The following is a 41,881-nucleotide window of genomic DNA, read 5'->3' as shown; positions in this document are numbered from 1 at the left end:
CTCAAAAACGAAATCCCAAAACGCAGGAAAGCGAGGTCCCACACACCGCTTTCCTGCAAAATCGAATACTTTCTCAAGACCATTTTTGCTTATTTTTCAGGTCAATCCGCATTCTTCACGGAGGACTATTTACGTGCGCTACAATTCAATGGTCCAAAGCAACTTGTTCCGTGTTCGCGAGATCTTTCATACGACAGAGTATACTGATTTTGAAAGCCTCTTCGAAGGACCATTGAGAGGCTGGCTTGTTGCTCAGGACGATTGCATAACAAGCGCCTGCGACAGTGCCGTTTCCTCTGATGAGTCCAAAAGGAGGTCGGCAATAGAGGTGTTGTCTCATTGTCCGAAGTCGGGAGGCGGTAAGGAGTACGAGCACATTTGGAGCGCGCTTCAGGAGTGTGAATACAACTACACTGACGCACTTTTTCGTATCGTCGAACAAAATAATAGGCCAGTGGTGCTTCAGGACTTGAAAAAGCAGGTGTTGGCGGCCTGCCAACTCCCAGAGAGCAGCGCGCGCTAGTCCTGAAGGACAACCCAGGAAATGACTGATCGAAGCGGGCATTCGGGCCGCCGCCGGCTCAAAGGGCTCTTATTGGAGCGCAGGGCTCAATCAGTCTTGCCGCCAGTGAAATCGTCGCGAACACCCCGCACTGGGCGGACGCAACAAAAAGGTCCGGGACATATCCCGGACCTGCACGTCGATCGCAATTTGCTACCATACCACAGCGGGCGTCGATTAAGACCCCTAACGCCTTGGTCCAAATTGCTGCACCACGTCTGTGATAGGGCTACACTTAACACAGGGGCATTTGCCGAGACATGTATCCTCCTAACAAAATGCGCGGCGCGTTATTTCTAGTTGAGTATATCCACCTAGCACCGCGGGACGCGGTAAATATAGGATGATATTTTCGTGACCCAGGAACAACCCATTAATACCGCAACGCAACATGCCATTGTCTCTCAAGTTAGAGGCAGTCTTCGGCGTTACGCTTTCATCTTTACCGCGCTGGGCTGTTTATTCACGGCAGTGAATGTTGCCGATCAGATGTATATTCGATCGTACGAGCGAGCCACCTTACTTTCCAGAGACCCTGGGATAATCAGTGCAGAAAGCGTCCTAGCAAGGAACAGCAATGGAGGTAGGGACTATAAAGTTGAGCTGAAGAAAAATGATGACTTCAGAACGTCATTGATAATTCTCATGAACTATTACGAGTCGACAGCTGAATTGATCGATCACTGGGCGATTATAGGGCCGATCGTAAGGTCGAGTCTTACCTGCCCTCTCGGGAAGCATGCGCGGATTTTCTTACTTGGACAGAGCAAGCCGGGTTATTGGTCCACCGACGGCGCTTTCTTCTCTTCCAATCAATTCCCTCGAACGATGTCCATGTACAAAAAAATAGAGCGCAGCAGCGAAGAGGAATGCGATGGGGATTGGCGAGGATGACCTCGGCTTTGGCGTTGGCCTTGGCGGCCGAGCGCCGACACCGGAGATTGGAATGGCAAGAACTGCGATGGTCGGGAGCGACAGCCTATGGCAGGAAATAGGCCACGAGGCGCAACGCTCGATCGACGCCGATCCGGTATTTGGCGCGGCGCTTTCCGAATCCATCCTGGCTCATCACGATTTCGCAGGCGCCTTGTCGGATCTGATCGGACGTCGGCTCGGCGGCAACATAGCGACGCACGCGCGTTTTGCGCAACTCGCCAACGACGCCTTTCGAGGCGAGCCGGACTTGGTCGAGGCGGCGAGGCGCGACCTGCGAGCGATTGTGGTTCGCGATCCGGCCATCGTCGGCTTGATGTCGCCGTTTCTCCACGTCAAGGGCTACCTCGCGCTGCAGGCCTGGCGCGTATCGCATTGGTTCTGGCAGCACGACCACGTCGATCCAGCGTTGCTCTTCCAAAACGAAGCCTCCAATGCCTTGCAGGTCAGCATTCATCCGTCGGCACGGATCGGGGCCTCCGTATACCTCGACCACGCCACGGGGATCGTGATTGGTGCAAAAACGTTGTGCTTGGCGACGACGTCACCATTCTCCAGAATGTCAGCATTGGCAGGCAGCCGGAGCTTCCTACGCGCTCGCCGCGGATCGGCCGCGGCGTTTTCATCGGCGCGGGCGCGACCATTCTCGGCGACATCCGCATCGGTGATTTCGCCAAGATCGGCGCCGGGTCGGTCGTGACCAGTGAGGTGATTGATGGCTGCGGCCGTAGCGGCGAACAGCTGCATCATTTCGTCACCGCCGGAGTTTGGGCCAGTGCCTCGCTTGAGGCCGCCTTGCTGAAGAAAGCAGATGGCCTGGTTGGTGATGACGTTCGGCCCCAACGGCGCGCCCCGCCGCGCCGCATCGCGACCGTGGCGAGAGCCGATCCGGCTGCCCATCAACCCGGGCCGGGATAATTCCTGAGACGGATTTGTAAAGCCCGCCGATCGGGGACGACGTCGTCGAGATGTGCTATGTGTTGCCCGTTCGTCTGCACCAATCTTGCGACCAGGGCCCGGGTGCCGTCCACCACGAAGACGCCGCAATCAAATTCGTTCTCCTGCTGGGTCATGCGGACGGGCTCCAGACGCGCACGCAGCCGTAGTGCGAGTATTGCTGCAAGCTCGTCGTTTTGTCCCCGGTGAGAGTCGTGGTGATAGGCAACTGGACTTGCCCGCTCGCGACGGTCAACGAGCAGCAGCGACCAGTGGGTGCCGCGGAGAGCAGGATCCGAAGCACTGGCGTCGCTCACGGGCATGAACAGGAAGTCGGCTGTATCGTTACCATCCACATTTACAATGCGCTGGAAGGCGGCGAGCATCACGTTCGCAGACCCCAGGCGCAGTTGATAGTGGGCGATGAGGGGATCGACGAGCCGCGTCCGGGCAGCGAGGTCCGGATTGTTCCGCTGCAAGTCCTGCATCAGCAGTTCGTAGTCCCGGTGGATATGTTGGTCACCCAGCCACTCCCTAGCGCCGAGCACCCGCCCGCTGGGGTCGGAAGATGGGGTTTCCAACGCCCCGATCTGATCAGCGGAGGATGTACTCGGAAACGCCGGCGCAAAATGAGCATGATCTCGCAGTTGCTGCGGGGTGAATGGCATCGGATAACCAGCGCCGGGGAAGAGATCTGACAACATAGCTCGTGAGGGCAGAGCTGCCGACTCAGGGAAATTGCGGTCCGACTGCGCGGACGGCAATGGCCACGCGGAGCTCCAGCCGGCAGGTACCTGTGCCGCGATCTGGTTCGCCTTGCGCCAAAGCTGCGACTGATCGCAACTTGCCACTTGCGGCTCGGCATAGTTTGGGAGCCAGCTTTCGCGGTGCTCGCATCCTCCGGGGGGCACGAGAGGCCCGATATCGGTGAGCGGCTGACGAGATGCTCCACCGGCCGAGGATCCGCCAGGATCGTGGACCGGCTGAATAATAACTTGTCTGCCTAGCGGATTGTTTACGGCAGGCTCCCACGCTCGGCTATCGAACGATGCCGTGTAAGGCTGAGTGTTAATAGACAAATTCGTCGGCCACTGCGACGGCCTCGGTAGGAGCCCTGCTCTGTCCAGTGCTTCGATCAGGACGCCGGGGGCCGGTTGCGGGCCATTGAATTGCGAGGGATCAAACTGCAGGGGAAGGAGATATCCGAAATCACGCGGCGGCGGCCAAGCCGGTACGGCGGCTGCCAGAGCGGATGATTGTTGCGACAGGCTTAAGGAAGACGGCATGCCTTCCCAAAAGTTCGCGAGGTCCCAACTGTCGGCGGGCAGCTGGCCAGCTTGGTCCGCTTCCTGCCAGAGTTCCTCCGGATCGAAAGCTTGCAATGGCGAATGGGCTGCCTGTTCCCCCATCTGCCAGGAGCCGACCGCGCCCGAAACACCGTCCCCGAGGCTACTGTTGCCGGACTCACGTATCAGGCCAATAGGCGGCGTAGTCTCTGTTCGCTGGTTGGAACGAGCTGCATCATCGATGATATGTTCGCCTTCTGCAGTGGAACTGTGATGTGGAGGCCCGCGATCAGCTAATGTGTTTGAGCCGCGATACTCACGAAGCGCTTGCAAGGCGGCTCTCAGCTCAGTTGACCTGTTGGCGTGAGCGATCAGGGATTCGTGATCGAGTGCAGTGATCGTTTGACCTGGCCCGAGAGATTTCGCCAAGTTGCGCAAAACCCGATAATACCGCCGGGCAGTATCCCTGGTCCACTTTCGGCGCCCAGCAGCTGCCTGGATGGCCCGGTCGATGAGAATCTCGTCTTCCACAGAGACAACTGGACCATATGGCGTGTCAGGCTCGCGATACCTCCGAAGGACCGTCAACCCGGGAACCACATACCGGTTATCCCGAAAAAACTCTTTTGCGTAGGCGACCAAGGAATTGTGATCGAGTGCATCAATAGTTTGCCCTCGCTCCCCGAGATGATTGCCCAATAGACGAAGAGCGTTAGCGTAAGTACGTGCTGTTCCTTCTGTTAGACGCTCGCACGCATTCTCGACAGCCGAGCTGATGAGGTTTCGGTCGTTGTCGGACAGATGAGGATGGTTAGGGGCTGGACGAGCAGGGACTCCAGCGACGGAAGCAGCCCCCACAGGAAAATCAATTCGTCGACGTTTGTTATGTGGGGTGTCAGGCTCGCGATACCTCCGAAGGACCGTCAACGCGGAAGCAACATTCTGGACATCCCTAAAAGACGCTTTGGCGTGAGCGAGCAGGGAATCATGATCGAATGCACCAATCGTTTGGCCCCGCTCGCCGAGGTGATTCCCCAATCTACGAAGAGCGTTAGCGTAAACGTATTTTGTTCCTTCTGTCAGCTTCCTGTGCCCAACCTCGGCCTCGAGAGCCGAGCTGATGAGGTTCTCGTCGTTATCGGACAGATGAGGATAGTTGGGGTTTGAACGCGGTGGGCCCCCTGCGACGGGAGCAGCACCGCCTTGGCGCTCTTCGGTCAAGTGCTGCTCAAAGTCCTCGTGCGCGACCTGGTCTACCTCTCCTGGCGCGGCCGGCTCTGCCTGATGTTGCAACATGGCGTCGTGCGCCTGCAGCCAACCTGGATCGAATGGATCGAAATTATCTGGGTCCACGCCAATCTCCCGCGTCCGAAGTTAGATCGTAGCAAGTTCTCCACTTCAGCGCCAAAAGCGGGAGGGGTTGAATTGATCGGGATAGGGCGACAGTCCCGCACGATCGCGGGCGACGACTTTGATCCCTGGCCGGCGCGTCAGCCAGCTGCGCTGGAGTGGCTCCATTCACCGACAGGCCCACATTCACACAGACCGTAGAACTGCGGACCTACCAAAGCTGGGCGGCGGCGATCAGGGTGAGCACACTCCGTCTCGTCTTCTTCCTTGTCTTCTTCGTCATCATCCGCTCCATCTAGCTGTTAGCTGCTCTATGTGATGGCCGGGGCCCCATTGATCACTTCCCAGTTACTATCCAGCATAGTACCCGCCAAATAGAAACGCCGCGCAAAATGCCGGGCGTTTCTATTGGCGGTTGACGGAGCGGTCGCCTTCCAACTTAACTGAGGGGCCCAAAAAACGGGCCATCTCGCTTTGTCTTTAAATGGCCGCAGCCTTCCAGATGTGATCGAGGGAGCACGCTACCCCAATTCGCTCGTTGACGCGCGCAGCAGTGCCTCCAGTTTACGCCCGCCTTGCTCGATCGCCTCAGACCAATGGCCGAACCGTTCCTGCGCGACGACTTCGAACGACGGGTACCACAGTGGCTTTCCGCCAGCCTGGGCCCAATACCAGGGATAACCGCATGGCACGAAAACCACGCCAGGAACTCCGAGTGCTCCGGCGATATGGACGGCGAAGCTGTCGGGCCCTACCACGGCGTCGAGATTGGCGATCGCTGCGATCAATTCCGCAGGGCGCTCGATATGCACACCGGCATCGATCGGCTGACGCCATCGCTTCATGTCGTGGCGTTGCGCTCCACTCATCAAACTGATCGGCGTGACCGAGTGTGGAATCACAACGGCGACCTCATCCATCGATAGGCCAAGAGCGCCGCTCTCCCATAAGATTCCTACCCACGGCCTTGCGAACACGGCCAAAGCATCGCGCCACTTGGCGAATAGCTCGGCATCGGGACGCAGGTACGGAACGCCATCTGCAATGGTGCAGGCGTCGATCGACAGAATGCGCAATAGCGATTGCAACGGCGTAGCTGAGAGTCCAGGTCTCGGCTCGTCCACAATCACCGGCTCAGCGAGGTGGGCAAGAAGAGCCTGATAACGTGGCTCCGCGACCACATGCACATCTTGCTGGCTCGTCAGCCGGCGCAAGAGGCGAACGAGCGCCACGAACTCGAGTGCGCCGGTCGTCGGGGGGACGAGTATCCGCGTCACAGGCTCCAAGGCGGTCGGGTCGGGTGACGGGAAGCGACCGAGCGTCAGTTCGAGCGTTTTCTGTAAAGACTTCGCTGCTTCATTCTCTGGCTGCGCCTGCGCGACGCGGTCGACAAGCTTGAGGGCTTCATTGAACCGGCCAACGAGTTGCAGGACACGCACCAGAGCAATCGCGGCGGAGTGGTCCGATTTTTGAGCGCGAACGAATTCCGTCAGTTGCGCAATGCCTCGGTCCGTTTCACCCTTGGCAATCGTAACGCGGGCCAAGATTTCGCGGGCACCAACATGAGCCGGCGCATAGGCCAGTAACTTCTCGCAGGTCGTCTCCGCTTGCGACCAGCGCCCTGTTGCGGCGCGGCAATAAGCCAGATGCAAGAGGCCGTCTGTATCGAGTGGGGCGCGCAGATGCGCGCGTTCGGCAAGGTTGAGCGCCTCGTCGAATCGGCTTCGTTCGAGCATAAGTGCCGACAAATGGCCCAGCGCATCGGGATCGTCTGGAGCAATCTCGAGCGCACGAAGCAGGACAGTCTCAGCCGACGAGCTGTGGCCCAAGGCGAACTCGATGGCTCCGAATTGAAGGAGAGCGCGCGTATTGCCTGGCTCGTTGTCGACAACCGTCTCCGTCATCGCGCGGGCATCCGTAACGTTGCCGCGGCTCAACAGGGCTCGAGCGAGCGCTAGCTTAATCGCACCGTTGCGTGGGGCGAGAGCAACCGCGCGTTCGAGGCAGATCATCGCCTCCTCAGCGCGGCCGAGCAATTGGTGGGCGATGCCGAGGTTGGTGATGAGGCTCGCATGTTCGGGGTAAATGGTCGCCGCTTCTGCCAGCATATCGAACGCAAACTCGGTCTGTCGCCGCGCAAGCGCCAATGTGGCCCTTGCATTGAGCGTATCCGGATCGCTTGTGGCAGGGATCTCCTCTAGTAGCGCTTCCGCCTCCTCGATACGGCCGGCGGCAATAAACTCCTGGGCCGTTTGAACCCGGTCTTGCCTGCTCGGAGCGGACATGCCAGCGGACGGCATCGGTTATGCAACCGTGACGCGTTTGCCGTCGAGACGGAGATCCTCGCTCACCGCGCCGACTTTGATAAGGGCTATTTCAGAAGCAATGCCAGTAACCCTAATGGCTCGCGTTTCGGTCTGCAAAACGTCGATGCGCTCAATCACCGTGGCACGGTCAACTACGTTTGCGGTGGGCGACCCGGTGCTCGCTTCCTGGGGCCGCGCCGAGGATTGGACATGATCCGCGATTAACGTGTCGAGTTTACTGATCCAGGTGCCTTTGTTCGCGAGTACCGAAAACAATTTGGGCAGCAGATCGACACTATCGGCGCGAAAGGAGGCGCGCTGACGCGCCGCAAGAGTGATGGTCTTGGCTTCAATCGAAATGTTGTGACCTCCAAGTAGGCCGACCACTGCAAGCCGCTCGCTCGAGCACGGTCACGACAAAAAGCTTGATCCACGTGGGTCGGGAGCAAAACATGTCCTGTGGCTAAGGTCGGGCGAGGGATATCCGACAGCTACCGTCAGCTGTGGCGAGTGCTAGCGAATTCCGCAATGCGCTGACTGACACGACACGGGCCGTGTTATGTTCGAATTCTAGCAAGCGCTCTGCCGTCGACAAAATGTGGGCCTTTGTGGCGCGGATCGTCATCGTCATTCTTGCTCTCTGGTCAGCTACAGGAAGATGATCTGGTCCTTTTGTATGACTTCCTTCTTACCGGTGCTGGACATGGTCTCTGCTGCTCGGGTGACAAGCTCGTGCTGCGCCGTGCTTGACTTGCCCTGCCTCACATCTTCTTCTGTAACGGACACGCTGGTCTTGCAGATCTTGGTGTCGCGGCCGACCACCTTCAGGTCCTCAACGGGTACGTATTTGAAATTGCTTGTTTTGAGAATTGTTTGACTACTATCGGCCGACTTGAAGTCGGGTCCAAATACACACTTAATCGACTTGCCGATCACTTGCTTGACGTCGTCGCCTTGGACAATGTTGAGGTTGTTGCCAACCGTGACAGATTGCCTATCGCTCAGATTAAATGCACATTCTCTTGAAATCTTATAGGTGAACGCTTCTCCAAAGAAGATTGATACTTTCCTGGCCATCGTCAGCTGGGTAGCCGCGCCGCGCATACAAGTGAGTTTTGTTCCGTCGAAGAATTCCTCGGTATTGCCCATAATCCGCTTTTCGGTGTTGCCAGTGGTCGTTTCTACTTTGTCACCCTTATTGACCAGTTTGACCCGGTTCGAAGCCGTCAGGGTGATGTCTGCGGACGTCGCAGCGCTGCCAGCAGTGATTGACACGCCATTCTCGGCGGAGATCTCATAGATGCCTTTTGGCACCTTGTGCTGGACGTTGCCGTTCGTGATCTCCATCGTTTGGCCGCACCCGATTTTCAACAGTGCCGCGCCTTCGACATTTGTCTGCAAGTCCTTGTTGGTGAAGGCAAGTATGCCAGCGTTGTCGCTTTCATGCTCGCGGGGCACTGCCGGATCATCGTTGACCGTCGCCGTGAGACCAGTGACAAGTTTTGCCTCTTCGTCCGAATAAGAGCCGAGGCGCAGATAACTCGACTTGGTCAGAGGAGAAGAAAAAGCTTCTGGAACGCTCAGTCGCATGTTGGCATTTGGCATCGTTGAATTCCCTAATCGTTTGGCTGTAGGCGCCCTAGCGCTGCGTCATCAAGCGGATTTGAGAGGTCAATATCGAAAGCCCGAAGGCATTCGGGTTGGGACCGTCGTTGTGCTTGGTTGGCATGCCCACTCTGGTTGCCGCTGACCCGCCGATTGACAAATCGCCCGATCCAGCCCTGGCGCGGCCCGGACCCATGACAAGACCAGAGAAGACGCCCAGCGCCAGCTGCGCTGGCTCCATTCATCAACAGGCCCACATTCACACAGACTGTAGAATTGTCGACCTACCAAAGCTGGGCGGCGGCGATCAGGGTGAGCACACTCCGTCTTGTCTTCTTCGTCCGACGAGCGCCAAATTGTAAGTTTGCATGCTCAGATACGGGTCATGCATCAGTTGAAAAGGAGTCGAAGGCACCCACAAGCTCGTTCATTCCGATATCGGCGCGTTCGCGATACGGTGGTACGTCGTTAGGATCGTCAAAGTCATCGCTCATGGAAACTGTCTGTGCTTTCTGGTCGAGATCCGCTCGGACAGGCGAACCGATCTGACCCGTTGTCGAGTCGCTTCCAAACTATCTTTGTCGCCCTCGTGCATCATATTCCTCCTCAGTGCCGGGGGGCGTCGAGGATGAGAGGTCAAGTTGAGGCGTGCAGCCCAGCCGCTTCCCGCTCTTGGAGCTATAACTACGGTCGTTGCACGGCGGTTTGGTCCTGTCTTTTCATCACGGGGTGGTTTGTCGATTGTCGATTTTTGTCTATTCGTATTTGACTTATAACGATCTTTTTAAACTGGCGCGGGGTTTGAAAGCATGCTATATTGTCAAATATGGTTGGTCAAAATCGAAGACTGTTAAACCGGCTGGAGCATGAGCTTCCGGAAGGAGTTCTCGTCGATGCAGCGTGGTTTAAGAAACGCGGCTATTCGCGACAACTCCTCAGCCACTATGTGAGCGCTGGCTGGCTTACACAGCCAACCCGTGGTGTTTACTGCCGGCCGCGCGGTTCATTGTCCTGGCAGCAAGTCGTGATCTCGCTTCAAGCCTTGTTGCAGTATCCCCTGCTCATCGGCGGTCGCACTGCGCTCGAACTGCAGGGCTATGCTCATTATCTGCCGCACGAGCAGGCAGAGGTTCATCTCTACGGACCCAAACCGCCGCCGACATGGCTCGACAAGTTGCGGCTCAAGACGCGCTTCGTCTATCACAATGACCGAAAGCTGTTTCGCAGCGCGTTGCCCATGAAGGGGCTCACGCAGCTTGAGGGCGGGAAAAAAAAGCCGGATTCCGACGGGGGGGCAGACAGTTGGACGATCCAGAACTGGGGACAATGGAATTGGCCTTTAGCCTTATCGACGCCGGAGCGCGCCGTACTCGAGCTTCTCGACGAGTTGCCAACGCGCGAGAGTTTTCATCAAGCTCATGTCTTGATACAAAGCCTGTTCAATCTCAGCCCGCGCCGTCTCCAAAAGCTCCTCGCCGATTGCCGCAGTGTCAAAGTCAAAAGGCTGTTTTTCTTCTTCGCCGATCAGCATAATCACGCTTGGCTTAAGCGCCTCGACACGAAAACGATCGATCTCGGCAAGGGAAAACGCATGCTGGTGAAGGGCGGCAAGCTCGATAAAATCTACCAGATCACCGTGCCCGCGGATTTCGATGGCGTACGCTGACATCTATCGCCGGCAAGTGACGCTTCTCTTGCGTTTGCTGCCATTCGTCGCGGATGAGAAGTGTTTCGCCTTAAAAGGGGGCACCGCCATCAACCTCTTTGTTCGCGATTTGCCGCGCCTCTCCGTGGATATCGATTTAACTTATCTTCCGATCCAGTCGTATCCGGACTCTCTGAAAGAAATCAATGCAGCGATGGCCCGCATCGAAACTCGCATCAAAGTGGGCATACCCGGCTCAACTACGGCCGTTGGCGGTAAAGAAGCCAATACCCACTTGCTGGTGCGTGCCGACGGCGTCACAAACGAGATCGAAGTCACGCCCGTCCTGCGCGGTTGTGTATACGAGTCCGAACCGAAAGCGGTGACCGAACCCGTCGAAGACACGTTCGGCTTCGCGGAAATGCAGGTTCTGTCGTTTGCGGATCTCTACGCTGGAAAGTTTGTTGCCGCGCTTGACCGTCAGAATCCCCGCGACTTCTTTGACACCAAGGAATTGCTCGCCAATGAGGGGATCGACGATTCGTTGCGGCGCTGCTTCCTTGTCTATCTCGTCAGCGCTTCAAGACCGATGCATGAAATTCTGACCGCGCGGCGCCGGGACATGACCTCGGATTATGAACGCGGCTTCAAGGGCATGACCGAAGAGCCAGTCACCCTCGACGAACTCAACGCAGCCCGTGAGACCTTTATCACGCAGATCGTCGGCAACATGCCGGAAAATCACCGCAAGTTTCTTGTTTCCTTTGTGCGCGGGACGCCGGACTGGACCTCGATCGACTTGCCCGAGGCCGCCAATCTGCCTGCGGTAAAATTCCGGCAACTCAATCTCGATAAGCTCACGAAGGAAAAGCGCGACGCCGAGATTGCGGCTCTTGAGAAGGTGCTGGCACAATAGGCTTCTACAGAGCCCTTGGCATATAGATTTTCTCACCCTCTCTAAATGGTTGCATAGCGAGCGATAAGAAGATCGAGTGCGCCTCAGAGTATCGGCGTCTCCTTGACGATATCATCATAGTTTTCTTCCGCGAGTTCTTCGGCCAACTAAATATGCGACGTCGTGTTCCTTCGGGCCGAATTCGACTCACCAATCGAAGGAACTGTGCCGTGGTCGAATTTCTTGGTCATTAGCCAAAGCTTGAACACGCCAAAACCGCCCTTCAGCTAATTGCAAAAAACCCAAGATGCTCCGACAAAGATGCAGCTTATCGGCGCGGCAACGCGTTAGGTGTCGCAGAAGACCGTATTGCGGCGCTCGAGGCTGTCGTCAGGGCACTTGCCGTCTCAAGGACGGCCACCGGACGCGCCGTAACCATCTCAAGGGCCGCGACGGCGACCGCATCAACGCCGTGCTCGCGCCGCCTGCTACAACTTCAGCCTGCTCCGCCGCTGGCTCGCGGAACTTTTACGCGGCCTGTTATGGATGCTCTGTCGCCACCTATCGCAACAACACCTTGCGTAAAACGGTGCTCAGAAACGTTCTTCACAAACGACTACATGGCTAAACCCACGGCAAGCCGTCCTTCACGGGCCCGGATGCGCGTTTAGGATGGCGTCCGAGACGACCTCATCTGGAACGATGCTCGGTGAGGCTTGCTCGTCACTCTCCCGGCCCACGCAACGCAATTGCGCCCGGCGGCCTTTGCGTCATATAGCGCCCGATCCGCCTCTTCCAACAATAGATGAGGATCGTCAGCGAACGTATCCCGCCAAGCCAATCCTGCGCTGATACTGACGCTGTGTCCCGGCAAGCCGGGATGAGGCAGGTCAACAATGGAGACTGCCGCCCTCAAGTCCTCGCAAAGGCGCTCCAGTTCGACGGCTGAAATCGAGGGGATTATCGCAGCGAATTCCTCGCCACCATATCTAACAATCGAAATGCCTTCTTCATGGGCCTTGCGAGCGAGCGCCTGCGCGACCATCCGAAGGCAGACGTCGCCGGCGATATGACCGGCCGAGTCGTTGTATTTCTTGAAGTGGTCGACATCCATCAGGATCGCGCCGATGCTTCTACATTCTTTCTCCGCGAACAGCCGTGCGGCATCGGTCTCGAAATGCCGCCGGTTTGGAAGCCCAGTCAAAGCGTCGGTGTTGGAGATGCGCAGAAGCTCTCGATTCACCCCGCTCAATTCCATTGCCGCATATTCGTAGCGGAGCGTTTCCAGGAACCGTCGCCGCCGATCAATCTCGTTCTTTCGGATCACCAGCAACACGGTCAGTGACGCCGCAGTAGCGATGATCGTATCGCTTACGAAAGAAGTCGAATTCGCTCCGAAAAGTAACGGCAGGGTTGGGTGTAAGACTGCAGCAGAAAAGCAGGTAACAAGTCCGGCAAAAAATGAAATTGGTACGGCTGCGAGACATATGGCAAACACCATGATCGCGGCGAGCATATAGTTCTCCATCATCGCCGGCGGCGCTGACGCTCCCGCGAACTCGATGACAGCCATAGTCGATATGATCGCGGCGCCATAGGCGAAGCTGATCTGCAAGGCATCGCGAGAACGCAACCCACAGGCCGCGACGCCGACACAAAAGAGTGCGACGAGACAACGCCAATGCCATGCCGCGGCGAAAACCTCGACGTTGTGTGAACGGTCAAAGCCGATCGCGGTAAGCATCAAAACGCCGCTGACCGCGGAGGAGCGCGCCATGTGACGAGCCATCGAACGTCCGCGTTGAAGCGCATACATGCCCTCCAGCTCGGGCCGGAAAGACCAACAAGATGCGCGCGCAATCTCGCTCTCGAAATCGGTACGATCCATGTCAGCGTCAAGCTCATTGAAAAATCACGCGATAGTGGTCCAGGAGAGGTTAAGAATGGGTGCCGGCAACGCAGCCATGTGGACCGCCAGACATCATCCGTAAATTTACGGAATGACCGAAAGCTGAAAACCGACGACCACTCGGCTTCACCTATGTATACATCGACCAGTGCGTCAGCTGCCCCAGCCGCGTCCCGCCGGGCCGATTCCGGGGAATTCGACAATGAAATCTCGGCCCATCACATCGACTGTGCTCTTGTTGCAGATCAAACTGGTCTGCGCGCAAAGGAGCTGGAACTGGCTTTCCCGATAAGACCGATACGTTCCGACTCGAGAGGATGAAAGTGTGGCCTAATTCGCAGGCCCGGATTGTTTGTCGCTCTCTATGCAAACGCAGATTTGAACGTGAGTTTTCTGGAAGAATCCCGAGGTCGGATCGATGCTCTTACCCAATCCGGACAGGATCGAGGGGGAGGGGTCATGTTCCAGATGGCCAACTCAGGCGGTCAGAAGCTCCCGTTGAAACAGTGCGAGGCATATTCATCGAGGGCTCGAATACTCAGGCTCACCATGGCCCGTGTAAACTGGAACGTCCTTTGGAACGTCCGGCATCCCGGAGATATGATCGAGATGGCGATGGGTCATGAACACGCCCTCGAGAGGAACGCCCTCCGATTTGATGACCGACAATGTGTCTTGCCGGACTTGCATCCTTTGGATTTTTGCAAATTGTCTCAGGACCCATCCGACCCCTAGGGCTTCGCGATCCTCCGCCAGCCGCTTTGAAACACCGGTATCGACCAGGAAAAACCCCTGCGCGTTGAGCAGTCCGCGGCTGAGCGGCAGTTGGCTTGCCGGCGAATGACCTCAGGTGCGGGTCACGACGCGTAAATGATTGCACGCGTTGCCCCCGCGGCAATGATCTTCGTACCATCGAGGGGCGGAATCAGTCATGATCCTGCGGAGTTCACAGCCGATGATGAGTTGATCGCGGGCGCAAACGTACTTCTCGATGTCGCCAGGAAGTTGAGCCAATGACTAAGAAGGCTTGATGCTTGGGTGAGCTGAGCCGGCAGAATGTCAAACACGCGGACGCAAACGTGAGGGTCTAACGCCGCCCTTATACGATGGACGCGAACAGGGCTGGGTCGAAGGCCCCCTCGTATTCGAAGGTCGCTGTACCCGTCATCAGCACGTGATCGTCGCGCTCGCGCCATTCGATGCCGAGCTTGCCGCCGGGCAGCGTGATCTTGACCTTGCGCTCAGCTCTTTTTAGGCGCGCCGCTGCAACCGCGGTGGCGCAGGCCCCCGAGCCGCAGGCCTTGGTCACGCCGGCGCCGCGTTCCCAGGTCCGGATCGTGATGTGGTTGCGATTGACGATATTGGCCAGCGTGATGTTGGCGCGCTGTGGGAAGATCGGATGATTTTCCAGGAGGGGTCCGAAGTGGCAGAGATCATAGGCGTTGACGTCGTCAACCCAGAAGATCGCATGCGGATTGCCCATGCTCACCACTGACGGCGAATGCAGGATCGGATTGTCGATCGGTCCGATCTGCAATTCGATGTGGCGGGTGTCGCGAAACTCTTCCGCCAGCGGAATGTCCTGCCAGCCAAATTTTGGCGTACCCATGTCGACGGTGTAGAGATCGGTTGCCGGGCCCTGCCAGCAATAGAGGAGGCCGGCGCGCGTCTCGAACGTCGCCGCGGTCTGGCCGGTCTCCTCGAAGATGCGCCGCACCACGCAACGCATGCCGTTGCCGCAAGCGCCGGCTTCAGAGCCGTCATTGTTGTAGATGCGGACGAAGGCTTCCGTGCCCGCCAACCGCGGTTTGTGAAGCACCATCAGCTGGTCGTAGGGAACGCCGCACACAGACGCCACCAGACGCACATCGTCGGACGTCAGCGGGGCAGCGGAATCGCGCATGTCGACGACAACAATCTCGTTGCCGATGCCGTTCATCTTGGCAAATGCGCGATTGGCGAGCGTGCTCATAGCAGTACCCTTTTTCCCACCTGCCATGGAGAGCTCCCTATTGGCCGCGCTTTCTCCAGCTGATGCTAGTTAGCAGGTTCTTCCGAAGTAAAATGCTCATTTGCGTGGGTAAGCGAGAGGGAAATCTGCGATATCTAGGTGAAATTGTAGCGCAGTGATCAGATCAAGGGCGGTATCTTTGATGAACCTGGTCGGCAGAATTCGATCACCACTGGGCTCGACCATGATGATCGCCCGCAAGCCCCTCGAAGTGCCACCGCATATCGCACGCGCGTTTCTGGCGGACGTGCGGGCCTACTTTCGGGCGACCTCCGAACGGAAGCGCGACGAAATTGCTTAGCACCAGTTGCATATCTTTAATTCGTACTTCCGGTCGGGCGACAAGAAGATAGGGCTAAGCGACGTGCGGAACCTGTTCGAATTGATGCGGGACGAGATTGAAAATTAGGAATCGCTGTCCCCTTGTGCCAGCGCGTCGGGTTTATCGGCTGCAATGGCCCGCGGGAATATGCTGTCGTAGATCGTGCGCGCCTCGCTAACCCGGAAGCCGCCGCACGCAAGCTGGTCGAGATCGCCGTCGGCATCGAGCCCGTCCAGGACGGCCGCATCCATATGGAGAAGATCAACGCGCCGTTCCTCCACACGCTGAAGGCCAGCGGGGAGGAGTTCGGCGCCGGGATCAGAATGGCGGTCGAGCACGGCTGGCTCGAGCTGCAGGAGAGCGGGACCTACGTCCGGCTCTTGAACAGAGAGTCCGCCGACTGAGGCGGCCTCCTATCTCGCTATTTCTTTTGGCTTTGTAGCGCTTTGGAGACGCAGGCATTGAAAGATTGCGTGTTTCCGCCAGCGCCATTTCGGCCATACTCCCAGTGGCCGCTGACGGGATCGCAGCGGCCACCTACCTCAATCGAGCATTTTGATTGGACGTCATTGCAGCTCTTGTTTTGCCAAGGCGGCAGAAGTGATGAAGATTGAAGCTAAAGCGAGTGCACGAAGCACAGTTGTCAAATTCAAATGCAAGATTTCACTCCCAATCCCTGAGGGGACTCAACAACAATAAAAAATCACACGATAAGCTCACAACAGCCTTACGCGGGGGACTACGGTGGCAGAACGAGGCCGGGGGCCGCCTTCGAGGATCCGATCAAGGTATATGAGCGCAAGCTGGTGAAGTTGCGACCATCCGCCGGCTGGCCGAGATCGGGTTGAGGGCGAAAAGCGAACCACTCAGCCGGCTTGCACTTCGCAAGCGCCTGCCCTTTCCGATTGATAATTTTGAATGCTCGTATCAGCGGTGCCGCAGACCGCCGTGCACATTCGGAGAGTGGGCCGTGATCAGGTTTTTGTGCTTCAGGGCCGCCGCTTCGGCCTCGCGTGCAAGTCGTTCAGCCTTTAACCTCTCGCGGTTTGCATGAAACGCCGCTTGGATGCGTTCATACTCGGGCATCGCTACTTTGGCATCGGTTTCCTTGAAGGCCCTTTGCGCCTCACGTTGGGCGGCAGTGGGCGGCTTCCATCCGTAATTTTTATGAGCGGTCATTCCCTCCTCCTTCGGTGATAGCCGTGGGGGCTTGTTGGGTCCGACCCTCAAAGTCTCTTCCTGTTTGTCAGTTACGGCAATCGAATATTTGCCAGTCGTTACCCCGCCGGCCATGGATCCGCCCGGCTGGCTCACGGTCACCTGCAACGGGAGTCCGGTCCATCACTTCGCGCAGCGCACGCACAGAGGCCGATTACGAAGCCTGGCCCCACCAGCGGGACTGGACGGCATGGAAGGAGCGAATGCACCACCTGGCGCTCCCACTGACATGGGCGTGTCATTTGTCCTCATCGCACACCCTCCTTCAGCACCCAGCGCTGGTTCTGTGCGTCATAGCTGTAGATCGTCGGATCTGGCTTGCGCGTGCTCCCGCTTGCCTTCCATTCGTCCAGCGTGATGACGCGCTTCCGTCCAGGATGCGACGGATCGATGCGGCGATAAGGCGAGATATGCGCGATCGGCTCGATAGTCGGGGGAATCTTCATCTGCGACCGCCAGGATCGGTTGTGTGGTCGGAATTCCGACTTCGGCATGCCTGCACGTCTGCTGGCCTCGATCGCCTGGTGGATGCGCACAGCCGCATCCGAAACGACCACGTACGCGACCGGGCCGTCGTGCAGGTACTTCATTAGCACACTCCCTGCACGAAAATCAGTGCGGCAGTGATTGCGCGGCCGAAAATCGCAAGAAGCAAAGCAGCCATGACTTTCGGCGACGACGGGCGACATTAAGACGCCAGCCCGCCGAATTTGTGGATAAGCTACCGCCTCAGCCGTCGGGCATGCGCCGCCTGCCGCTGCTTCGTGCGTTTGCGCATCCTTTTGGCGCGTCTCGACATCTGTCTTCCTTCAGTTGCGTTGCGAACACTTCGTCAGTCTAGGCCCTTAATCCTGCTACGTTGGCCGGCGAGCGTGTGTCGCCAGCCGCTGGTGGTTCCGCTCCCAATGTGACCTGTGCTGCGGTGCGAATTAACTCGTGTTTGATCTCGCTGTGGCGCATACTGACGCCATCACCGTTCCGCGTCCTTGGCATGTTCCGGTGATTGAGAGTGTTGTGCTCCCGCCTACGCGTAGGGAGGCGCAATGACCGAATCTCGGCGCCCGTCGTCCACCCCACCGGTTGCAATTGAGCGCCCCACCTGTCCGAGGTGCAAGGCGTCGATGATGCTCGTGAGCATCGAGCCAGAGCGCCCGGGCGTGGACTTGCACAGGTTCCAGTGCGCCGTGTGCAACGACGTACTTGCGATCCTTGCCGCTTACGAAGATCCTCTGCACTCCAAGGCCCTTGGCCGCTGGCTTCAAGGCGATTTGCATCCACCGAAGTGAGGTCGAAGTAGATCGATACCGCGCAGGCTTCATCGAGAAGCCCGAAGCTTATGAGTGAGCCATGACAGTCTTCATCTACGTCAACACAAGCAAGCAGGTCGGCGACAAAGAGCACATCAAGGTGTTTGCCAACCAGGACGCGGCCGAGAAATGGTTCGAGGAAAACGACCCCGAGGGCGTGGCGTTCGAATATGAGGTTTAAGAATGAACCGGATCGGCCGCGGGACCATTTACGTGATGCTGGTCATCGTGGTGCTCCTGGTCATTTGGCAAATTCTTGCTGCCTGGCCGGTGTGACGGCCCCCGCGGAAGCAGCGCCATGTAAGGCCCACGTCAGGTTATCGCCGTAAGATCACCCGCTACTTGCGCTGGAGGGTCAGATGGCAATCAGACCCCTGTTGATAGTTCTTTGCATTTTGCCGTTGAGCACATCCCCGGCTCTTTCCAAAGGTGGCGGCTTTAATTCAGACCCTCCTTGGAATCACGAGCATATCGACGTCTTGCCTGCCGACGTCCGCCATTACATCGCAGAGATCTGCAAGGGACCGCCTCAAGCCCAGCACGACTTTGCAACCTACAACCCACGAGAAAGACGCTGGCGGATAAACTTGGAATACCTCCGATGTGAGGGGCTGCGTGGCGACTATCGTCGAGGCAACCAGTGCGTTGACGTGGACTTCGTAGAAGTGGGTTCCCACTTTCGGCTCGCCAGGAAACAATATGCGGATTGTGGGTTTTGAGGACCAAGCCTCCGTTGAGAAATAGAACAAAGTAGTAAAACGGAGTGGGCCGGCCAGGCATCAATTGGCGGGCCGCGCCGGTGGGCCTGAGTCGCGCGACAGGCGAGGTTGAGCCAATGTTAGTTGCGTTCGGTGCGGAGCAGGGGCCTCGCCAAGACACCCGCCAAGTAATTGGCTACGTTCAGACGATGATCGGTTGCGGCAACCTCACGCGCGCGAGAGACGTTGGCGACATTGCCGTCCAAGTCACCGTCGGCGATCCAGTCTACGAGGGTGACGTGATCGAGACTGCGGTCGATGGGCACGTCGGAATTCGTTTCATCGACGGCACCCAGTTCAACATATCCCGCGGGCCGCGCGTGGTGCTCCGCCCCGAGTCTCTCACGGACGACACGTCCGCTGGCAGCCGCGGCCGGACCAACACTGGTGGATTCGGAATGCTGTCGCTCGCGGCATTGACCTTCGCCATGATGAAGGAGGCCGAGGCCGCGGACTCGAACGTCACATTCCTGGACAATGACAGCATCACTTACAAGGACCTTGAGCACGGCACTTTCGAGCTCACAACCAAAGAGCTGATCCCCGACACCTCATCGTTGAGGATCCCGGAGAGACGGTCGTGCTGAGCAAGATCGGCTCCTCGGTCAGCGTGAACCAGGTCGGAAACTCCGCAAGTCGAATGGAGGAGTTGCGCGCGGCGCAGCAGGACGTGCTCGCTAACCTAGAGAAAGGGGTTCGAAGCAACCGGTTCTAGTACCCCTCCTTTCGCCACGCCGCTGCCGCTGGAACCGATCAATTGTGTCCCGACCGAAGCCCTATCGCCGCTAAATTCACTTCCCGCCATTTCCGTCGATCGTCATCCGGTCAATGAGATCATAATCGTACATCCGCCGCCGACGCTAGCGATCACGAGCATCGCCGGACAAATCGACGTTTCCACAAGCGACATCATCAACGCCAGCAAAGCTGATGCCGGGGTCGAGATCATAGGCACAACCTCGGGTGTGGAGAATGGGCAGGTCGTTAAGGTCACCATCGTCGATAGCTCCAACCACGTCGTCTACAGCGGCACGACCACGGTCGCCCACAACAGCTGGTTTGTTAACCTCAGCCCAGCACAGGCCAAGTCGCTGGCCGACGGCATCTACACGCTGACGCGCGGACGTGTCGAATACGTTCGGTGATCCCGCGGATGCCTCCCGGACGATCAGGGTCGACGAGACTCCTCCAACAATCGCAATCGAAACAATCGTCCGTCACAACGTCGTTAACGCCAATGCGGCGAGCGCCGGATTCGCTATCGCCGGCACTGTGTCGGACGCAGAGAACGGCCAGCCGGTAACTGTGAAGATCGTCGACAGCTCCGGCCAGGCCGTCGATACATTCACCACCACGCTGACAAACAACACCTGGTCAGTGAGCGTCACCTCGACCGAAGCAAGACTACTGTGCGACGGCAGCTACACGGTGATGGCGGACGTCTGGGACACGGCCGACAATCCGGCTCCGGAGGCAGCCCAAGCGATCACGGTCGACGAGACGGCGCCGAAGGTGACCTGGTTGCCGCAGGCTGAGAGCGGCGTCGAGGGAACGGCGATCGCACCGTTCTGGACGAGCGCCGTTGCGGTCACCGGGACGACCGCCGGTCGCGGGGCGATCTGCACTCCAGCGATTCTGGTTGGGGATCGCGCAGGGGATGACCAGCGGGGATGCTGCATTGGCGGCTGGTATGTCGCAGCCTGTCGGAAGCAGATTGTTCCGACAGGCGGGCGGCATGGCACCAGCGATGTTCAGATCTTCGACCAAGCCGCCGTCCGGGCGGTACCTCTCGTTTGCGGAACGTGAGGAGATTGCACTTCTTCGCGTTCAGGGCCATTCGAGACACGAGATCGGACGCCGACTTGGCCGATCCGCCTCGACCATCTCCCGTGAGCTACGACGCAATGCCGCGCAGTGGCGGCTTGGACTATCGTGCGTCGACAGCCCAATGGCACGCCGAGCGATCGGCCCGTCGACGCAAACCGAGCAAGATTGCGCTCAACACAACCTTGCGCACTTATGTGGAGCAGCGACTGGCCGGCGTCGTCACGACCCCGAGTGGCGCTGCCGTTCCTGGTCCCGCCGTTCTGTGGAAGGGCCGCCGGCATGGTCCGCGAAAGGATCGGCGATGGGCCAGGGCTTGGAGCCCGGAGCAGATTGCCCGACGCTTGCCGATCGACTTCCCGGACGGCAAGACGATGCGCATCAGCCACGAAGCCATCTATCAAGCCCTCTTCGTTCAGGGTCGGGGAGCGCTACGCCGCGACCTGTCGGCCTGCTTGCGAACGGGGCGCGTGTTGCGGGTCCCCAGGGCGCGCGTACGCAGGCGAGGCAAGAGCTTTGTCTCGCCGGAGATCATGATCAGTCAACGCCCCGCCGAAGCGGCCGATCGCGCGGTGCCGGGTCACTGGGAGGGAGACCTCATCCTTGGTCTTGGCAGCTCGGCAATTGGCACGCTGGTTGAGCGTACGACACGCTTCACGATGTTGCTGCATCTTCCCCGGCTTGCGGGGCATGGCGAAGCTCCGCGCATGAAGAATGGGCCTGCTCTTGCAGGACACGGAGCTGAAGCGGTGCGCGACGCGATTGCGCGCACCATCATCAGCTTGCCCGAAGAGCTGCGTCGTTCGCTGACCTGGGATCAGGGAGCCGAAATGGCTCAGCACGATCGTCTTAAGATCGACGCGGGTGTCCAAGTCTACTTCTGCGATCCGCAAAGCCCGTGGCAGCGTGGCACCAACGAGAACACAAATGGGCTGCTGCGTCAGTACTTCCCGAAAGGCACCGACCTGAGCGTCCACAGCGCCGACGAGCTCGCCGCCGTGGCCGCGGCCCTCAATGCCCGACCGAGAAAAACCCTGGGTTGGAAAACGCCGGCAGAGGCGCTTGACGAGTTGCTGTCGTGAGTGAACACAATCGGTGTTGCGACGACCGCTTGAATTCGCCCTGTCTGCTCAGATCGCAACCTGAAGCGAATGTCGGTATCGGTGGTTGTGCTACCCGCAACTAACGATTCTCTTGCGAAAGCAAGACGCTCAAAACCCAGGCTTCCGAAAGGACGTCGGGGTTTTTCTTGTTCGCAGCGAACCGGAGGATCGCGGCCAGGTCGCCGCGCAGCACGATCGCCAGCTCGGCCTCGTCAGGCACAAGCGTCACCTGATCGACCAGCGTTCGGAACACTTCAGCCGCCTCGGCCTTGTCGTCCTCGCTGTGCAGGCTCTCATTGAGCGCAGCGATCCGTTGGCGGTAAATCTCCGCCATGTTCGGATACAGGAGGGGCGGTCGCGCCTAAGAAGCCGAAGAAGGCAGCGGTGTCCAAAAAGCAGTCGGCAAGCAAGCGCAAATCTGCCTAGGGCGGCGGAAGTCTGGGCTTCATTCAGTTCTTGCTTTTGAATTCCGACCCAGCGAGCGTCAACCTTTCCCATGACTGAGATAGTGTCGGGCTCGATGCGCGTCTTGATGCGTCGCTCGTCAGTCGTGAATAGCCGGTCACGCATTACCACGTGGCTGCGTAGGCGGAAGCGGAATGGGTCGCGCTATGGAGTGTGAAGCGCGTGTCGGGTTGCCTGCCCTGACTTCATATTGATCGGCAAGCTTCAAGAGACGTTGCTTGGTAAACGGATCAGCTTGCTCAGCGATGTCGCGGACCAAGGAGGCCCGAGCCCGATAGAAATCCTCGTTCATAAAACACCAAACACATGCGGGTCTGCTGGTTATATATACCGCTTGATTCGCTAGCGGACTGTTTCTTTCTGCGATAGTTAAGCGCATTCCGATTTCATTCAGCTAGCGTGAATCAATAACGCCGCCGCGGCTTGCGCATGGGTGAGGATGCGCCTCACCTATGCTCGTGAAGTGCCCCGCTAGATTGCCGCGCGCATCGAACAAACATCATTGCAGCGTACGCGGACCAGCCTCCATCGTCCTTGCCAGCAGCCGATCTTCAAGCTGGCGGATCTTATCCAACAGCTCATAAGCCGCGGCGGCATCGCGGGCGTGGTGATTGACGACGCCGCCCGTCAGAAATGCAATTGCCAAGGTTGCGTCGGAAACATCTTCATCCATAAGCACCGTCGCCAGCTTCTCGGCCAGCAGCTTTGCTCGCTCCAGAGGATCGCCTGTCGCTCGTGACGGCACGGGCCGTACCGGTTCTGCCATTCGAAGCGATCCTTGCGTCAGGTAATTTGTAGCATCTACATTCCCGAGCATCCAATCTTTCGCATCACAAATGCCAAATTTGAATGTGCAAATTCGCAGGCGTCGTTGTTCCATAGCAATGGATTCCAAATTATCGTTATCGAGTGAGGAACGTTTCTCACCCTGAAGGTCAGCTCTCGGATCGCGCAGCGGCGGATCAGCGAATAGTCAGGGCCAATCGTCGATTGAATGTCACGCAGCGGAATCTCCTTTTTTCATTGAGGCGCCAACGAGCATGTGCACCATCGATATTGTTCCTGATATTCCCGAACGATTTTGGCGGATACGCTACGACACCGCCCATGATCCGAATTCGCCGACTCTGCCAGACATTGAAAGCGGGGCAAACTGCCAGAACTTCGCCTACGAACTGCTGCGGCACTTCGGGCGACACGTTCCCAAGCTGCGATCAAGTAATCTTTGGGAGGATACGGCATATACGATCTCCGTCGACGAATACCGTCCGCTAGACCTCCTACTCTTCAACAAGAGCCAAAGCGCCTGGGGAGCTCATGTCGCCGTCTACGTTGGCAATGACCGGGCGATCCATCTAAGCCGCAGTGTTGGCGTGGCCGCTGTATGGCGCCTTGCGCAGTTCGGGCAACGTCCGGAGTACCGGGTGCTCGTTGGAGCGAAACGAGCGTTACGCTCCACGTCCGATCGCTAAACTTGCGTGGCAAAAGCAAGTTGAAGCCCCGCTCGCCTTCCGGCTGAGACTTGCGGCGCAAACTTGACTGCAAAGACAGAACCGCCGGAAGGTTTAAATCGATGTCACAATTACGTTCCTAGAAAGGGCTCGGCCTCAGGGCACCGCGCGAGAGCTATTTCCTTGCGATGATCGAGAGCCACACACCGCGGATCAATTCGGTCTACGAAGTCCTTTCGAAGATCCTATCCAACGCGGAGATTTTCAGCGGAAAGTTTCCCAGAACGACCGGTCTTAGGCTCGTAGCTAATTCGGGAGCCCTCCGCCAGACCAGTGTGGCCAGCCTTTTCAACGGCACTAACGTGCACGAAGATGTCAGGCCCCCCATCTTCCGGTTTGATAAACCCATATCCCTTGGTCGGGTTGAACCACTTCACAGTACCGATTGCCACTGCTGTATCTCCATATTGAAGTCACTCAATTTAGACGAGGGCCGAGGCCGACATCAAGTGTGACGAGTGCCAAGACATTCCGATGCTCCCGCAGCTCCGATAGAGAGGGACATCCGCCCTGTTTGAGCACGTGGGCGTGACCGATCAGACAAGTCGCGGGATCGAGCCTTGTTGACCGACGGTTCGACCACCGAAGCCAATTCGGCATTGCTGGCCGTCCTGTCCATACCCGAGCTTCGCCGGTCCGCAGCGCGAAGGCTCGTACGACGCTGCAAAAATGCACTTTCGTCACCAAAACAGCAGGAATAGTGCGCGCTCCTCATCGAAGAGCAGATACCGTGGCCAGCGAACGCCAACGAAAGCTTTCGTGTGCGATTGTGACCTCTTCTCGGACAGTGTCCTGGCAGCGACCGCGGCGGGCAATTTGCCGTTGACAGAGATCAAACCATGCCGTGCGGATCCGCTATCCTCGGCAAGACTCAGCGGAGGCTAGACTCTCATGCGTTACCTTTGCATTCTTGCGCTAGCGCTTTCCTTCATCGTCGGTCCTGGACCGCGTTCCACCGCCGCTCCACGGGATGGGAGCCGCATGCCCCCCGCTCCGCAGGACCTCTATTGCCTTCAGGGACGTATTTGGGGCTATCCGGGCAATTGCCAGTTCTCGACCTATGGCCAGTGTATGACCAGCGCATCCGGTACAAACGCCTATTGCGGCATCAATCCGATCTACGCGTTCGAGCGACATGGACGGCTGCAGCGCTGATTGAAATCGCCGCCGATGCGAGGTGAGCGTGCTTGGCGTAAGTCTCGCAAAATTAGACATGCCTATTCGAGACGCAGCAACGAACCAAAGTTGGCGCATGCCGCGCCAACTTTGCCGCCTTGATTTTGAGGCCAATCGTTGGCTGCGGTCCCTGTCGGATGCGATCTTTGGCCTAAGGGGTGCTCTCACACTCCCCCCGCCAAATCTGCGTTCGCTTGGCCCAGGAGTGCCCCAGGGGACGGCAACTTCCGCCGGTTCCTGAAAGGCGTGCAGCGGCGCGGCGTGCACGTAACCGACTAGGTGCATCTCTCGAGCTCCTTTCATGCATAGTGGCGGCGCAGAGCCGGTACTTTAGGCATGCATGCGTCGTCCGAAAGAGCCTGGTCGATCATCGCAGAGTGAATGCGGAGCTGCTGTCGAGATTTGCCGCTTTCGATCGCGTATTGAGGTGAATTACGTTTGATTTGAGGATGCTTGGACGTTCCGTTGGAACGTCTGTCCTCATGCTGTCGACCAGCCTAACCACCTCGACGGGTGAACGCAGGTCCAGTTTTCTCATCATCCGCGCACGATTAACCTTCACCGTCACCTCGCTGACGTTCAGCCTGACCGCGATCTGCTTGGCGAGCAATCCGTCCGCAACCAATGGTAAGATGTCGCGCTCCCGTGCCGTGAGCCCCTCGACGCGTCGCCGCGCTTCGCGCACAACGTGTTCGCGCTCAAGTCGCTTTCGGTCGAACTCGATGCCAACCCGCACCGCATCGAGAAATTCCTGCTCGCGGAACGGCTTGGGCAGGAAATCCACCGCGCCACGTTTCATCGCTTCCACCGAGATCCGAACATCCGAAACGGCGCTGATAAAGACGATAGGAATCGAGAGCCCTGACTCGGCGAGGGTGCGCTGCAGGTCTAAGCCCGTCGGAGATGTACCGGGAAAGCGAACGTCCAGCACCAGACAAGACGGGCCATGAAAGAAGTCCTCTATCGCTAATTCGTCAATCGAGGAAAACAACCTCACTCGAAGCCCAGCATCCTGGCATAAAGTTTCAAGAGAGCTCCTGATCTGCTCATCATCATCAACCACATAAATCGTTGCCGGGCTCGTACTCATGATCGATTGTCTCCTCGTCCAATTCATTCGTAACGGGAACCGATGCATCGGTTCCATCTTTGCAATTAATGCAATCATCCTAATCTAGCGGCGTGACAATGCTGCGATGTAATTCACGCTTCTTGAATTTTCGAGTCTCCTGCTGGAATGCGCACTGAGATGATCGTGAAGCATGTCTGCAAGAATGATTTATCAGAAAGCAAGGAAGAGCCAGTCCAATTTGAGAATACGTGCCAAACGCCTGGACAATCGCGAGCGCTTGACTGCTCTACCGGACGTCGTCGGCTCGAACGGAATGGACGACCGCAGCCAGTAGTAGACAGTCGGTCTCGGTTGCGCCAGGCTCGCGGCAGTCCCCATCAGGGAGATCAGCGTGCGCAGTGGCCAAGCGCTATAACGTTGATTGTCACGTCGCCGATCAGCTTGCCGTCTGTGAAGCTGCGCAGGCTCAATGTGAGCATCATCGATAGTAAGTCACCACTTTGGATCGGCAGTACTGAATGCTTGCCAATCGAGAAGCCTGGAGCAATTCGAAACGTTCCCCGTGCGATCACGTTTCTGGCTTTGGACCTTTTTATCGCAAATGGGACTACGGTCTCTCAGAGCCGGCGGGAAGAAACGCGTAGCGATCGCAGCAGTGGGTAATGAGGGCATGCGGCTTGCGCTAGAGACTTTACGCTGGGCCAAGTTTGGCTCCGTGTTCTCGTAGACTTCGTTTGATGAGGAGTTAGGGGCCTGCGGCCCCCCAGGCCGTCAAGCCCAGGCCCCATGAAGCCATGGGGTGGGAAACGGCGGGCCGTGTAATCGCTGCGCTCCGGCTTTCCGGGCTGCGACGGCCGCCCCCCCGCTCATTGGCGCTAGCCCAGTCCGGTTGCACGCGCAACCGGCAAAAAGGGCAGCCCAATGAAATCCGACGTCTATCAGAAAATTACCGATCAAATCGTGTGTGCAATTGAGAAACGCATGCGCCCTGGGCACCAGCTATGGAAAGCCGACATGCCAACGGACGTATTTCGCGGCATCGGGATTACTCTATTGATCGAGCGCGGTGTGGATATGCGGTTCTTTCAAAAATTGCTTGGGCATTCTAGCATCTCAACAACCGAGATTTGTACCCACGTACCAGATCGAGCGCTCAGAGCCAGCTTGGACAAAGCTGACGTCCTGGCCAATTTGGCAGCATAGCCCATTGAGATTGATAGCGGCAAATACAGCAACGCCATGACTCTCAGGTCACCTCTTCTTTAACCACGAGAACCGGTCGCAGCTGAGCGGGCTCTGGTTAGATTGATGAAGTTATAAGTGACTGATTGTGCTTCTATTTTAGATAAAGCGGAATGTCGACGATCGATGACAATCAGAAATGTTGACGATCGCTGACATTTTTATTTGTCAGCGAACGGCGACATATGATAATGTAAGCGAACGCTGACATTTTGGCTGCCCCCCATGCTCATACGAACCCCTGCCGACCTCGGCGCCGTTATTCGCGACAAACGCAAACGTCTCAAGCTCGACCAGTCGGCACTGGCCAAGCGGATCGGCGTTAGCCGTCAATGGGTGATCGATATCGAGCACGGCCATCCGCGCGCTGAGTTGGCGCTGGTCCTTCGCGCCCTCGATGCCCTCGGCATCCCTCTGGACGCAAACAATGGTATTCCCACCAGCCGCGCATCACGCCCCGCGGTTGATATCGATGCGATCGTCACAAAAGCCAAAAAGAGTAAAGCATGACGAGCGAACTTGTCGCGTTGTTGGACGGCAATGAAGTTGGCCGCGTGCGCAACGATGCCCGCGGCCGCCTGACGTTTCTCTATGACAACGACTGGCGCGGATCAGAGGGAGCTTACCCTCTCTCGCTCTCCATGCCTCTTGCCGCACAAGAGCACGGACCTGCCGCTGTGCAGGCCTTCCTCTGGGGGCTTCTGCCGGACAATGAGCGCGTCCTCGATCGTTGGGCGAAAAAATTTCAGGTGTCGGCTCGCAATGTCTTTGGTCTCATCTCTAATGTAGCCGAGGATTGCGCCGGAGCCGTCCAGTTCGTCACGCCTGATCGGCTGGAAACTCTAAAGACCGGCAAAGACGACAAGATTGAATGGTTGGACGAGTCGGAAATGGCAAAGCGGCTCCAAGCCTTGCACGAGGATCACGCCGCTTGGCGTCTGCCGCGCGATACCGGTCAATTCAGTCTTGCCGGCGCCCAACCTAAAACGGCTCTTCTTTTGAAAGAAGGTCGATGGGGCATTCCGTCCGGGCGCATTCCGACCACGCATATTCTCAAACCGCCGACCGGCCACTTCGATGGTCACGCCGAGAACGAGCATGTCTGCTTGCTGCTCGCACGCAACCTTGGCCTGCCAGTCGCGGACACGAAGGTAATGTGGTTCGAAAACGAAGTCGCGATCGTGGTCGAGCGCTATGACCGCCAACCAAGCGGAAACGACATCATCCGGGTCCATCAAGAGGATATCTGCCAGGCCATGAGCATCCTCCCGACCAAGAAATATCAAAACGAGGGCGGACCAACGCCGGCAGATGTGATTGAACTCCTGCGCACTTACTCGACGGACCGTAAGGAGGATCTTGAAATATTTATTGCCGCTCTCGGCTTCAATTGGCTCATAGGAGGCTCCGACGCACACGCCAAGAACTACTCATTGCTCCTGGCCGGCGGCCCTCATGTTCGGCTTGCACCTCTTTACGACGTGGCTAGCATTCTTCCCTACGACGATGTTGACTTGCTGAAGATCAAGCTCGCGATGAAAGTTGGCGGTGAGTACAAGCTTAGCCAGATCGGCTTGCGCCAATGGCAAAAGTTCGCGCGGGAAACGCGCGTTGATGCGGACGAACTCATTGCTAACCTAGTCGCCATGGCCGAGCAGATTCCGGATCTAGTGACCGAGATCCGCGCGCGCGCGCAACAAGAGGGATTGGGCAACGCCGTCACAGAGCGATTGGCGAATTCATTAAGCGCGCGAGCAAGGGGTTGCGAACGCCTTCTGAAGGGGACGTAAACGCACCCTCCCGTCGGGTGCCTTGGGCCGCGCTTGGCCAAGGCAATATTCCCGCCGGGATCATCCATCGAGATCAACACCGCGATCATCGAGCCATAATTGCCATCGGCTCACCGGCGCCTGGATCGCCGGAATGCGATGATCCTTGTGATGATCGTGGGGAAGGCAAAGGGCTTGGCGACGTCTTTCGAAACCTCGCGGGGGGCATTGACACGTCGCGCCGTGGTACCGCCACCAATACTGTTCGTCGTCGGAATAAAGCTTGATGATGCTGCAGTCCGGTACCGTTATCAGGTAATTCCGCCTCGTCGATGAGGCACTGATTCTTCCTGAACGAAGGAATGTGCGCGTAGCCGAAAACCGCAAGCCGGTCGGGGCGCATTGCCGCGGCCAGTGCCGCAGTCCGTACGCATGACTGCACCGTCTGTCTTGGAAGGCCGTAGAGGAGATCGAAGTTGATACGGCCTTATTTCATGCTCGCGCAGATTTTCGACTGCAGCCGCTGTCTGCGCCTCAGTCTGAACCCGGTTGATGGCATCTTGAACAATAGGGTCAAAGCTCTGCACGCCTAGGCTCGCGCGGCTCACTCCGGCGGAACCTAAGGCTTCGGCCATCTCTGCCGTGAATGCGCGTGGATCAATCTCGATGGCGATAGTTGCCGATGCGAAGTGCAGACGCAAAAGCTCCATCAAATCCAGGAGCTCCGCTGGCTCGATGAGGGTCGGCGTCCCGCCGCCGAAACGTACGTCCTTCACAGGTAGCTCTTTAGGCACTTGCTCCGCGACCAAACGAATCTCTTCGCGCAGCACCGCCAATAATCGAGGATCGGCCCATCCTGCTGGGTCATGGCGGTTGGAAAACCACAATACCGGCAAATCGATCGGCAGAACGGAACGTGTAAATAGAGCGATACAGGCTCGTGGGACGGCAGGCGCCTCAGCCATTTCTCACAGGCCTTGGCACCGACCTCAGCGGAGAACTGTGATACCGTTGGATAGATGTACCAAGGCGACCGAGCATCGCAATATTTTTTTAGGATCGAAGACTGCAATGGTTGCTGTCCCTTGCCTGGAGCAGGGCCATGTTCGCGATCGCTGTAGAATCAACACCAGCGGTGACGTAAAAAATCGTCTTCCAAGTGCTGCCAAGAGCTCTCTTCTGGCTGCTTGGCTGCAAGAGTGCTCGCCAGCGTCTAACCCGCGAAGTCTCTTCGTGAACAATCCTGAGCAGACACGAAAGCGAGCAAGCCTCTTCAAACAGAGGGACATAACTTATTCGGGAGCAAGGACATATCCGCCGCTCTTTTTGATCCAAACAATGAACATGCGGTGTTGAGGATGGTGGCTGGCGAGTTTGTACTCTTGTGGTAGGCCTCCTCGGGTACTCGGATAAAGTAGTCAACGAAAGTATAATCCGATCTGCCGGAGTCGTCGGTGAAGTGAACTTTCGCTCTTACTTGCAATCGATCACCTCTTACGAGCGCCAAGTTTGCGCGTATCACTGAGGACCTAGAGTGCCATTTAACTTCTAGGCTTCCATAGTAGGCCTCGAAACTCGGCGTCCGCGCAATACCCAAATCGCAGTCGGTAGGACGACATCTGCTCCACGCATGAACAAGGGCTTTGTCGAACTGCTGGTCGACAAATATGTGTGTAATGATGCCGGTGCTCCGATCCTCATTAGACCAGTTTCCAGCAAACTTAGTCATTGGCGTGCCACCGAGGTTGCGTGGCATAAGAGGGTTGGTTTGCTCGCCAAACGTTGGTTGGAGAAGCAGGAGCGCGAGCAGCATGACCGCGGATAATCGCAACATTGTTTTGTCCGGTTAGTTTGACATTCAACGGTTGGCAACAACCGTGCCAGCTAGCTGGACTCGTAAATCGGAGGTTTGGAGTGGATCTCGTCTCTGCAGCTCAGAGATGCCTCGTCGTAAATCCGACGATCCGCCGCGCCAAAAGACGGCTGCGTGGCAGACTTCTTACTTCCTTGTTCGATTTTGGCGTGACTTGATAGCTGCCTAACAGTTCACTATGGCATGAGTGTACCGTGTCAGAGGCTGACTGCGCCTGCGCACTACGTAGCGCACGAGGCTTCTGATTGCCGAATTATTGCCTCGCGTAGCTCCTCCGAGCGGAAAACAGAGCGTGCGCGTCGCAGCCATTCGCGTTTCGTCCTGGCACGAGGCTACAACACGAACTCGGGTGTTCCCAACCATCGGGACAGGGCGACTGAAAGCGCGGTTAGGGATCCAAGGTCCTTCGGCGGATGGACAACCGCAGCTTGTCCCGGTAACATGAACGGAAAGGGAACGATATCGGTGCGTCCCGGTAGTTCGGGGCGATTGCCGGCAGGGGGCCATTTTGCTGTTTCGACACCTCAGTGACGATGTATTTCTAGCATTTTCGCGAGATCACAAGCATCTTTACTCTCTCGTCTTGTTGGACTTACACGACCGCTTCTTCACCGGCGCGCCGGCCTTTCCCACCCCCCAAGAGGTCACGCACGCAATTTACGACGTGATGCGGGCCAATCCGTCGCTTTGGAACGAGAGCGACGACTTCGGCGAGCCTCTGCCCGAGGTCGTGTCCGCAGGGCGCAGACGGATCAAGCGCGCCGCGGCGAGCAAGACCGAGACGGCGGACCGGGCTCTGATCATCGCTCGCCAACTCTATCAGCGGCTGATCGCTTGGGGCTGGCTCGAAGAGGAGGAGTACGGCCTACGCGTTACCGTCGACATGTCGATGGGACCACTTTTGGTGATCCAACGTCTGGCCAGCCTGAACAAGGACGTCTCTCAGAGGTTCGGCGGCCTCATCGTTACCGTCCGCGTGAACCTCGAGGCCGTGGAGAAGCTCAATCCAACGGTCGTCGACAGGAAGCAACGGCAGGTCGCGCTGGCGCTGCGGGAGGCACGCAACCAGGTCGACCAATTCACCAAGAGCCTACGCGCCATCCTGTCGGACCTGAAACGCATCCGCCGTACCGTCATGGAATCCAAGACGGTCGGCGATCGGCTCGAGGCCTTCTTCGAGGAATTCGTAGAGCAGCTTCTGCTGAGGGATTTTGAGTCGATATTGACGTTCAATCATCCTTACCGGTTCAGGGACACCATCGTCGATCTCGCGAGGCGGATTGCTTATACGCCCGCGACCATGCAGGTGCTTTCGGAGGAGTACGTCACCGCAGGCGTTTCGCCATCGATGTCGGAGGCGTACCTAGACGTCGAGGGCGATCTACTCGCGATCGAAAGCACCTTCGGTCATATCGGCGAAATGTTCGAACGGATCGAGGCCTTCCGGCGCCAACTTGAGGCACGCGTCCGTAACACAATCAAATACGCCGAGCGCGGCACCCACGGCCTGGTAGGACGGGCAGGGGATCTGGTGCGCCGACTCGACGGGCTCATCGCGCGAGGGCGGCACGCGAACGCCACCGTCGAATGGAGTCTCGAGCCGCTTCGTTCGCCGTGGTCGGAATTCCACCATGCACCGAGCCGCGAGCCGCGCAAACCTATCGAACTCAAGCCCTTGGTCGATTGGCCCGACGATCCCCTCTACGAACTCCGGAAGAGATTGCGCAGGCGATACATCGAGAGAATTGCACCCGGCCCCAAGGAGGTTCAACGCTTCCTCGAAGCCCAGGTGCCCGTCGCGGGGACGAGAGAAGCACGATTTATGGCACTCGAGACAGTCGACGATTTCCTCGCCTTCGATGCCGCTCGTAGGTTTGCCTTGACCAACGAAATTCCGCCGGAGGTTGGCCTTCATTTCGAATTGGAGTTTGCGCCGGACTCGCCCCCTCATGATAGCGAATGGCTGCGGTGCTCCAATTTCATTGTCCGGCGCCATGCCCGTGCGAGGCGCCGCCATGCTCAGTGAATTCGAGGCGATCGAGCGCAGCTTGGGTGCGGAAAAAGCTGCCGACCTCAGGAAGGCAGTGCATTTCCTGTTGAGGCGGCAGTTTCTCTTCGCCGGCGATCCGCGAACCGGTACGATCTACAATGTGATCATGGACGGCCGCTTTCGGTCGGTCATCGATGAATTCTTCGACAGTTGCGGTTACCGGGTGCACCGGGACACCGAGGCCCAGTGGGCCGGGATCGTCGCTGTCGGCGAAGACGTGCCATTGCCACGCATGAAACTCGACGAGACCATCGTCGTCCTGGTGCTGGCCGCGCACTGGCAGGACGAAGTCAACGTCGGCGCTGTCGAAGACCGCGCCATAGTCGTCACGACGGTGAACGCCCTGTTCGACCGCTACAAGGACATGGTCCAACCGAACGGATCGGGCGCGATCTCCCTCGGTCGTTTTCGGGAGATCTTGAAGGAAGCGTCTCAAAGGAGCCTCGTCGATGTCGGAGATTTCGACAGCGAGGCGCAGGACTTCGAAGTTGCGATCCGTCCGATGATCAAGCTGATCAGCGGTTCGGACGCCCTGCAGCGGATCGAACGCTACGTCCGATCTCAGGAGGTGGGCGTGCCCCAGATGGTCGATGGAGACGAATCGTGATGGAGTTGCGTCATGTGTCCATGGTCAATTGGCACCTCTTCGACGTCGAAGATTTCGATCTGACCGGCCATGTGGGTGTTTTCGGTGAGAACAGGTCGGGCAAGTCGACCATACTCGACATGGCCCAGGTCGTGTTGACCGGCGGTAACAAGAACGTTCAGCGACTCAATGCGGTCGCCGGCGACAAGGGAAAAAGCCGTAGCGCATCCAAGCGAACCATCGTGGACTATTGCCTTGGCGCCTTGGGGGAGGATGAGCGCAAGAGAGAGCAGGCTCGCACCTACATTTGTCTCGGGTTCGTAGACACCGAAGGCAAGCGGTCTCCGGTCACGATCGGAATGGCGATAGAGGCCCGCCGGTCGGAGACCAACGAAACCGTCCTCGGCCGCTTCGTCGTCACCGGCAAGATATTGAAGGCCGCGGACTTCATCGAGATGAGGGAAGGCAAGCGATTTGCGGCAGAATGGGACGACGTTCGCAACCGGATCGTCTCGGCCGTCGGACAAGACAATTTCGTCAATCACCGGGACAAGGCGATCGATTACGTCCGAGAGTATATGCGCAAGCTGGTTCCGCATGCTTCCGTCGTCGGAGAGCAGAACGCAAACTCGCTTCAAAAGGCCGTCGTGAACGCAATGACGCTGGATCACGATCAGACCGCCACCGAATTCGTGCGCAATTACATTCTCGAAAAGAACAATATGAAGGTGGGAGAGCTCCGGGAGTCGATCCGAACCTACCGGAATATCAACGATACGATCCGGACGATGCGAGAGAAGCTGGAGGCGCTGGTGGCGCTGAAAGCCATTCTAGCGGAACTTGCCGACTCCCATGAGCGCAAGGCTCTGGAACAGTGGATATCGAAACGTGCCAATTGGTTCGGCGCACGTACGGCCTACCTCGCGGAAGTCGCGAAGTTCACGGAGGAGGCGGCGAAGCGCGATGCGGCCAAGGCCGAGATGGATTTCATCGATGACGACTTGAGAGCGATCGAGGCCGAAATCAGAAGATTGGACATTGCGATCTCCGAGCACGACGCAAAGAGCGGACGCAGCGCGCTCTCTCAATCGCTGACTTCCGCCTTGCAGGCGGGGCACCGTGCAAGCATCGAATTCGAGCGAAGGTTGGCTTCCGTCCGTTCTCTGCAGGCGCTGGTCGCTATGAGGGATTTTGGCTTCGACGAGTTCATCCCGCTGATCTCCGGGCTGACGCGGGCCGCGGTCGGCGCGTCGATCGAGCGGCCGACCGGTGGTTTGCTGGATGCGGAAATTCGACTGATTGCCTCGGACCGAGCGTTGGTAATGAAGGTCGACCAAGCGCGCCGCGATCTGATCCGGAAGGCCGAGGACGAAAAGGGCCGGGCACTGTTGCTCGAGGAGCGGCTTCGACAGCATGCGAGCGGCGGAAGTTCGATTTATCTGCACGAAGACACGGAGCGCTTATGTCTCAAGTTGCGGCAAGCAGGGATGTCGCCCCGCGTGCTGTGTAACCTCATCGAGCTATCGGACGTCGCCTGGACGGCAGCGGCAGAGGGCCTCTTGGGCCGAGACCGGGAGGCCGTCTTCGTCGATCGGTCCGATATCGCTCGCGCCACGGCCATCTTCAAAGAGGGCCGCCGTGAATTCCGGCGTGCTTCTTTGGTGAGCTTGAACAAGCTCGATCCGAACGGTCCCGGTCCGCGTGCTGGAACATTTCCTGCGCTTTTCAAGTCCGACGATCGGGATGCCATTGCGTTCATCATCCGAAGGCACGGGACGGTGCGGCTGGCGGATACGATCGCCCAATTCAACGAACCCGGGCGGGCGATCATGAAGGACGGTCTTTACGACGATGGTTTGGTGCGAACGCACCGCGCGGCCGAGCCTTCGGACTTCAAGATCGGCAAGGCGGCGCAGACCCAGGCGTTTCGTGATTTGAAGGAGCAGGCCGAACAGCTTTCCGATGCGCACGCAAGGTCGGAGGGTGCGGCCAAGCTCGCCGATGCGGCGTACGTCCAGCTTGGAAGGATCTTCGACGACCATCTGCCGTCGTTCAAAACCATCGTCGCAGACTACGAAAAGTCGGAACTAGAGCGGAAAGAATTCGAGCAACGTATCGCTGCGCTGGACGGCGCCGGTGACGGCGGTCTGAAGCAAAAACGACAAGCCCAGTTGGAACTGAAGCGGCATCGTGCAGGACAGAGGACTCCGCAAGAAGACGCGCATCGTAAGCACACAAGGGCGGCCGACATCGCGATGCACACCATCGAGTCGGGAGAGGGGACTTCGGGCTCGAAGCTAGGGGCAAGGGTAGCCTGGGCTTCGTACGGGCAGTACCGAAAGCTATACGATCGGCAGTCGGGGCGGGCGGCCTATCGGTCTCGTTTCGAAAACCTATCGACGCGAGCCGTCCTGGATAGGCACAGGACGATCGCCTCCGAAGCGTCGAAAGCGGCGAACGGGGCGGATGATGACCGGATCAAGATCGAGCGTCGCGTGCGACAGGCGCTCGGAGATTATTTCGACCAATTCGGCGTCGTGTCGCAGGTTGGGACCGAGAGCGAGCCTCTGCAGGAAGTGCGACCGTGGATGGAGACGCTGATTCAGGAAATGGAGGAGAACGAGCTACGGCGGTACGAGAGACAGGCGGCGGAGGCGGCCGATAAGGCGAAGACGCTGTTGCGAGGCGAGTTCATCAATGCTCTCACGTCGCGCATCAGCAAGATGGAGCGCGAGCTCTCGGCCATGAATATCGGCCTGGCCGATCATCCGTTCCACAACGAACGGTATTCGTTTCACCATACGCGCCTGGTCGAATTTCAGCCGATATTGAAGGTCGTCGAGATCAGCAAGACCTCGCCAGAGGCGCTCGACATGCTGTTCAAAGGGGACAAGGTCCCGGACGACTTTCCTCATCGCGACACGCTGCGGGAAATCGAGGCGTTGCTCGAAGATCCGGACAAGGATTTCGGTCTCTTCGAGGACTACCGCAACTTCTTCACTTTCGAGATCCACATGACCGACATCGTCACTGGTCGACCGACGCGATGGGAGACGCGCCGGGGAACCGGGTCGGGCGCCGAGCAACAAGTCCCGATCTATGTGGCCATCGGAGCGTCGCTCGCGTCAGTCTACGGTAGTGGGAAGTCCGGAGCGGGACGTCCATCCGGCATGTCGATGGCGATTTTCGACGAGGCGTTCTCGAAGATGGATGGAAAGAATCAACGGCAGATGATGAGCTTTTATAAGAAGCTCGGTCTCCAGATCATCATTGCCGCGCCAAACGAAAAGAGGATCGCCGTTCTAGAACATATCGATACTGTGATCGAAGTCGATCGAATTGGCGAAAACGCTCGGGTCACGGTGGCCGAGCTCAAAGAGCGGGCTCGCAGAGAACTCCAGGCGATGGACCCCGATCGCATGTCCGATGACGATCTCGAAAAGGTGGCTGCAGAATAGGATGCCGAGGCAGTTCACCGACGCGCGCCTGCTGATGTCGGATCTTCTAGACCGTTTTGAAGGCGGGGCCGAAAGCCCGATCGCTTATCCGGACTATGACGGGTTTCTCGATGTTGCCCAGATGGACAAGTTCATCAAGGAGCTCCGCGACGCGGAAGGACGCGGAGGGATCCGGATCGCCAGGGGGCGTGGACTCAAAAGCGAGCAGATCAAGCACGTGAGGCTGGAGAACGCCCCGTCGGTCTACGAACTTCTCGAACGGAGACCGGTCGGAGAGCTGATGGAGGTGGCCGCTAACCGCCTGCTCGACGGACTGGAACTGCCTATTGAATTTCAAGGCTCGGTGGATGGGCTTCGGTTGGCTTGGTCACGCGGGCGCGAATGGCAGGGCTTCTCGCTCGACGACGTGGATCACCTAAGGCCTGCCTTCGTGATGGCGAAGGCCATATTGGAGGGCAAGCATGCAGGCCTAGACTATCGGACGTTTTCCCGTCGCTTCGGAGGGGAAAGTAAGCGGCTCGAAAGGCTGGAAGGACCCGTGGTCAGGCTTCTGAGCGGAGCATTGGAGCTTCCGCCGGGCGCTCGCCCGAGAGATGCGCTTCGGACACTAGGACTCGAGAAGTTCGCTCCCCCAATGCTGATCTCCGGCCGGCTCGATTTTGACGTGGCCGAGTTATCGGCCGCAGGGCCGAAGTATTTCGGCATTTCACCGGACGAGATCCGACGTCTCAGGGTTCGAGAAAAGCCCCAGTATGTTTTGACCATCGAGAACTTCGCCAGCTTCAATCGTCATGTCAGGGAGGCCGACCCGGAGCGCGCCGGCGTCACCATCTACGTCGGCGGATACCCTTCAATGGCGACGCAGGACGCCCTAAGAACCCTAGCGACGACCCTGCCTATCGACGTTCCGTTTTACCATTGGTCGGATATCGACCCGGATGGCACTTGGATCTTCCGCACCATCGAGACCTCAATCGGTAGGGCGCTCAAACCCCATCTCATGTCTGCGGATTTGGCCGATAGGTTAGGGAAGGCGCCGACAGAAAGACTGAGATTGCCCGCCGGACCTGTCATGTCAGCTATTTCGGATCTCATCGCCTATCTTCGACGTGATGACGCCAAGTGGTTGGAGCAAGAGGAACTCGATCCCGTGCGGCCCCAATCGTGATCTTCTTGACAAGGTCGCGGCGCCGTTTGCTTCTCTCGACATCTGGCGTCTTCGGAAAGACTTCGGAGGCGCGAGTGCCTGGGGGGGGCAGTCGATGACGACGCAGAATTTGCCGCCCGTAGCGAGCGCGGCCCCCAACAGATGCTTGCTCATCAGCTCCCACCAGCCGCACGAGAAGCCGATTCCACCGTCACGCAACGCTGTGCGTCGCGGCCTACGGATTCCTGATCTCTGAGCGGGAGACGCTTCCCCCCTCAGCAACAGGTTCCGCCGGGCTTTTCAAAGAAATTACAATTCCCGAAACTTATCACCCGAGGGGGGCCGCCATTGCGGCCTGAACGGCGCGTTCCAAATTCGATCGCGATCGTTCGGCCAGGATTGAGCGTCGCTCTCGCGTCCACACTATCTCGATGCCGTTGTTGCATCAGGGCAGTCTCAAGTCAAAGCTGCGCGTCCGTCACTGGAGCGACAATCTCTTCAGCTTCGCCACCACGCGCAATTCATCGTTCCGCTTCCGCAGCGGCGAACTCACTATGATCGGGCTCAAGGTCGATGAAGCCGCTGCTGCGTGCCTACGGCCTCGCCAGCGCCATTACGAGGACCGGCTGGAATTCTTCTCGACCAGGGAGCCGAACGATCCCTTAACCTCGCGTCTGCAGCACTTGAAGCAGGGGACGAGATCACCGTGAGCCGCAAGGCGAGCGGGACGCTGGTCATTGACGATCTCGAGGATGGGCGCAATCTCTATCTGATCGGCACCGGTAGGCATGAGCCGCGATCCGGTATTTCGTTCCTTTCAATATCCCGCCTCCGATATGGTTGCCGGTCCAATTGCCCCGATCATTTCAATCACTCGAGTATCCTCCTTCGTATTGGAGGGGCGCGGCCAGACAAGCTGGTAAGTTTCCGATTGCCATCCTAGCTTTCCAACCAAGAGGTCATCAGGAAACCCCTAGCGCGCATGATGCAACGGCGCGAATTCGAAGTCTCATCATACGCCTCCTCGAAGTGCGGGTCCTTGTAGTAGTCGTGCGAACAATGCCTTTGATGTTCAGGGCGGTCGGCATCTCATCCGACCGCCTCTCTTGAGCCTATCGGCGGCCAAAGCACGGGACTAAACACCTAGATCCTTCCCAGCCGACAAGGTGACGCTCGTGGCTCGGCCGAAGTCAGCGGTCTCCCTCAGTCCTTGTTGCGGCTGTCGGACGGGTCGCGGCCACAGCCATTACGTGCGATGCGTTAGGAAGACCCGAATGTCGTTTTGCTTGCGTGACGGGCCCAACGTTGCCGTGTATGGCACGCCACCAATGGTGAAATTCGTCTGCTGCTGGTCCTCGTTCGGCAACACGCCCATGTAGTGCATGCCCCGCATGAGCTCCACAGGCGCACGTCGGTCGCCGTGCTGCCAGCCCGGGACGTACATTGTTAGATCCGGCGCGGTCGGCGGCGCGGGAGGCATGTATGGAGCCCCAAAAATCGATGCGCCGACCCCTTGCTCCCACGATGGGCTGGGCTGATTGACGCTTGGTGCTGGCGAAGGTGCCTCCATTCCGCGCCAAAAACTCGACGTGTTGCCCCAACTCTCGGCCGGCACCTGTCCCCGTTGATCCACCCCCGCCCAAAACTCCGCCGAATTGTAACTGGCCGCCGGCGAAGCGCCGAGCAGCGGCACCGTATCAGCCGCTTCCCAAAGCTCGTCCTGGTTGAAACTTGAGACCCGCGACGGGGATGATTCATGCACTGGCGACAGGGCAGGCTGATGCACTGGCTGGTTCGCGCTACCCCCCGCAGCACCCGACGTACCCTCTCCAAGAGTCTCACGGTACTTCTTAAGCATGCGCAGTCCCCCCTTGACGTAGCGGTCACCCGGACACAGGTCGTTAGCATAATCCTTCAACGTCTCATCGCTGAGCGCGGAGAGAGACAGCCCGTGACGGGTGTGAAGCGCTTCAGATAGCTTACGGAGACCCGTATTACCGTGTTGTATACTGTTCGTCGAAAGCCCCCCGCGGATCTGCTGCATGATGCTGCTCGAGCGCGCCTCGCGAGCCGCATTACCTGCCCGCTCGATGAGGTCGGCGTCTCCGGGAGTGACTCCATACCGCATCCGAGTATCACGAGTCCCACGGTACAGCCGAAGCATGCTCAACCCCTTCCTGACCTTGGCTTCACCCGGGAACAGTTGCTGGGCATAAATCTTCAGCGACTCGTCGTCGAGCCGAGAGAGAGACAACCCGTGAAGGTCGTGAAGCCTTTCAGATAGCATACGGAGACCCGATCTGTTGTTAACTAAAGTTGCTTCGCTTATGGTTCTGTTCGGTGCCGTCCGTGCCGCATGATCCGCCCTCTCGATGAGGTCCTCGTCTCCAGGAGCTGCCGTATACCGCCTTCCATAATCCGGAGCGTCCGGCTGGGCAGCCTCTTCGAGGTGCTGCTCAAAGTTGCCTTGCGCAGCCTGCTCGGGTTGTTCCGCCTGCCCCTCCTCCTGCTGTGCCACCATGGCGTAGTACGCATTTGGGTCGAATCCAAATAGATTGAAGTTGCTCGGGTCCATCTTAGTCTCCTACGTTCGTCCATCACGTAAGCATGCGGCCTAGATGCTACTCGGGCCGGCTGTCGGAGAGCTGACGAGCAGCCTACGTGGAGGGAGCGCTGAACCGGAGCGGCAGCCGCTCGGCAATCAGGGTCCTTCAGGTTGTTTCGAAGTGGCCTTCGCATCTACACCAGCTTGAGCTTGGCATCTTCATCAATTCCGTTCTTGGTCACCCGAAGTCACCAAACGGTGCGTATTCTGCCGACAGGCGTGACGAGCTTAAGCGCGCTATTCGGGAGGCCTGGTACTGGCTGGAAGGTGCCGCCCTTCCGATCCGACATCCCGGATACCTTGAGCCCAATACGCTTCGGTGCTCAGTCGTCGCGCGCTGAAGCTGGGAGAAGAGCCCGACCCTGTTCGTTCCTTCGGCGCAAGGATGCTGCCCAAGGAGTCCTTGCATCTTGCGATCAGAGAAGACGTTTGGGCCCATTATCACCGGGAAAGATTCGATACGGCCGTGTTCGAAGCGATGTAGCCGGTTGAGGTCGCCGTGCGGTATGCCGCGAAACGCCCGGCAAGGGACGTCGGTCCCTCGCTGACGCGCAAGGCCTTCGATCCCAACAACGGGCCGTTCGCCGACATGAACGCCGACCCGGCCGAGCGGGACCGCACGTGCACACCTCTTTAGCGGCGCCATTGGTTCTTATAAGAACCCGCATTCGTATCGCAATGTTGCACTGGATGATCCGGAAGAAGCCGCCGAAATCATCATGCTCGCAAATCATTTGCTCCGTATTATCGACGCGCGCGCCATCGTAGTTGGTCGATCCCGTGGCCGCTGAGCGACGCCGCTCGGCGCGTCCGCTACGCGGACCGGTGCCGCGCGGCAATTTGGGTGGAAGCGCGTATCGCGTGACATGTCGCATGGGACGCAAGTGGATGAATGCGTAGCGGCGCTGCATGCCCACCTTTGCGACCAGCCGCGAGCCGCTCAAACCTCCACTATCG

At 58.1% G+C, this 41,881-nt stretch carries 30 protein-coding genes and 8 pseudogenes; 23 read left to right on the top strand and 15 right to left on the bottom strand.

What is annotated here, in order from left to right; all coding sequences use genetic code 11:
- The 3 genes and pseudogenes from ACV1FX_RS38575 to ACV1FX_RS38565 all read left to right on the top strand — a co-directional run.
- Positions 1-523, top strand: a 523-nt coding sequence (locus tag ACV1FX_RS38575; protein WP_473122730.1) for a hypothetical protein, incomplete at its 5' end; no start/stop codon positions are given.
- A 393-nt stretch (positions 524-916) separates the two neighbouring features.
- Positions 917-1,456 (top strand): hypothetical protein, encoded by a 540-nt coding sequence (locus ACV1FX_RS38570; RefSeq protein WP_473122729.1) that lies wholly within the window; start codon positions 917-919, stop codon positions 1,454-1,456.
- 52 nt (positions 1,457-1,508) lie between these two features.
- A pseudogene (locus tag ACV1FX_RS38565) lies at positions 1,509-2,230 on the top strand (serine acetyltransferase domain-containing protein); the annotation flags it as partial.
- A 164-nt stretch (positions 2,231-2,394) separates the two neighbouring features.
- On the opposite strand, the gene ACV1FX_RS38560 reads toward ACV1FX_RS38565, so the two are convergent.
- The 4 genes from ACV1FX_RS38560 to ACV1FX_RS38545 all read right to left on the bottom strand — a co-directional run bounded on the left by ACV1FX_RS38560 (position 2,395) and on the right by ACV1FX_RS38545 (position 8,978).
- Positions 2,395-5,070 (bottom strand): Ulp1 family isopeptidase, encoded by a 2,676-nt coding sequence (locus ACV1FX_RS38560; RefSeq protein ID WP_473122728.1) that lies wholly within the window; start codon positions 5,068-5,070, stop codon positions 2,395-2,397.
- Between the two features lie 518 nt (positions 5,071-5,588).
- Positions 5,589-7,367, bottom strand: a complete 1,779-nt coding sequence (locus tag ACV1FX_RS38555; RefSeq protein ID WP_473122727.1) for a tetratricopeptide repeat protein — start codon at positions 7,365-7,367, stop codon at positions 5,589-5,591.
- Between the two features lie 3 nt (positions 7,368-7,370).
- The gene (locus ACV1FX_RS38550; protein WP_473122726.1) at positions 7,371-7,760 is read right to left on the bottom strand and encodes a hypothetical protein; all 390 of its coding nucleotides are present in this window, start codon (positions 7,758-7,760) and stop codon (positions 7,371-7,373) included.
- A gap of 261 nt (positions 7,761-8,021) precedes the next feature.
- Positions 8,022-8,978, bottom strand: a complete 957-nt coding sequence (locus ACV1FX_RS38545; RefSeq protein WP_473122725.1) for a hypothetical protein — start codon at positions 8,976-8,978, stop codon at positions 8,022-8,024.
- Positions 8,979-9,804: 826 nt separating this feature from the next.
- Between ACV1FX_RS38545 and ACV1FX_RS38540 the strand changes: the two genes are divergently transcribed.
- Both ACV1FX_RS38540 and ACV1FX_RS38535 read left to right on the top strand, forming a co-directional pair.
- Entirely contained in the window at positions 9,805-10,644 is an 840-nt protein-coding gene (locus ACV1FX_RS38540; protein ID WP_473122735.1) for a type IV toxin-antitoxin system AbiEi family antitoxin domain-containing protein, read from the top strand.
- Positions 10,631-11,539, top strand: a complete 909-nt coding sequence (locus tag ACV1FX_RS38535) for a nucleotidyl transferase AbiEii/AbiGii toxin family protein (RefSeq protein ID WP_473122724.1) — start codon at positions 10,631-10,633, stop codon at positions 11,537-11,539. The genes ACV1FX_RS38540 and ACV1FX_RS38535 overlap by 14 nt, the downstream gene beginning before the upstream one ends.
- 646 nt (positions 11,540-12,185) lie before the next feature.
- On the opposite strand, the gene ACV1FX_RS38530 is transcribed toward ACV1FX_RS38535, so the two are convergent.
- A complete protein-coding gene (locus tag ACV1FX_RS38530; protein ID WP_473122723.1) occupies positions 12,186-13,406 on the bottom strand; it encodes a GGDEF domain-containing protein in 1,221 nt (406 codons plus the stop codon).
- 540 nt (positions 13,407-13,946) lie between these two features.
- Entirely contained in the window at positions 13,947-14,183 is a 237-nt protein-coding gene (locus tag ACV1FX_RS38525) for a hypothetical protein (RefSeq protein ID WP_473122734.1), read from the bottom strand.
- 60 nt (positions 14,184-14,243) lie between these two features.
- Between ACV1FX_RS38525 and ACV1FX_RS38520 the strand changes: the two are divergent.
- Positions 14,244-14,444, top strand: a pseudogene (locus ACV1FX_RS38520) (M20/M25/M40 family metallo-hydrolase); the annotation flags it as partial.
- An 82-nt stretch (positions 14,445-14,526) separates the two neighbouring features.
- Here ACV1FX_RS38520 and dapF read toward each other — a convergent pair.
- Positions 14,527-15,399 carry a diaminopimelate epimerase gene (gene dapF / locus ACV1FX_RS38515; RefSeq protein WP_473122733.1) on the bottom strand — a complete coding sequence of 291 codons (873 nt, stop codon included), beginning with the start codon at positions 15,397-15,399 and terminating at the stop codon, positions 14,527-14,529.
- Between the two features lie 181 nt (positions 15,400-15,580).
- On the opposite strand from dapF, the gene ACV1FX_RS38510 reads away from it, so the two are divergent.
- Together ACV1FX_RS38510 and ACV1FX_RS38505 are read left to right on the top strand one after the other, a co-directional pair.
- Positions 15,581-15,739, top strand: coding sequence for a hypothetical protein (locus ACV1FX_RS38510; protein ID WP_473122722.1), 159 nt, complete (start codon positions 15,581-15,583; stop codon positions 15,737-15,739).
- Between the two features lie 143 nt (positions 15,740-15,882).
- On the top strand, positions 15,883-16,164 hold the full coding sequence (locus ACV1FX_RS38505) for a hypothetical protein (RefSeq protein ID WP_473122732.1): 282 nt from the start codon (positions 15,883-15,885) through the stop codon (positions 16,162-16,164).
- A 523-nt stretch (positions 16,165-16,687) separates the two neighbouring features.
- On the opposite strand, the gene ACV1FX_RS38500 is transcribed toward ACV1FX_RS38505, so the two are convergent.
- Positions 16,688-16,939 (bottom strand): hypothetical protein, encoded by a 252-nt coding sequence (locus tag ACV1FX_RS38500; protein WP_473122721.1) that lies wholly within the window; start codon positions 16,937-16,939, stop codon positions 16,688-16,690.
- A 287-nt stretch (positions 16,940-17,226) separates the two neighbouring features.
- Positions 17,227-17,568, bottom strand: coding sequence for a hypothetical protein (locus ACV1FX_RS38495; RefSeq protein WP_473122720.1), 342 nt, complete (start codon positions 17,566-17,568; stop codon positions 17,227-17,229).
- 757 nt (positions 17,569-18,325) lie between these two features.
- On the opposite strand from ACV1FX_RS38495, the gene ACV1FX_RS38490 reads away from it, so the two are divergent.
- The 4 genes and pseudogenes from ACV1FX_RS38490 (at position 18,326) to ACV1FX_RS38475 (ending at position 21,949) form a co-directional block, all read left to right on the top strand.
- Positions 18,326-18,466 carry a hypothetical protein gene (locus ACV1FX_RS38490; RefSeq protein WP_473122719.1) on the top strand — a complete coding sequence of 47 codons (141 nt, stop codon included), beginning with the start codon at positions 18,326-18,328 and terminating at the stop codon, positions 18,464-18,466.
- A 654-nt stretch (positions 18,467-19,120) separates the two neighbouring features.
- The gene (locus ACV1FX_RS38485; protein ID WP_473122718.1) at positions 19,121-19,630 is read left to right on the top strand and encodes a hypothetical protein; all 510 of its coding nucleotides are present in this window, start codon (positions 19,121-19,123) and stop codon (positions 19,628-19,630) included.
- Between the two features lie 538 nt (positions 19,631-20,168).
- Positions 20,169-20,495, top strand: a pseudogene (locus ACV1FX_RS38480) (hypothetical protein); the annotation flags it as partial.
- Between the two features lie 79 nt (positions 20,496-20,574).
- Positions 20,575-21,949 (top strand): annotated as a pseudogene (locus tag ACV1FX_RS38475) (IS30 family transposase).
- Positions 21,950-22,049: 100 nt separating this feature from the next.
- Here the strand turns inward: ACV1FX_RS38475 and ACV1FX_RS38470 are convergent.
- Positions 22,050-22,304: a hypothetical protein gene (locus tag ACV1FX_RS38470; RefSeq protein WP_473122717.1), complete on the bottom strand. Its 255-nt coding sequence runs from the start codon at positions 22,302-22,304 to the stop codon at positions 22,050-22,052.
- Positions 22,305-22,934: 630 nt separating this feature from the next.
- Positions 22,935-23,201 (bottom strand): hypothetical protein, encoded by a 267-nt coding sequence (locus tag ACV1FX_RS38465; protein WP_473122716.1) that lies wholly within the window; start codon positions 23,199-23,201, stop codon positions 22,935-22,937.
- A 274-nt stretch (positions 23,202-23,475) separates the two neighbouring features.
- Between ACV1FX_RS38465 and ACV1FX_RS38460 the strand changes: the two genes are divergently transcribed.
- A complete protein-coding gene (locus ACV1FX_RS38460) occupies positions 23,476-23,907 on the top strand; it encodes an NlpC/P60 family protein (protein ID WP_473122715.1) in 432 nt (143 codons plus the stop codon).
- Positions 23,908-24,131: 224 nt separating this feature from the next.
- Here the strand turns inward: ACV1FX_RS38460 and ACV1FX_RS38455 are convergent, their stop codons facing one another.
- The gene (locus ACV1FX_RS38455) at positions 24,132-24,338 is read right to left on the bottom strand and encodes a cold-shock protein (protein WP_254108422.1); all 207 of its coding nucleotides are present in this window, start codon (positions 24,336-24,338) and stop codon (positions 24,132-24,134) included.
- A 499-nt stretch (positions 24,339-24,837) separates the two neighbouring features.
- Here ACV1FX_RS38455 and ACV1FX_RS38450 point away from each other — a divergent pair, with 499 nt between their 5' ends.
- Positions 24,838-25,101 carry a DUF3551 domain-containing protein gene (locus ACV1FX_RS38450; protein WP_473122714.1) on the top strand — a complete coding sequence of 88 codons (264 nt, stop codon included), beginning with the start codon at positions 24,838-24,840 and terminating at the stop codon, positions 25,099-25,101.
- A gap of 388 nt (positions 25,102-25,489) precedes the next feature.
- Here ACV1FX_RS38450 and ACV1FX_RS38445 read toward each other — a convergent pair whose 3' ends face one another.
- The gene (locus ACV1FX_RS38445) at positions 25,490-26,212 is read right to left on the bottom strand and encodes a response regulator transcription factor (RefSeq protein ID WP_473122713.1); all 723 of its coding nucleotides are present in this window, start codon (positions 26,210-26,212) and stop codon (positions 25,490-25,492) included.
- A gap of 900 nt (positions 26,213-27,112) precedes the next feature.
- Between ACV1FX_RS38445 and ACV1FX_RS38440 the strand changes: the two are divergent.
- The 3 genes and pseudogenes from ACV1FX_RS38440 to ACV1FX_RS38430 all read left to right on the top strand — a co-directional run.
- Positions 27,113-27,397, top strand: a pseudogene (locus ACV1FX_RS38440) (tyrosine-type recombinase/integrase); the annotation flags it as partial.
- A gap of 264 nt (positions 27,398-27,661) precedes the next feature.
- Complete coding sequence (locus tag ACV1FX_RS38435) at positions 27,662-27,946, top strand: helix-turn-helix domain-containing protein (RefSeq protein WP_473122712.1); 285 nt, start codon at positions 27,662-27,664, stop codon at positions 27,944-27,946.
- Positions 27,943-29,226, top strand: coding sequence for a type II toxin-antitoxin system HipA family toxin (locus ACV1FX_RS38430; protein WP_473122711.1), 1,284 nt, complete (start codon positions 27,943-27,945; stop codon positions 29,224-29,226). Before ACV1FX_RS38435 ends, ACV1FX_RS38430 begins: the two co-directional genes overlap by 4 nt.
- A 286-nt stretch (positions 29,227-29,512) precedes the next feature.
- Here ACV1FX_RS38430 and ACV1FX_RS38425 read toward each other — a convergent pair.
- Positions 29,513-30,277 (bottom strand): annotated as a pseudogene (locus ACV1FX_RS38425) (radical SAM protein); the annotation flags it as partial.
- Between the two features lie 1,309 nt (positions 30,278-31,586).
- Here ACV1FX_RS38425 and ACV1FX_RS38420 point away from each other — a divergent pair.
- From ACV1FX_RS38420 to ACV1FX_RS38400, 5 genes and pseudogenes are all read left to right on the top strand, one after another.
- The gene (locus ACV1FX_RS38420) at positions 31,587-33,104 is read left to right on the top strand and encodes a Wadjet anti-phage system protein JetA family protein (protein WP_473122710.1); all 1,518 of its coding nucleotides are present in this window, start codon (positions 31,587-31,589) and stop codon (positions 33,102-33,104) included.
- Positions 33,094-33,735: a DUF4194 domain-containing protein gene (locus ACV1FX_RS38415; RefSeq protein WP_254108410.1), complete on the top strand. Its 642-nt coding sequence runs from the start codon at positions 33,094-33,096 to the stop codon at positions 33,733-33,735. The genes ACV1FX_RS38420 and ACV1FX_RS38415 overlap by 11 nt, the downstream gene beginning before the upstream one ends.
- Positions 33,735-37,172, top strand: coding sequence for an SbcC/MukB-like Walker B domain-containing protein (locus ACV1FX_RS38410; RefSeq protein ID WP_473122731.1), 3,438 nt, complete (start codon positions 33,735-33,737; stop codon positions 37,170-37,172). Before ACV1FX_RS38415 ends, ACV1FX_RS38410 begins: the two co-directional genes overlap by 1 nt.
- A 1-nt stretch (position 37,173) precedes the next feature.
- Positions 37,174-38,340: a Wadjet anti-phage system protein JetD domain-containing protein gene (locus tag ACV1FX_RS38405; protein ID WP_473122709.1), complete on the top strand. Its 1,167-nt coding sequence runs from the start codon at positions 37,174-37,176 to the stop codon at positions 38,338-38,340.
- 410 nt (positions 38,341-38,750) lie between these two features.
- Positions 38,751-39,103: pseudogene (locus tag ACV1FX_RS38400) on the top strand (ferredoxin reductase domain-containing protein); the annotation flags it as partial.
- Positions 39,104-39,565: 462 nt separating this feature from the next.
- Here the strand turns inward: ACV1FX_RS38400 and ACV1FX_RS38395 are convergent.
- Entirely contained in the window at positions 39,566-40,894 is a 1,329-nt protein-coding gene (locus tag ACV1FX_RS38395; RefSeq protein WP_473122708.1) for a hypothetical protein, read from the bottom strand.
- A gap of 659 nt (positions 40,895-41,553) precedes the next feature.
- Here ACV1FX_RS38395 and ACV1FX_RS38390 point away from each other — a divergent pair.
- A pseudogene (locus ACV1FX_RS38390) lies at positions 41,554-41,715 on the top strand (TIGR02391 family protein); the annotation flags it as partial.
- Positions 41,716-41,881 lie beyond the last annotated feature (166 nt).

The sequence above is a fragment of the Bradyrhizobium ingae genome (assembly GCF_055791185.1).
The sequence above is the reverse complement of the archived record's forward strand: the minus strand, read 5'-3'. Positions and strand labels throughout refer to the sequence as shown.

Excerpts from the sequence above, each read along its gene's own strand:
- ACV1FX_RS38555 (WP_473122727.1), bottom strand. The coding sequence starts at position 7,367 with ATGCCGTCCGCTGGCATGTCCGCTCCGAGCAGGCAAGACCGGGTTCAA.
- ACV1FX_RS38545 (WP_473122725.1), bottom strand. The coding sequence starts at position 8,978 with ATGCCAAATGCCAACATGCGACTGAGCGTTCCAGAAGCTTTTTCTTCT.
- ACV1FX_RS38540 (WP_473122735.1), top strand. The coding sequence starts at position 9,805 with ATGGTTGGTCAAAATCGAAGACTGTTAAACCGGCTGGAGCATGAGCTT.
- ACV1FX_RS38535 (WP_473122724.1), top strand. The coding sequence starts at position 10,631 with ATGGCGTACGCTGACATCTATCGCCGGCAAGTGACGCTTCTCTTGCGT.
- ACV1FX_RS38530 (WP_473122723.1), bottom strand. The coding sequence starts at position 13,406 with ATGGATCGTACCGATTTCGAGAGCGAGATTGCGCGCGCATCTTGTTGG.
- dapF (WP_473122733.1), bottom strand. The coding sequence starts at position 15,399 with ATGAGCACGCTCGCCAATCGCGCATTTGCCAAGATGAACGGCATCGGC.
- ACV1FX_RS38510 (WP_473122722.1), top strand. The coding sequence starts at position 15,581 with ATGAACCTGGTCGGCAGAATTCGATCACCACTGGGCTCGACCATGATG.
- ACV1FX_RS38500 (WP_473122721.1), bottom strand. The coding sequence starts at position 16,939 with ATGACCGCTCATAAAAATTACGGATGGAAGCCGCCCACTGCCGCCCAA.
- ACV1FX_RS38495 (WP_473122720.1), bottom strand. The coding sequence starts at position 17,568 with ATGAAGTACCTGCACGACGGCCCGGTCGCGTACGTGGTCGTTTCGGAT.
- ACV1FX_RS38490 (WP_473122719.1), top strand. The coding sequence starts at position 18,326 with ATGACAGTCTTCATCTACGTCAACACAAGCAAGCAGGTCGGCGACAAA.
- ACV1FX_RS38485 (WP_473122718.1), top strand. The coding sequence starts at position 19,121 with ATGTTAGTTGCGTTCGGTGCGGAGCAGGGGCCTCGCCAAGACACCCGC.
- ACV1FX_RS38470 (WP_473122717.1), bottom strand. The coding sequence starts at position 22,304 with ATGGCGGAGATTTACCGCCAACGGATCGCTGCGCTCAATGAGAGCCTG.
- ACV1FX_RS38465 (WP_473122716.1), bottom strand. The coding sequence starts at position 23,201 with ATGGCAGAACCGGTACGGCCCGTGCCGTCACGAGCGACAGGCGATCCT.
- ACV1FX_RS38460 (WP_473122715.1), top strand. The coding sequence starts at position 23,476 with ATGTGCACCATCGATATTGTTCCTGATATTCCCGAACGATTTTGGCGG.
- ACV1FX_RS38450 (WP_473122714.1), top strand. The coding sequence starts at position 24,838 with ATGCGTTACCTTTGCATTCTTGCGCTAGCGCTTTCCTTCATCGTCGGT.
- ACV1FX_RS38445 (WP_473122713.1), bottom strand. The coding sequence starts at position 26,212 with ATGAGTACGAGCCCGGCAACGATTTATGTGGTTGATGATGATGAGCAG.
- ACV1FX_RS38435 (WP_473122712.1), top strand. The coding sequence starts at position 27,662 with ATGCTCATACGAACCCCTGCCGACCTCGGCGCCGTTATTCGCGACAAA.
- ACV1FX_RS38430 (WP_473122711.1), top strand. The coding sequence starts at position 27,943 with ATGACGAGCGAACTTGTCGCGTTGTTGGACGGCAATGAAGTTGGCCGC.
- ACV1FX_RS38415 (WP_254108410.1), top strand. The coding sequence starts at position 33,094 with ATGCTCAGTGAATTCGAGGCGATCGAGCGCAGCTTGGGTGCGGAAAAA.
- ACV1FX_RS38410 (WP_473122731.1), top strand. The coding sequence starts at position 33,735 with ATGGAGTTGCGTCATGTGTCCATGGTCAATTGGCACCTCTTCGACGTC.
- ACV1FX_RS38405 (WP_473122709.1), top strand. The coding sequence starts at position 37,174 with ATGCCGAGGCAGTTCACCGACGCGCGCCTGCTGATGTCGGATCTTCTA.
- ACV1FX_RS38395 (WP_473122708.1), bottom strand. The coding sequence starts at position 40,894 with ATGGACCCGAGCAACTTCAATCTATTTGGATTCGACCCAAATGCGTAC.